Raw genomic sequence first — 54,270 nt, 5'->3', positions numbered from 1 at the left:
CGTCACCAGCAGCATGCCCCAGAGCAGGTTGCCGATATTGATCACGGCAAATGTCGCGTCTTTTGACCTGCGCAGTGCAGCGGTTGCATACACCACCGCCATGACCGCGCCACCGCTGGCACCGCAGATCACCCTGAAAACCACCAGCCACGCCTGGCTGTGAAGCTGGGTGCTGACCAGGTTGCCGGCGGCCAATATCAACAAGGCAACCAGAGCAAAGCGGCGGCGGTCGACACGTGCCATCAGCAGCGCACATACGCCGCAGGCGATGGCCATCGCGATCAGCTCGGCGGCGAAAATCACGCCGATGGCATTGAGCGGCACACCCAGCTGATCAATCAACGCGCCACCCAGGATCGGCTGGATCTGCAGCGTGCCCAGGGAAATGACCATCATCAGGCAGATAGCGCCCAGTGATTTCTTGCTGTCGATGGAGTTGAGCGCATTCATCAAACATCACCTCAGTCAGAACTTGTGAACGTAGCGAACCTGCACGGCGTAATCGGTTTTGCTGCGGTTTTCCACGCCGGTCTCTTTATAGGTATTGAGCCAGAAGGCCTTGTCCTCGGTTATTTTCCAGAACAGGCCGGGGCCGATGCCGAGCACCTTCTCGCGAGAATTGCTCAGGCGATCGCCGTTGGCCTGGTCATCTGAAATCTGCCTGAAGTAATAGCCGTTGATCCCGACCGAGACCTTCGGGAACACCTCGTACGAGGCCGTGAAGTTGGCCCAGGCCGACTGCCCTGCCTGGGTGTCGCGCACCGGTCGCCCTTCATAGAACTGTGCCGAACTGCTGGCCGGGTCGTCGTTCTTGAAGTTGTACAGGTAGTTCAAGCGCCAACTCACTTCCCAACGCGGTGCCGGCATCAAGGTGGCAGCCCAGTAGGGGTTGAAGGAGAAGTAATTGGAGCCGGGGTTCAAGTCCTTGTGTTTGTCGTACTTGCCGGTGGGCAGGATCGTATCGAAGGCCACGCGCTGCACAAACACGGGCCGGCCCTCGGCGTTGACGATCGGGTCGAACTGGATCTGCGGGCCGACGGTGACGTCACCCAGACCGACCCCGTTGTCCTTGAGCTTGACACCGTTGTCGCCAAAGTCGCCGTCCAGGGAGACCACCGGGACCAACAGGCTCCAGCCCAGGTGCGCGCCGCCACCGATGGTGTTGGGTGAGTAATAGCTGAATTGGTTGATCAGGGTAATGACATTGATTTTCGGGTTATCGAAGTTGCGGTTGTCTTTGCCGGCATTGTCACGAATGCTGCTGGACGTACTGAACTTCAGGTAGGTCTGATGCGTCAGCCCGGGTGGCCCGGCGAAGCCGTCGTAGAAGCTGGTGCCGCCCAGGTTGATACCGCTGGGCTGGCTGACGGAAGGCGGAGGAGGGCCCTCAGCAGCCTGGGCGGCAAGTGATACGAAGCTGAAAGCCAGGCACGCTGGCAAGGATGCGTTCAGTTTCATTGACGTCGCTCTATTATTGGAGTTGTGAGCTGGGGTTGCTTCCCCTGGCGCTTCAACTTTAATTCTTGAGCTTTGCTGTTGCTTGAACGCAGCGGTCAGAGTTGACTGAGAGCGCCAGGTTGATGGCGCTATGGTTTGTGGCGCACGTGACGCCTGGTGTGCCTTATGGCATTCAGGAGGGCAGTGATAACAACCAGGCGCTGACTGTTTTGAACGCCGCAAGGCACAGCGCTCAATGCGCCCCACTGGGACCGACTTCGCCCAAAGCAGGGCCGACACCGGAAGTTCGAGGCCCCGGGCTCGCTATCGTTGTCCTGGGGCCATCCGATCATTTCAGCAGTGGTCTTATTACCTGCGGTTCTCGCTTACCACCACTAACCCCATGATGACGGCCGCCGCCAGCATGCCTGCGGTCATGAAAATATAGGCCGCTCCCGGATTGCCTGTCAGGCCGATGAGGTAGCCGACGATCCACGAACCGAGAAACGCGCCCAGCGCGCCACAGGCATTGATCAGCCCGATGGCGCCACCGAATACGTTGGCCGGCAGCAACTCCGGAATCAACGCAAAGAAGGGGCCGTAAGGTGCGTACATCGCCGCCGCCGCAATGGTCAGCAGAGTGAATGACAGCCAGAAGTGCGTCGAACCCAGCAAGTAAGAACCCAGAAAAGCCAAGGCGCCGAGGGCCAGCAGCGGCCAGACGAACAGCTTACGCTGCCCGGTTTTGTCCGAGGCCCAGGAGACCGCCAGCATGGTCACTACTGCGGCCACGTAAGGCACGGCACTCAGCCAGCCGGTGGTGACGATGTCAGACGCCGAGGCCTGCTTGATGATCGATGGCAGCCACATGATGAAGCCGTACACGCCGATGCTCCACAGTGCATGCACCAGACACAGCTTGATCACCAAGGGTGAGGTAAATGCCTGACGGTAGTTGCGCATCACCTTCATGTTTTTTTGTTCGTCGGCCAGCGTGGCGGCCAGTCGGTCTTTCTCCTCGCGAGTCAGCCAACTGACTTCCTCGGGTTTATCCCGCGCCAGACGCCACCAGACAAACGCCCAGAGCACCGCCGGCGCGCCTTCGATAATGAACATTTCTCGCCAGCCCCAGGCGTGGATCAGGTAGCCGGAAACCACCGACATCCATAACACGGTGATCGGGTTGCCGAGGATCAGAAAGGTATTGGCGCGTGAGCGTTCCTTGCGGGTGAACCAGTTGCTGATGAAGATCAGCATCGCCGGCATCACTGCCGCCTCCACCACCCCGAGTGAGAATCGAATGATCATCAGCATCGGGATATTGGTCACCAGGCCCGTGGCCATGGCGCAGAAGCCCCACAGGATCAGGCTGCAGAACACCAGTTTGCGCACGCTGTAGCGTTGGGCATAGATGGCGCCGGGCACTTGGAAGAAGAAATAGCCTAGAAAGAACAGCGAACCGATCAGCGAGGACGTGCCCTTGCTGATGTTCAGGTCCTGCTCGATACCGGAGGCGGCGGCGAAGCCGTAGTTGGCCCGATCGAGGTAGGCCAGGCTGTAAGTGATGAAGATCAGCGGGATCAGGTAGAGCCAGCGTTTGATCGCAAAGCGCTCGGACTTGGACCCGCGGGTGGCACGGGTGTCTCCTGCCGAGAGAGCAGTCTCTTTGATGGTGTTCATGAATAGCCCTTCATTATTGTTGTAATCGAGGGTGTTGCATTCAGGTGCAGCGGATCAGCGCCGGGGCCTTGGCGCAGACGCCAGGCGAGGGGTGACCGACGTCGCCCCCGGGACCTTTCAGGGACGCGCCGCCGTGCCGTCCGGCAGGCGTGCATTGGTCCAGCTTGGAATGCCGCCCTGGCACGGATAGCGCTTGGCTTTTTCCTCGTCGATGTCCACGCCGATACCCGGCCGGTCACTGAGGTAGGCGTAGCCACGGTCGATTTCCGGGCAGCCAGGGAATACGTCCAGCAGATTGTCGTTGAGCGGGGTCCATTCCTGGATGCCGAAGTTGGTGGTGCTCAGGTCCAGGTGCAGGTTGGCGGCCACGCCGACCGGCGAGATATCGCCCGGGCCATGCCACGCCGTGCGCACACCGTGGAACTCGGCGAAGGTGGCGATTTTTTTCGCCGGTGTAATGCCGCCGACCGTGCTGACATGGCAACGGATAAAGTCGATCAGGTTGTTCTGGATCAGTGGCTTGAATTCGTTGACGTTGGTGAACAGTTCACCCATGGAAATCGGGGTCGAACTCTGTGCGCGCAGGGTTTTCAACCACTCGATGTTTTCCGGTGCAACAGGGTCTTCGAGGAAAAACAACTGGTGTTGTTCGAGGTTCTTCGCCAATTGCACGGCGGCGATCGGCGACACGCGTTCATGCACGTCGTGAATGAACTCGACACCGAAACCCAGCTTGTCGCGCAGGTGATCGAACAGTTTGGGCACGGCACGCAAGTAGGCATCCGGATCGAAGTAGATACCGTGGGTCTTGTTGCGCGGTGAGATTTTCGGTTGGATGTTTTTCGCCCTGGCCAGCTTGCCGGCGATCAGCTTCAGGTCTTCGGTGCCGGAGCCTCCGTACATGCCCATCTGGCAGCGCACGTGCTGATAGCCTTCTTCCATGGCTGCGCGAATGCTGTCTTCCACTGCGACTTCATCTTCACCGTCACAGTGGCGGTACAACGGCACGCCATCGCGGCAGCGGCCACCGAGCATCTGGTAGACCGGCAACCCGGCGACCTTGCCCTTGATGTCCCACAGCGCCATGTCCACACCGGACAGTGCATTGTTCATGATCGGCCCGGAGCGCCAGTAACCGCTGACGGCCGCCGACTGCCAGATGTCTTCGGTGCGCAGCGCATCCTTGCCGATCAAGAAGGGTTTCATGTACTGCTCGATGGCCGCCTCGACCGCGAAGATACGCTGGGTAAACGTTGCACAGCCCAGGCCGTAGAGCCCCGGCTGGTTGGTTTCCACTTTTACCACCACCAGATCAATGCCGCCTGGCGCGGTGAGAATCGTTTTTACATTTGTGATTGTTATGGATTCCATCTCGCTCTCCCATTGAGCTGTCGTTTGCTTATGTCTTGAATCCGTCGCCGGCATTGCTGCGTGACTCGATGAGCCGTGCCTCGTTGATCGCGTCTACGTTGTTGGCCATCGCCTCGTTGAGGGTCTCGGCCGCAGCCACGGCGTCATGGTTTTTAATCGCCATGTAGACCTTGATGTGCGCATTGACGCTTTCCAGGGTGACCCCCAGAACGCGATTCAACTCTTCGAGGTAATACAGGTAGATGTGCCGGATCGAATCCATGGCATGGATGAAGATCTTGTTGTGCGAGGCCTTGACGATGGCGTAGTGGAAATCAAAGTCGGCCTGGGAATAGCGCTTGTAATCGTCCTTGTTCACCAGCATCCGGTTCAGGGCCGCTTCCAGCAGGGCGATGTCGTCGCTGGTGGCGTGCTTGACTGCTAGTTCCATGCAGCGAAACTCCACGGCCTCGCGAAACACCCGCATGTCTTCGAATTCTTCCTGGGACAGATGCATGATCGGCTGGCTGTCATTGAGCACGCCGTGCTGCTCAAGGTCCTTGATGACGAAGGTGCCCTTGCCCTGATGCGTTACCACGATGCCCAGGCCGCGCAACCGCTGGACCGCGCTGCGCACACTGACCCGACTCACGTCGAAGGTGGCGATCAGCTCGGATTCGGAGGGCAGCTTGCTGCCGGGCGGCCAGAGACCCTCCAGAATGTTGTGCTTCATCTGCTCGTAAACAGCGTTGACGGTGTTTTGCGTTTTGACGATTTCACGGTTCATTTTTGTGGTTTTCAACTCGTCACATAAGTTTGATTCTTTTAGCACCTTCCGCCAATAAATCTAAGAAGTAAATACATTGAAGGGGAGAAAGTGGATTTTTTTCTTGATTATTGCGCCGATTCGAGATCAGGATAGCCTCAGGTTGTCCCATGAGTTCGTATTTTTACGGCCAACTTATTAGTTAAGTTGTGGCGTCGCCAGGCGTATCGGGGCTTTGTTCCAAGAATAAAAACGCTGAACACCGAGGAAATCATGTCATCACTTTTCGATTTGAGCGGACGCACCGCACTGATAACCGGTTCCACTCGCGGCCTGGGTTTCTCCTACGCACTTGGGCTTGCAGAGGCGGGTGCCACGGTGATCCTCAATGGCACCGACGCGGCGCGTCTGGAAGACGCCGTCGGCCAGCTCGCTGCCAAGGGGCATCGCGCCACGGGTCATCTGTTCAATGTCGCGGATGAAGCGGCGGTGGAGGCGATGTTCCGCGAACTCGACAGCCAGGGCGTGCTGGTCGATATCGTGATCAACAACGCAGGTATCCAGCACCGTCAGCCGATGCTCGAGTTGGCGCTGGCCGATTGGCAGCGAGTGCTGGACGTCAACTTGACCAGTGCCTTCATCGTTGGCCGGGCCGTGGCCAAGCGTCTGGTGGCCGCTGGGCGTGGCGGCAAGATCATCAACATCGGCTCCCTGACCAGCGAAGCGGCCCGCGCCACGGTTGCGCCTTATACGGCTGCCAAGGGTGGCATCAAGATGCTGACCAAGGCCATGGCCGCTGAATGGGCGCAGTTCAATATCCAGTGCAACGCCATCGGGCCGGGTTACATCCTGACCGAAATGAACGCGGCCCTGGTGGACAATCCGGACTTCGATCATTGGGTTAAAAGCAGCAACCCGACCCAACGCTGGGGGCGCCCCGATGAGTTGATCGGCACGGCGGTCTACCTCTCATCCCAGGCCTCCAACTATGTGAGCGGCCAAATTATTTATGTCGATGGAGGCTGGCTGGCCACGCTCTGATCGGGTCCGTTCGATAAGGCGGGCATTGCCTGTTCGCCATGCCCGCGGGCGCAAGCACTTACCTGATAAATACAAATAAATAGGTAGAGCGATGAAACCCACACGCGCAAGACTTTCGGTCTTGGCCATGCTGTTTGTGGTCACGGCAATCAACTATATGGACCGCGCCAACCTGTCGGTAGCCGGCTCGGCGATTCAAAGCCAGTTCGCCTTGTCGCCGACCCAGTTTGGCCTGCTGTTTTCGATGTTCACCTGGTTCTACGCCATGAGCCAGGTGCCTGTCGGCTACGTACTCGACCGCGTGGGGCCACGACGCTTGTACGGCAGCGCGATTATCCTGTGGAGTGCGTTCACATTTGTCATGGGCTTCGCTTCCCATCATATGTTCGCCACCGCGTCGGCGTCGTTTGTGATGCTGCTGGTCTGCCGCGCGCTGATCGGCGTCGCTGAAGCCCCATCGTTTCCTTCCAACACCAAGATCATCGCCAACTGGTTCCCCGACCATGAGCGGGCGCGAGCCACTGCGGTCTATTCGAGCGCGCAGTACATTGGCCTGGCGGTGCTGACGCCGGTGCTGTCTTACATCGTCGCCACCTGGGGCTGGGAAGCGTCCTTCTACCTCTCTGGGGCAGTGGGCATCGTCTTCGGCATCTATTGGCTGATCGCCTATCGCGATCCCCAGCACAGCACCAAAGCCAATCAGGCAGAACTGGACATGATCCGCGACGGTGGTGGCTATGGTTCGGCCAACCAGCGAGGCAACAGCACCAGGGTCAACTGGCCGGACGTACGCCACGTGCTGCGTCAGCCGACGGTGTGGGGGTTGTTTATCGCTCAGTTCGCCGCGTCGTCGACCCTGTATTTCTTCCTCACCTGGTTCATCGTTTATCTGGAAAAAGGCCTGGGCCTGTCGATTGCCACCGCCGGGATCGGCGCCATGTTCCCGTATCTGATGGCCATGTGCGGCGTGCTGTGTGGCGGCGTACTCAGCGATATGCTGCTCAAGCGCGGTCATTCGCGCACCAAGGCGCGCAAGATTCCGGTGATGTGCGGGCTGGCGGTAACGACCAGCATTTGCCTGGTGAATTTTTTCGAAGACCAGCCGGTGATTGCCATCGCGATTCTGTCCGTGGCGTTCTTCGCCAATGCCTTCTCCAATCTTGGCTGGGTGGTGTGCAGTGACGTCATTCCACGGCACCTGATCGGCACGCTGGGCGGTTTTTTGAATATCTTCGGCAATTTGTCGGGGATCATCAGCCCGATTGTTATCGGGGTGATTCTGGAACGCACCCACAGCTTTCAGTACGCCATGTTTTACATCGCCGCCGTGGCATTGATGGGGCTGCTCGCTTACACCTTTCTGGTGGGCAAGATCGAAGTCGTCGAGCTGCCAAACAAGCAATCCAAATCCGCACCTGAATCCGACCGCCCGCTGGGCAAACCTTCCCAGGCATGAGGTAAATCGCAATGGCCATTCATACAATCGAAAACCGCGCCTGTGTCGCCTACGGGATCAAGGACGTACGCCATACATCGCTGCCCCTGGCGTACTCCGACGAGGAGCAGGTCCTGGTCAAGGTCAGTCGCGGCGGGATCTGCGGCTCCGATATTCATTATTACCAGCATGCCAAGGCGGGCATGTCGATCCTCAAGAACCCGCTGGTGCTGGGGCACGAGTTCATCGGGGTGATTGCCGCCGTGCCCACGGGCAGCACGCTGAAGGTGGGGCAGCGGATCGCAGTCAACCCGTCGCAGCCGTGCAACCGCTGCGCACTGTGCCTGGAGGGCAAACAGAATGTCTGTCGCAGCATGAAGTTCATGGGCAGCGCGCAATTCAACCCCCATGTGAACGGTGGTTTTTCCGACTACGTCGCCGTGACTGAGCAGCAATGCGTGCCGTACGCCGACAGCTCCAAAGACAGCGTGATGGTGTTCGCCGAGCCGTTGGCTGTCGCCATTCACGCGGTGCATCAGGCCGGTGACCTGGTGGGCAAAAAGGTCCTGGTCACCGGCTCCGGCCCGATCGGGTGCCTGGTGATGGCGGCCGCGCTCAAGGCGGGTGCCGCCGAAGTGGTTGCCACCGACATGAGCGAGCGCTGCCGCGAACTGGCCCTGCAAATGGGCGCGACGCTCGCCGTGGACCCGACCGACACCGCACGCACCGCGTCATGGGCCGAGGAGGGTGGGTACTTCGATGTCTGCTTCGAAGCCTCCGGTTCACCGGCAGCCATCGCCTCCACGGCAGCGTTCACGCGTCCCAAAGGCACGGTGGTGCAAGTGGGCATGGGCCACAACACGGTCGAGATGCCGCTGGGCCTGCTGCTGGTCAAAGAAATCAAATTGGTCGGCTCGTTCCGTTTTATCGACGAATTCACCACATCGGTGCGTTGGCTGGAGAGTGGCCGTATCGATCCGCTGCCGCTGCTGTCCGCTGAGTTCAATCAGCACCAGGTGGTTGAGGCACTGGAGCTGGCCGGCGACAAAAGCAAAGCGGCGAAGGTGCAACTGATCTTCGCTTGAACACCGTTTTATGCCTCGGCCCTTCCCGTGCGAGGGGCTGTTTATGAACCGCATCGGATAATTGAACGTCATGACTTTCATTGCGCCGCCCCAAGCGGCTCTGCGTATTGCCCTGATCGGCGAATGCATGATCGAAGTGCAACAACGCTCTGATGGCCAACTAAACCAGAGCTTTGGCGGCGATACGCTGAACACGGCCGTTTATTTGCGTCGCCTGCTCGCTGCCAAATGGCAGGTGTCTTATGTCACGGCGCTGGGCGATGACAGTTTCAGCGATGCCATGTGTGCCGCCTGGGCCAGTGAGGGGCTGGACCTGTCGCTGGTGCAGCGTCTGCCGGGACGCCTGCCGGGGTTGTATTGCATCCAGACTGACGCCCAGGGCGAAAGGCGTTTTTTGTATTGGCGCAACGAAGCCGCCGTCCGCGAGTGTTTTACCCAGGCTGCGGCTGCGCAGGTATTGACGGCGCTGGACGACTATCGCGTGTTCTATCTGAGCGGCATCACACTGGCCGTGCTCGGTGAGGCGGGACTTGATCGCGTGTTGCCGCGATTGATCGCGGCGCGTGCGCGCGGTGCCAAACTGGTATTCGACAATAACTACCGGCCCCGCCTGTGGCGCGACCGTCAGCAGGCGACAGAGACCTATCAACGCCTGCTGCCTCATCTGGATCTGGCCTTGTTGACCCTTGACGATGAGCAGGCCCTGTTCGAGGAGGCCGACGTCGAGTCGATCTTCAAACGCTACCGGCAAATGGGGGTGAATGAGGTGGTGATCAAGCGCGGTGCGCAGAGCTGTCTGGTTCAGCACCAGGGGGCGTTGCACGAAGTCGCTGCGACCAGGGTTGCCAGGGTGATTGATTCTACCGCCGCCGGTGATGCGTTCAGTGCCGCTTACCTGGCCTGTCGGCTGCAAGGAGGCATACCGCAGCAAGCGGCTGCCGAAGGTCATCGACTGGCCGGGCGAGTCATTCAGTACCCGGGGGCAATAATTGCACGGGAGGCAATGCCTGGATTTACGCAATAGACGCTTCGGCGTGTTTTTTCGTTTGGCGCGTGGTTGGCCACCACTGGTGCGGTTGAACGGCCGACGCCGGGAACGACCCACTACGCCTGCAAGTCTACCTGTATCTACTCATCGGTAAGGTACAGCGCTATGGATAAGACAATCACCGTGGATCAACTGGCGACGGCCGACCTTGGATCAATCAACGAGATATGGCTGGGCGAGACGCATACCCAGCTGTGCCTATGGCGTGGTGAACAAGTCTTCACTCACGAAATGATGAGCGAGGGCACGCACGACCAGAATGTCCAACGCCTGTGCTTGCAGTTGGTCAACCCTGACGATCAGACGGCAGTGGCCAGCGTTGAGTTGATCGTGCGCGAACGGTTGAAAAAGATGGGGAAGGAGGGCGAGTTTTATCCGGCTGAAGAGGCGGACACTCACCAATAGTCATTTCACCCATGAGCAACATGCAGCACTTGTCATCTGGTGGGTGGTGCGGGGTCTGTTTCTCGTCAGGTCGTCGGTTGGTCAATGAAGTCTCAAATGACCAGTGATTTTTGCCATGGTGCGTTATTGATGACGGTGTGGAGGCGAAAACCGAAACAGGAAGTGATGGTTCACTCCGACCAGGGCACCCAAGACAGCAGCTCCGATTGGCGCAGCTTTTTAAAAGCGAACAATTACATGGGGACGACTTGTCATGAACATCATCGCTACCCCAGCAAAGTATGAAGCTGTTGGTGTAATTCACCGGTGCTCAACTTCATCTCATCAATGAAGGACATGGCTACTGACGTCTGTGGCCGATACAACGGTGTGATGAGGTTGACGGAAAATGGTATCGAAATCGAAAACCGCCGCAAGCACACACCCTGACTGGCAAAACTCAAGGCCGTCAATGGATTGATAATGCCGACACCGACGTTGTGCTGAACGAAGAAGCAAACGGCCGCTGCGCTGTGGGTTTCTATGACCGTGCGACATTTGACTTGGGCTTGGGCAAGTATCTTGTCGAGGATGATCCGGTACGGGTCCTGACCCGAAAGGCTGATCATATTGATACCGGCCATATCCAGGGGCGTAATTACCTTTTTGCCGCACAGCGGATGATTGGATGGCAGCACGCACACTTCATCGCCTGTGAAGATGTTTTCACATCGGGTACCTGACGGTGTTTCGCTGTTTTCAGTCAGTCCGAAATCATGCCGTTGGGCCGTCATCCATTCTTCGAGCAGTGGTGACTCCTGCGGGGTGATGTTGATGTTCACTTCCGGAAACGCCTTGATGAACCGACCACACACATAGGGCAACAGGCTCTGCGAAAAGGCAGGCAGGCATGCGATTGTGAGACTGCTCTGGAAATTCTTGATCGATAGCGCCGCATTGTGGATGCGTTCGAGCCCGTAATAGGAGGTTTTCACCTCCTCAAACAAGCTCAGCGCCTGAGTGGTTGGCTGCAAGCGCGCTTGTGTTCGTTCAAACAATTTGAGCCCCAGGACATGCTCGAATCGTGCGATTTCACGGCTGACGGTTGGCTGTGAGGTTTTGAGCAATGCCGCGGCTTTGGTCACGCTGCCGGTGGTCATGATCGCCCAGAATATTTCGACTTGCCTGAAACTGAATTTCACTACGTCCCCCAACACAGATACGGCCTGAATCCATTGAAAAATGCAGGCTCGCATAGCACGCGAGCCCATTTCAGCCTTGTCGAGGGTATATCAGAAATGAAATATACCTAAAAAAAACCGATATTTTGAATGTGCTGGCCATGTATTTACACTGGCCTCGACAAATAAATCTCTACCACTCTGTTCCCCTCAGATGTGCGGTCGTGCGTCTGTTATTCAGCAGCGCCGATACGGGCATCAGGACCCTGCGAGAGCTGCAGGCGGATCAAGTTTACGAATGGATTAGTTGGAATCGACCTATGTGAGTGAGCAACTTATGGACATGCATGATTTGGTCGGCATTCCCGAAAAGCTTACGTCTGGTACGAATTAACGCCCCCGGCTCTTTGAACGAGTGTTTACTGTGAACAACATCAACGATTCGCTGATCAACCAACTGGCCCACGAGTTCGGTACGCCCTTCTGGCTGTATGACGCCGATTCGATTCGTCGTCGGACTGCACAGTTGCATGCATTCGATGTGATTCGCTATGCGCAGAAAGCCAACCCGAACATTCAGATACTCAAATTGATGAAAAGCCTGGGCGCCATGGTCGATGCCGTGTCCCTGGGTGAAATTGAACGAGCCCATAGAGCCGGATTTCGTAACGACGGGGATCATGCCCAAATTGTCTACACCTGTGATGTCCTGGACGAAGCGACGCTGCGGCGGGTCATCGAACTGAACATTCCGGTCAATGCCGGCTCACCGCAAATGCTGGAACAACTGGGCAAGGCGAGTCCCGGGCATAAAGTCTGGTTGCGGATCAATCCGGGATTCGGTCACGGCCATAGCCGAAAAACCAATACCGGCGGCCAAAGCAGTAAGCACGGCAACTGGCATGAAAACCTGGATGTCTGCTATCAACTGATCGAAACCTACGGTCTGGAGTTGGTGGGGTTGCATATGCACATCGGCTCGGGCGTCGATTACGAGCATCTGCAACGTGTGTGCGAAAGCATGGTCGAGCACGTGCTGCGCTGCCCGTTCGATATTTCGGCGATCTCGGCAGGGGGCGGACTGCCGGTCGCCTATCGCGACGATGACCCGCAGATCGACATCGACGCGTATTTCCGCATCTGGGATCTTGCCCGTCGCAAGATTGAAAAACATCTTGGGCACTCAGTGACACTGGAGATCGAGCCGGGGCGCATTCTGGTCGCCGAGTCCGGGTGCCTGGTGGCGCAAGTCAGGGCTAAAAAGGATGTCGGGACGAACCATTTCGTGCTGGTGAACTCAGGCTTCAACGACCTGATACGGCCGGCCATGTATGGCAGTTTTCACCGGATCACCGCGCTTCAGAAAGTCCCTGTGTCTGATCGGGAGTTGTGGCGCAATACCGTGGTGGCCGGTTCGCTGTGCGAGGCTGGTGATGTATTCACTCAGCAGAGCAACGCCGAAATCGATCACCAATTATTGCCGGATCTGCAAATGGATGATTTGTTGGTTTTCCATGACTGCGGCGCCTACGGTGCCAGCATGTCATCCAATTACAACACCCGACCGTTAATCCCGGAGTTAATGTTGGATGGCGGCGTGGTCAAGGTCATTCGTCGTCGCCAGACATTCGACGAGTTGCTTTCGCTGGAAACGATTTAACCTAATAAGAACGGACGCCGGTGGAGCAGGGGGACGATGCGCTTGGCCGGCGTGCCTATCGAACCGGATTGGGGCATGCGAAGAGACATGATGAGCCAACGTTTCACGACCCGTGTCGATCAGCTTTGGACTGTTTACTGCCGGTAGATACGGTCCAGGCACGGGATTTCTATTCTCCCGGTAGCTGAACTTACTCTTTCTATGGGATTCAATTCATGACCCCGGACGCGTGTCGACAGGTTTACCAGTTCATGCACATGTCTTTTTTGGTGTAACGTAACAACACATCTAGAAGAGGTCTCCCATGTCTAAACTCGCAGAATTTCGTCAACTCGAAAAACACCTGGCTGAGCAACTTCAAGCGCTCGAAGCGCTTAAAGGCGACGCCGGTCTAAAGAAAGAAATTGAATTTGAAACCAAGCTTCGCGATTTGCTCGCAAAGTATGGCTATAGCCTCAAAGACGTGATCAACCTGCTCGATCCACAATCCCAGGGCCGCGCTACTGCACCGGCGCCAAAAGCGGGCACCCGCAAAGCTCGTCAGGTGAAGGTTTATAAAAACCCGCACACTGGAGAAACCATTGAAACCAAAGGTGGTAATCACAAAGGCTTGAAAGAGTGGAAAAGCAAGCACGGCGCTGACACGGTTGAGTCCTGGCTGACCAAGTAAACTCCGCTTGAACACAAAAAGGGCTTAAAGAGCCCTTTTTTTTATTCAGGATTTGAGTGATTTGCCGCGTCTGCAACGCTCCGAGCAATAGCGTACTTCGTCCCAGCAACGGGCCCATTTCTTTCGCCATGTGAACGGAAGCCCACAGGTAGCACAGGTTTTGACTGGAAGCTCTGACTTTTTCAATAGGCGTCCTTGATATTAAATTCGTATGCCCCTACCTGATCAACCCGTGAAACGGTGCGCATCTCAAGCGCAGATCAGCAGTCCTGAAACTCAAGGCAATAGCTATCTTTTCATGAACTTACTTCGAGCGTCTTACATAAGTCCTCCAAGACAAGAGGAGAGAGGTCGTGTCTAAGCTTCATCCAGAAAATCGTGAGAATAACTCGACATTCAAAAACTTTAAAATCCAGTGGGCGTTGATGAGCGCCTATGAACGCTTCGAGCAACTGGTGGTGCTGACGCTGAGCCTGATCATAGCGCTGGTGATCGTTATCGCCGTGTTGCAACTCTGCAGGAATGTAGTGCCCCTTCTGATAGGGGGAGCCATTGATCCGCTGGATCACAACGCATTCCAAGCGTTATTCGGCTCCATTTTCACGGTATTGATTGCCTTGGAATTCAAGCATTCGATAGTGCGACCCGCCCTCAGGCGAAACAGCGTCGTGCAGGTCAGAACGGTACTGATGATTGCGTTGCTGGCCCTGAGCCGAAAATTTGTCATCCTCGATTCGGCCGTCACTCCGGCTTCGACCATCGCGGCGCTAGGTTTCGCGACACTGGTACTGGGCCTGCTTTGCTGGCTTTTGCGGCACCGCGACCTGTCTGAGTAGTAAGCGCTGCCCTCAAGCAGCTGACGCATTCACTCGCTGCAGGCGCGTTCTGGCGAGAGAAAATCGGTTCAGACCTGCGCCTGCGCGGCACGCTGTGCGCAAGGCTTTCACCCTAGATTTTGAGTTGGAAAATTTTTTTCGAGATGCCCTTGAAAATGTTTTGGTAGTACCTATTTTCGGTTTTACGCGATGCCGCAAACGGGTCGCGTCTTAAATCACTTGGAGAAAACTCAGGAGATTTTGCTATGGCTACTACTCTCTCTTTGGCCCCTCTGTTTCGTCAGTCTGTGGGTTTTGATCGCTTCAACGACCTGTTTGAATCGGCGCTTCGTAGCGAGGCCGGTAACACCTATCCACCTCATAACGTCGAGAAACACGGTGATGATCAATACCGCATCGTGATTGCAGTGGCGGGCCTTACTGAGGAGGACATAGACATTCAGGTTGAAAATGGCGTATTGAACGTTTCTGGTGGAAAACGTGAAAACGACGAGAAGGTGACTTACCTTCACCAAGGGATTGCGCAGCGGGCGTTCCGCTTGTCCTTCCGGCTGGCTGACCATATCGAGGTGCAGGGTGCATCGCTCACCCATGGTCTGTTGGCAATCGAGCTGCTTCGAGTGATTCCCGAAGAAGCCAAGCCAAAACGCATCCAGATCGGTACCGCCGGCAAGCCAGACCAGCGTCAAGTAAGCCTGCAATAATTCCCTTTAAGGCGCTCTTCGGAGCGCCTTTTTCTTATTGGCGTTTAATGCGCGATGACGTCAGTGCTGATGCGGCGTGTTCGTCGGATCAACGATCTGGAAAACCTTGCCCTGACGCCACCCATCCGCGCCTGGCGCAACGGCGGGGGCCGGTATGTCCACTCGCGCGTTCTTCTTTTGCGCGCTATCGACGCCGAATCGACGGTCCCTATCTGCAACCATCTGAGGGTCTGCCTGCCCATCTGCTGTGAAACCCATCATGAGCTGAGGCACGCCCAGGGGCAGGTCTTTAATGAGATCGGTATGCCAGGTATGCCACGTCTTGCCATAGGTATGGACGAGCTTTTCCATCAGTGCATGCTCGGCTACTTCAGGGATGCCGGGCGCTATGAGCTGACCTGATTTCACCTCGTGAACATGACTGTGCCAAAGCGCTTGCTCGGCTTTGGGCAGACCGGCAAACAATTGTTCGCTGATGATGTACTCGACCCCCATCAGTTTGGCGTCCTTGCGATTGCCATCGTAGATCACACACTGGATGACTTCCTCGTTGAGGATGGCGCAGTAATGGTGGGCCTCCATCTGGGCATCCATATGGCCGTTATAAAAATGGAAGCCATCCAGGTACGCATTCAATGCGTCTATCGGCGGGCGTGATTGAAGCAGTGCAGCGCCTGCATCCAGAGACTGCGTAGTGGGCGATTTGGTATCCCCCGGCGCAACAACGTTAGAGGGCGAGTTGTTGCCCGCACAGGCGGCGAGCAATGGAGCCAACACCGCCGCGCACAGCGTGTTGATCCCATAGGGTTTGCAGTTTGCGCTCATTGGAGAGTCCCTTCAGTCGATTTCATTGTGTGCCTGCCGGGCTGCTTGAATAGGGTTTTGGCACACCATTCGATTACAGCGCTTTGGATATCCATCGGGCAGCGTCATACGGCTGTTAAAAACCTGGATGGTTGTGGGAAATCACGGCCTGGAGGCGACTTCCTCTAAATGCTGCAAAAGATCTTGCGGGTCCTCGTACACCCTCAGCGCTCCGGCTCTTTCAAGCTCGCTGATATCGTAGCCTCCGGAAAGCAAGCCGACGCCTGTCGCTTTGCAACGCCTTGCCGCAAGCATGTCCCATATGGCATCTCCCACTACCACACAATCCTCAATCGGCACGTTGAGCTTGCGCGCTGCGGCAAGGAAAAGATCTGGATCCGGCTTGCCGTATTTAACATCGTCGCGGGTGATTATATTGATCTCGTTAATATCCAAGCCAAGCGCTTCTAAATTAATCTTGGCAGTAGACAAACCGCCGCTGGTGGCGATGCACCACTGTTTATTTTCTTCAGTCAGTGTTTTTAATAACTCGACTGAACCTGGAAGTGCCGTTATCTGGCCTTTGAGGGCCTCGTAGGCAGCGGCATGTTTTTTACTTAACGTCGCGCCTTGCGCTGCAGTAATGGTTACACCCGTTTCACGCGACAGGGTCTTTAACATGAGCCCTCCGCTCATGCCGATCTTGCGATGGATACGCCACATAGCCAGCGGGATGCCCTCGGAATCAAGTGCCTCTTTCCACGCCGCCACGTTTTGGTAAACGCTGTCGGTGAGCGTGCCATCGAGGTCGAATATAAAAGATGTTTGAGGTCGCATGGCGTGTCTCCAGGTTGATAGCTGTAATGTTCGTGACGGGTAGTTCGTTGGCGGTTTGAGATTAAGCGGTCATTGTTTTTTCAATTCGTTCATCATCAGCGGGCCGCTCTAACGCGACCCCCATTGCCTATCTCCCGTCAATCAAAGCTTGGCGCATACCGTTCTGAAACGTGAGGCCGCCACGCGTTCATTATTTCGTCGGCGACGGGGGCGTTCACACCACGCCTGTTGCCAACCAGAAGGGATTGCTCGCCGTTGTGCCGTACGGTCCCGATACAAGATTGCGGAAAACCTGGATCTGCAAAGGCGACACCCAATCGGTCAGTCGATTTCGACACAGCAAAAATTTGAACCGCCGCTGAACACGCTTACCTAACGATTAGCTTGTGACGAATTGCACAGGCGATTTGCCAATATCGGCATACTCCGAGAGGTGGGCAACGTGGCTAAAGACGAGAAGAAAAGCAAAGGTGACGCTTCGAAAGCCAGCAAGGAATTGAAAGACAAAAAGTCCTCACCCGCAAAAAAATCCGCAGCAGCATCGGCTCTTTCAAAGTCTTCCGAGAAGAAAGACAAGAAAAAAGAGGCCGAACCGAAGAAATCTGTAAAAGCCGAACCAAAGAAGTCTGTAAAAAAAGCGGATAGCAAGCCAGAAAAGGCGAAGAAGTCAGAAAAAACCGAGAAGTCAGAGAAATCGCCGAAAAAGAAAAAGTGATACCTGCTAGGGCTTTATGCCCTAGCTTCTTCACGCGGGTTTGTCTTCGATAAAGGCGGCGGCTCAAAAGGCCGCGCGCCAATCCCGAGTTGCCATCCCATCACGCAGGGCTCCCTGCAAAAAACGGCCTGCGTTGCAGCGTCCGTTTAATGAACGCCATCAACCCATCCACGGCAGTCGATAACAGGATGACCAGCCGAAAATCCCGCCTGCATCGCTATTCACCTCTGAGCCCATCGCCTCGATGGCCACCTTGTTTTTTGCTAGGCCGCGTTGAATGACCTCAACGCCTGGTAAGGCAATGTCGAATCCGTTTTTTCAAACGACCTGAAAGCCTTCCTCATATTGAAATGTTTAAAGTGGTTTAATGTTTATGTCGACCCGCGATGGAATCGCAACGGTCGGCTTTCCATTGACCTCTGTCATTGATTCACCCAAGGAGCTACACCATGCAAGGAAGTATGAAGTTCAAGCACCTCGCGTTTCTGTTGATCCCGCTCGTTGCCGCCTGTACCACACCGGATAGAAACCGCGAATCGGCAGTCATTGCCCAGCCTCAGCCACAGCCACAGCCACAGCAAGCGTTGCAGTTCGACAACTGCGCGGTGGGCTGTCCGGCCGGCGGCAGCCCTCTGACGTTGAAACGTCAGGCCTACACGCTGAACAACAACGGCTCGACCAAGTTTGCCAACTGGGTCTCGTACAAAATCACCAAGGACACCCCGGCGAGCGGACGCCCGCGCGATTGGAAGACGGATCCGGACATTCCGGCCGGGGAAACGCTCGACCCGGTGGATTACAACGGCGCGAATGTCGCGCTCAAAGTCGACCGTGGCCATCAGGCCAACCTCGCCTCCATGGCGGGCGTGCCTGACTGGCAGACGCTCAATTATTTGTCCAACATCACCCCGCAGAAGTCCGACCTCAACCAGGGGCCCTGGGCGCATCTTGAAGATCAGGAGCGCAACCTCAGCAAGCAGGCGGGCGTCGACCAGGTGTATGTCACCACCGGGCCGCTGTATGAGCATTTTGTCGGCACGCTGCCGGGCACAAACAAAGTGCACACCATTCCCAGTGGCTACTGGAAAATCATCTTTGTCGGCAGCTCGCCCGAAAACGGTGTGTACGCATCGTTTGTGATGAACCAGGAGACGCCCAAAGGCGCCAACTTCTGCGACTACCAGGTCACCGTGAACCAAATCGAAGAGCGTTCGGGGCTGACCTTCTGGAGCAATTTGCCGCAGCCGGTGCAGGCTGCGCTGAAGGCGAAGCAGGGCCAGTTGCCGGGCCGTATCGGCTGTAAATAACCCTCACACAAAGCGCCTATGCGGAGCAAAACGCGTAGGCGCTTTCGCAGGGCAGACCGAACCGTTGGTCTGCATAAACCAACACCCACTGAACCCCGGGTTGCCGACAGTCCTCCACACCCCTGTGTGTTCTGAAAAGACAATGAGGGGTGTGGCATGAAAGCAATCAGGATTGAGCGGTTCGGCGGCCCCGAGGTCATGCAGCTACGCGATGTCGAAGTGCCGGAACCGAAAACGGGCGAAGTGCTCGTGAAGAATTTTTTTGTGGGTATCAACCCGGTGGACTACAAGATTCGCCAGGGCCAATACCCCGAGGTCAAGCAAGACAAACTGCCGTTGACCCTGGGCCGCGAAGTGGCCGGTGTGGTCGAGAAGGTCGGGCAGGGTGTAAGTGATTTCAAACCGGGCGACCGGGTCTTTGCAATGATCGGCGCCGATGGCGGCTACGCCGAATACGCCCGCGTGCCTGCCGCGCATCTGGCGCGCATTCCGGCCGCGCTCGATTGGCCGGTCGCCGCCGGTGTGCCACTGGCGGGCCATACCGCCTGGCAGGCGTTGGTGGAGCATGGCCACATCGAGCAGGGGCAAAAGGTCCTGATCCACGGTGGCACCGGCGGTGTGGGGCACTTCGCCGTTCAATTTGCCAAGGTCAAGGGCGCGCAGGTCTACGCCACGGCATCCACCGACAGCCTGGCGTTTTTGCGTGAGCTGGGCGTGGACCGTGCGATTGACTACAAGACCGAGCGTTTCGAAGACATCTGCCAGGACTTTGACCTGGTCATCGACTTGATTGGCGGCGATACGCAAGCGCGCTCATGGCAGGTGCTGGGCGAGGGCGGGCGGCTGGTGTCGACCCTGACCCAGCCCGATGCCCATCATCCGCAGGCCGCGGGCAAGACCGGTACGCGGTTTACGGCGGCGCCGCGCGGCGAAGAGTTGACCGAGATTGCCGGGTTGATCGAGGCGGGCAATGTGCAGGTCTATATCGCCAGGCAGTTTGAGCTGGCGGCGGCAGTAGAGGCATTAGACTTTCTGGCCAACGGGCATGTGCACGGCAAGGTTGTCCTGCACGTGAGCGATTGAGGAGGCTGCATGGGCGATCAGTTGAAGCGACCTGAAGGCGCCCCTACCGGGCAGAAAGTACGCCCCGAGACGGCGAAACGAAATGACAAATCAGAAGACCCGAATGTCGCCCGGCCCTGGGAGCCTGATGTCAATCAAGGCGCGGTTGCCCTCGGCGGCCCGTCGAAGGATCCAGAGTCGGGTGTATGAGGCCAGCAAGCCAGCCCTGCCGTGACAGGGCTGGCGGCTGACTAGTTGCGCATCACCCGCTGTATTCGCATCCATTCTTGATGCGCGGCGGCGCGTTGTCTGTCGGCGGTCTGCTTGGCCTGGCTGAAGCGTGCCCAGGTCGCCGTGTCACCGCTGTAGGATTCGATGATGTTGTAGGCCGCCGCTTCGAGTCGATCGGCTTCGAAAAACATCTCGGTGGTGTGCGCGATTTGGTCATCCCACGCCTGTCTCGTGGAGTATTGAAGGGTTTGACGGGTCATTGCTTGAGTTCCTCCATCCATTGAATCTCTGCCGCGCTGTTCCAGCGCACATGAGTAATTCCATATTGCTCGGCCATCGGCTTGGAAACGCGCTTGAGCGTGTTCTGGCCAAATTTGGGTATCACTGCGACGCCGGCGTCGCAGCTGGCCCAGTGCCAGGCCTGGGCGTTGTCCATCTGCGGCGCGCGAACGATGAAAGACTTCGGCACCCCGTGAAGCTGATACTCGATGGTAAATAGATCGCTCGCTTTCATGAGGCCTCCTGTTGCTCATGAAGTACAGATATTTGGCGTCAAAGAAGATTCAAAAAAGTTGTCTGACAATTCGATGGCCGTGCTGGCGACACTCGCACGTGTCAGTCGTCCACGGTAAAAGTCACCCAACCCGGGCCGTCATTCGCTCTTTCGATTTCCATAATGACGCCGCCAATCGAGGTGCCGTCCGGCAGGTTGACCGCGACAAAGTTGGGGTGACCGGGCCATTGCAGGGGCTTGTCGAAGCTCAGGCGCGCAATCGTCGGCTTGCCGCTGCTGGTCAATTGGATGTTCACCGACTCATTGAGGTGTTCGTCTGAGCCGGTTCCCAGGTGACGTGATGCAGTAATGACGCTGGCAATACCTTGATAATCGTAGGACATAACGGGCTACCTTCTGTGGTGACTGCGAATTCAACGGTGTCGATTTTTGACCCTGCTGTTCATTCGATAGTTGCGCGCAAGGCAGACCAATGTGCACACACGGCGCCCGCGTCGCCCTGAACCGGGTCGTGCTGTGGAAACGCCAGGCCGGCAATGCTCTGCAGCTGCGCGTCGCTCGGTGCCTCGCGGCCTATATCTGCGTGCTGGCCGGGCGGGTAGGCGCCAACCACCTGAAAGTCTTCACTGCAACCGAGATTGCAGTGACCGGTACCGGCCGGAAGCAGCAACACGTCGCCTGGCTTCACCGACACCACATGGCCATTGGGCCCGCCGAGCATCAGGCGAGCATCACCACGGGCGACGCCCAATACCTCATGCCCTTCGCAATGGTAGTGATGGTAGTCGTAGACCCCGTCCCGCCATTGTGGCGGCCAGCCGTTTGCCGAAAACGTCTGTTCAAACAGCGCCGCCGGATCACGTCCTGTTACGGGGATGGCGTCTGGGTAAATGATCACCGGCAAGCGCGGGTTGTTCGGCACCCAGCCGTTGCGTTCGAGCAGCAAGGTCTTGACCGTGCCTGCCGATGGATGCGCGTTTTTCATGCCGTGTTCTCCTGCACGCAATAACAGTGCAAAGCCGCTGAGCGCCAGCGTGGCGCGCCGATAAACTATCTGAGCGGCCACGGCCTAAGGACGTTCCAGAAACTTTAAACCTTCGTGATAAGCGAGGTGTCGATAGCTGGAGACACTTCGCCAGGTAGAGGGAACGTCAATGATAGGGATTGTGATACCTGCCCATAACGAGCAAAGGCACATCAGTGATTGCCTGGCTTCGGTACTGCTTGCCATTGAACATCCGGCGTTGCAAAACCAGCGCGTCGAGGTCCTCGTGGTGCTGGACGACTGCTCGGACCAAACCGGCGCGCGGGCGAACGCACTGGGCGTGGCAACGCTTGACGTCTGCTTTAGAAACGTCGGCCAGGCCAGGGCGGTCGGCGCAGAGCAGCTGCTGGAGGCCGGTGCCCAATGGCTGGCCTTCACCGATGCCGATACGCTCGTGCCGCAGGATTGGCTGGTGCGCCAGCTCGCGTTCGGCGCCGACGCGGTGTGCGGCACCGTCGAAGTGGACAGCTGGAGCGAGTACGACGAAGTCGCACGCTCTCGATACCTCGCCCTCTATCAGTTTGTCGAAAACCATCGGCATATCCATGGCGCCAACCTGGGCCTGAGTGCAGACGCCTATCGCAACGCCGGTGGGTTTCAGCATCTGGTTGCCCACGAGGACGTGCGCCTGGTGGCTGACCTGGAAAGGACCGGCGCGCGGATTGCGTGGACGGCCACCAACCCGGTGATCACCAGTGCGCGGCGTGACTACAAATGTCGCGGCGGGTTCGGCGAATACCTGGCTTCGCTCATGCCTGGCACGGGCCACGTGGTGAGCGAGCCCTGCGCGAGTGCAAACGTCACGCTTGGGGCCGGGTGACCTCGGGTGCTTATCGACTGGGTGCAATGGCCCGCGATGGTCGTGACGGTGATCTCGGCCTGGTTCATCGGCTCTCAACGGCCTCGCCGGCGCATGTTCGCGTTTTGGGGCTTCATCCTCAGCAACGCCTTATGGGTGGCTTGGGGCTGGCACGCGAATGCCTATGCGTTGATCGTGCTCGAGTGCACGCTGCTGGGCATGAACGCGCGCGGCTTCAGGAAGAATCAGCGCACACACCGGGCGTCCGAATGACCCGGATCACTGATTCTGGAAGTTCTTTTTAAACCCGCGCAGGTTCATCAAGCCCAGGCAGATCTGCAGCACGATCAGCGCATAGGCATCAGCGTAAGCGCCCCAGACAACCCACAGAATATTGCTCAAACAAAAGCACACGAACCCCGCCATTCTGCGCGAGGGGCGCTGAGAGCCGATCAGCCATGCCGCCAGAACCGTGACCAGCATTGCTGGCCACTGCACCCAATCCAGATCACTCAAACCCGCTTCCTTAATTGCCAGACCCTTAAATAGGAAGAGGGCGGTTGGGATGAATGATTCAATTTTTTTAACCCGCGTAACGTCCTAACCACTCGTCAGCTATTGAGCCTAATAGTTGAACGAGCGCGGCTGCGCTCCGGCCAGATAAATCATGTGTGGACCGATAACAGTCTGACGCCTGGCAAGGCCTTGCGCTTTCACCCACCTCACTAACAGGTAAACGATGATGAAGACGTTATATAGATGCTTGGGGCTGTGCAGTGTGTTGATGCTGCACGGCTGTTTTGACAGCGCCAATAACACCACCAAGGGCAACACCAGCGGTAGCAAGTCCTCGGTGCAGATGCAGGAAGGCAAGTCACAGGAAAGCCAGTAAACCCCGTGAGGGTCCGGGCTGTCGCGAGCAGCCTGGACTGCACCGCTTACAATGATAAAAAGGGTGATCGCGATGAATTGCCTCATTTGTGTGGGAGTGGCCGAACGGGTTTCCTGTGACGGCCCCTGGGAAGAACGCGACTGCCCGGACTGCGGGCGTTATCGGGTGGCAGACGAACTGATCCTGGCGTTGATGGACAACGGCCAGATCTTCGATATTGCCAAGACGCGTGACTGGCTGCACAGCCGGCGTGCCGAGGGCGCTACACCGTGCATTCAATTGCATGAGGCGCTGCTTGTGTTGTGAGGGCGACGGGCTTTAGTCGCTGTGGTCATGCCCCGTATCGCAGTCTGATTACAGGCTGCTTTGCCGTGTCCGCCGGAGCAGGTCGCGCGCGTGGTCCACACGCAACAGCAGGGTCATAGGCCTCTCATCGATGATGATTTGCGCCACGATCAGCCCATTGTTCATCGGCGCAGTCACCCGCCAGTACCTGCCAGCCACCCACGTGCCGCTTCAGCACGTCCAACAGCAACAGGTTAGTTTGAGTGCCAGCTGCACTTGCAGCGCGCGGCGTTATTGTGCGCAACCCAGATACAGTTTCATGGGAGGTTTTGTTTAGGAACGATGGAGGCGGGCGTTTTTTTCCTGAAGGGAAGGCGGATTGACGTGCTATACGTAAAAGTCCAGTATGGAATTATAAGTACAAAAAAATGCGTCAACCCTGCTTTTATTTCTTCACGCTTGCCAAACCAACAATAACTTGCGAGACCTCAATCATGAAGAAACACACGCTTATCACCGCCCTGGCCCTCAGCCTGCTCGCTTCCAGCCATGTGCTGGCGGCCGAAAAAACCTTGCGCATCGGCATTGAGGCGGCGTACCCACCGTTCGCTTCCAAGACCCAGGATGGCAAGATCGTCGGGTTCGACTACGACATCGGCAACGCCTTGTGCGCGCAGATGAAAGTCAAATGCGTGTGGGTCGAGGGTGAATTCGACGGTCTGATTCCTTCCCTCAAAGTGAAGAAAATCGACATGGCCCTGTCGTCCATGACCATCAATGAAGACCGCAAGAAGTCGGTGGACTTCACCCACAAATACTATTTCACCTCCTCACGCCTGGTGATGAAGGACGGCGCAGCCGTGGATGACCAGTACGCCAGCCTCAAGGGCAAGACCGTCGGTGTGCAGCGCGCCACGACCACCGACCGTTATGCCACCGAGGTGTTCGAGCCCAAGGGCATCAACGTCAAGCGCTACAGCAACAACGAAGAAATCTACATGGACCTGGCGTCGGGGCGCCTCGATGCGATCTTTGCCGACACCATCCCGCTGAGCGATTTTCTGTCGATGCCACGTGGCAAGGGCTATGCCTTTGTCGGCCCTGAACTCAAGGACCCGAAATACGTGGGCGAGGGCGCCGGGATTGCGGTACGCAAAGGCAATACCGAACTGGTCGGCGAGCTGAACGCGGCCATCGACGGTATCCGCGCCAATGGCGAGTACCAGAAGATTTCACAGCAGTATTTCAAGTCCGACATCTACGGCGACTGACGCCTCAAGCCGGCGTGCCGACTCCCCGCAGGGGCCGGCACGCCGGCTCGTGCGACGGGTCAGCCCTTCAATTCCTTGAGGTGTTTGTAAACCGTCGCCCGTCCCATGCCCAGCACATTCGCCACATAGTTGGACGCGCTCTTGCCCTTGAACGCGCCTTCGGCATGCAGCGCCAATACCAGCTCGCGCTTGTGGTCGCGCGTCAGCAGATTCAGGCTCAACTGGCGTTCGCGCATCCACGCATGCAGGAAGGTGTTGATCCGTTCCTGCCAGTCATCGCGAAACAGCGAATCCGGCTGCGGGATCAGCTTGCTCGGCGACAGAAACAGGTCCAGCGCCGCCTTCGCGTTTTCGAACAGCGAGATATTCAGGTTGATGCACAGCACGGCAAGCCGGCGCCCTTTGTGGTCGTGCAGCACGGTGCTCAGGCTGCGGATTTTCTGACCGTCCCAGTTGAGCTTTTCGTACGGGCCGATGTTCACTTCGCTGACGTCATCGCTGAGCATGTCCTCCAGCGACGAGTCGTCACCGATAGCGCGTTTGGACAGGTTGTTGGCGATGTAATCGACCTTTTGCGTGCGCAAGTCATGCAGCACCACTTCGGCATGGGGGAAGAACAGCGTGGCGATCGCATCGGCGATCGCGCGAAAATTCTGCATGACTTTTTCTTGCTCGGCGGTGTTCATCAATGCGGCTCCAGGCGGACGGGCGAGAGCATACCAGCGTCCAGGCCGAACCGCGTCAGTGGCTCCGGCAACGGGTTACCGCGCACCAGGGCCGCGCTCGCCTGGCCCATGGCCGGTGACGTCTGGATGCCATAGCCGCCTTGCGCCGCCACCCAGAACAGCCCCGGAACCTGCGGATCGAACCCCGAGAGCAAATCACCGTCGTGGACAAAGCTGCGCAGGCCGGCCCAGGTGCGGGTCGGGCGGCGGATGGTCAGGGTGGTGGCTTCTTCGATCTGGTAAATGCCCATGGCAATGTCCAGCTCCTCAGGCTGCACATCCTGTGGCTCGACCGGGTCGGCGTTGGCCGGTGAACCCAGGAACATCCCGGCGTCGGGTTTCATGTAGAAGGCTTCGTCCAGCGCCACCAGCATCGGCCAGTGGTGGGTGTCCACACCCTCGGGCCCGGCGAAGATAAACGCCGAGCGGCGCTTGGGTTGCAGGCCGATGGACGCCGCGCCGGCCAGCCCGCCGATATGATCAGCCCAGGCGCCGGCGGCGTTGATGATGACTGGGGCGGTGTAGGTCGCGTCCTGGGTGCGCACATGCCACAGGCCGTCGGCGTCACGGCTCAAGCCCAGTACGTGGCTGTCGGTGCGCACGTCGCCGTGGTTGCGACGGATGCCGCGCAAATAGCCCTGGTGCAGGGCGTCGGTATCGATGTCGCTGGCGGTAGGGTCAAAGATCGCGCCATGGACTTTCTCCCGCCGCAGGATTGGCAAGCGTGCACAAGCCTCGTCGGCACTCAGCCGCTCGACTTGCGGCACGGTGGCCTTGGCGCTCAGGTATTGGCTGTTGAGTTCCACCGGGTCGCCAATGAAATCCACGGTCATTTCACCGCGGGGCGTCAGCAGTGGATGTTCGCAAAAGCCAGGCGGCGGGTTGTCGAAAAATTCACGGCTCGCCAGGGTCAACGCGCGCACTTGCGGGGTGCCATAGGCGGCGGTGTAGAGGGCTGCCGAGCGCCCGGTGGAGTGATAGGCCGGGTGGTTTTCGCGCTCCAGTACCAGCACCTTGCCGTGCTGCGCCAGCCAGAAACCGGTAGAGGCGCCAGCAATGCCGCCGCCGATAATGATGAAGTCTGCAGAGTTCATGATCGTTTCCTCAAAAGGCGGTTAGCGCTGGATCTGATACAGGGCATTGGCCAGTGCAATGTCTTCCATGCCCAGGCCGATGGAGCGAAAAAACACAGGGCGGTCGTAGTCCGGGCGCTGCGCCATGTCGCTGAGCAACTCAGGCAAGTCGCCGACGATGGTGCGCTTGTCCCAACCGTGCCGTTCGCCGGCGATCAGCATTTCACCGGCCGCGCCTGGGGTGGTCTGGCGATAGTCGCAGAACACGTGCATGTGCTCCAGGCATTCGGGCGGCACTTCATGGGCGCGCGGCGCGTTGGTGCTGATGGAGGTGATCAGCGCGGGTTTGCGCAAGCGTGTCGGGTCGATCACAGGTATTGCCGAGGAGGTGCAGAGCAGGATGACGTCGGCGTCTTCCAGGGCGGCTTCACAGCTCGTGGCGAGGGTCAGGCGCGGGTCCAGGCCCTTGAGGTGGGCGAGGGTGTCGGCATTCGCGCGGCCAAGGCGTGGCGAATACAGGCTGATGTGCTGCCAGTCGCGCAGGTTCTGCACATAGCGCACGTGCGCCTGCGCAACCTTGCCGCTGCCGATAATCGCCAGGCGCCGCGCGGCCGCCGGTGCCAGCGCATCCACCGCCAGCGCTGTGGTAGCTGCGGTGCGCGCGGTGGTCAGTTCGGCGGCATCGCAAAGCAACAGAGGCTGGCCGGTGCGCATCGACATCAACAGCGTCCATGCGGTCACCAGCGGCCCTTGCTCGCGCACGATGTAGGGCGAGGTCTTGACCCCGTAAACCCCGTCTTCGGCCAGCACGCCCAGGTAGTTGATAAAGTCGCCGGCGCCTTGCGGGAACTCCACCAGCTGTTGCGCCGGCTGTACCGCAAGCCCTGCGGCCAGGTCGCGGAACAGCTTGCGCAGGATGTGAGGCGCATCGATTTGCGCAAGTAATTCGTGGGCCTGGGCCTGGTTGATCACGTGAGGCGTGCTGGGCATGGCTATCTCCGCGGATAAACTGATTTGTCCATTATGGACTTATAATTCTGTTGAGCAATATCCGCCTGCAAAAAAGCGAGCGCACCGTAGCGGCAGGTACACGCCCATGCCTTTAATGAGCGCCTGGCCGGCCGAGGGGTGGTTGGCCCGCTGATTCATGCGAAAGGGTGTTATGGATATTTTGAGTAAGGAATGTATTGCCAGCGTCACGCTGTTTGATTTGAAGGTCTCAGAGGGCGAGCTGATGGTGTTTGCCGATTGCATGAGAATTGTGATGGAGCACTGCACCGATTCCCAGGTTGCCGACATGACGGTGTGTGAATCGAAGGAAGAGCTTGCGTACTTTCTTTCAGGGGTGACGGATGTACTGAAGGCGATGCAGAGGCAGGAATATTTGCCTGATCGGTTTAAATCCTAGCGGGTGTGTGGGCGGCCAATACCCGAGTGAAGTTTAAGGTGGACTCATGTGGGAGCAGGCAAGCCAGCTCCCACAGTTTTACTGAATTCAGGCGGGCGATTTGGTGGGGTTCAGGCACTCGATGGAGCGGTCTACGGTGGTCTTGGCCATTTCCAGCAAATGCCACACCGCCAGAATCTTCGCCCGCTCGGGGCTGGGCAGTCGCTCACTGCAATTGAGTGTTGTGGCCGAAGCGCTGTCGAGCAAGCTGGAAGTGTAGAGCAGGGCGTCTTCGAAGCTCAGGTCTTCGATTTGAATACCTTGGGTAGGCTGGTAATGGTCGATGGCGCGGTTGAAGTCGGCGCGGTCTTTAGTGGCGTTGTGGGGTGGATCGGGGACGACTTTTTTCATGGTGTAACTCCACATGATTGGAGCTGACATCCGTCGCGACTAAACGAGGGTGGCGGCTGTACGCAGGTTAGTCGACCGGCCACATGGAAAACCGGCGCACCCGGAGGTGCCCTACGCACAGCCACCATAAAACTTCACGGAGGACCATGCGCCATATGAGACCCGAGCGACTAAACCCGATCACTGATAAGCAGTGACGGACCGCAGACTAGCCATCGATTCGAGCAGGCACAAGGCGGCAGGAATTGTCTAGGAAACGTCCTGCAATTTAAAGAGACACGCCCTGCTGGCCCTTCAAAAACCATGACTGAATGCCACTAACCCGCCCATCAACGGTGGTGGTGAATGGCTTTTTGTAGGTGCTTTTCCCCTGCGACGTAGGCAGCTTCTGAAATATCACTCAGCCTACCCAGGCTTGTGTGCGGGGCGTATCCGCTTGCTTATATTCCGACGCCAACTTCATTGCATCCAGGGATGTGAGGCATGGCGCAGGGCTATATCAACGACCGCACCACGGACTACAGCGGCTTGAAATTCCGGTTGATGGGCAGTGCCCAGAGTCGGCAGCGTTCCGACCATTTCGACGTGCTGAACAGGCACCTGCGGCCTGGGCTGGTGATGCCTGGGCAGTTGGTGATCGTTCCCGATCCCTACAGCGTGACCTGTTCGATGGAAGAGGCCTGGCTGGTACGCCGGGCCGAGGCAATTCGTCGGGAGTTGGACGCTGGCGCCGGACCCCAAGTGGTCAATAACTATGACCTGCTACAGAGTTTTTTGGGGTACGGCTCGTTGGGCGTGGGCAGCGCGACGTCAGCGTGGGCCCGGCATCTGGATGAAGTGGCGCAGACCCTGGAGGCGATTGAGCAGCTGTATCAGCGCCTGAAAAACACTGGTTTGGACCGTGAGGCGTTTCTTCGCCAGCGTAAGGCGTTGTTCGGGCTGCTGGACACCCAGCTGCAAGGTGCGGCGCGATTTGGCACCGGATTGCAGGGCAATCAGGCGCTGAAGAAGGTGTTGGGGATTTCTACCAAAAGCTATCTGCAAAAGGGCGAGATCGCCGGGTATGCGCAGCGGATGCGGGATATTGCGCAAACGTCGAAATGGTTGGGCAAGGGCGCGTATGTGGGATTGGCACTGGACGTGGGCGTGGCTGGGCTGGAAATCAAGGAGGCGTGTGTGGCGGGGCGGGAGGCGCAGTGTCGGCGGGCGAAATATGTGGAGACGGGGAAATTGATGGGAGGGGTGGCGGGGGCTTATGGCGCAGGGAAGCTGGGTGCAACAGTAGCCCGTAGCGGCTGTAGGGTTCTTTTGGGCATCGCGGCTAAAGGAAACGGTGCGCTGGCCTGCGCAGTGATCGGCGGAGCTGCGGGCGGGTACGCAGGGGGCAATGCAACGGGAGAATTCGGAGCGTTTCTGGGCGGGAAGATCGAAGAGATCGACGGTGATTTGATCTTTCAGCCAGAGGGGGCTTAAGCATGGACTTTCAACTCATCCTGGCAATCATTTTAGCTGCCGGGACACTGATTTTCGCAGGGCTGACTATATACGCTGAGTACACAAAGCTCGAAGCCCTGGAAAGCTACTTCAGCCAGAACAAAGTGATCTGCGACAACAAACGCTTTTGGGGCAGAAATCAGCATATCGACAGGTTTCATCGCATGCTCGTGATCAATGGCCTGTTGGGAATGCCTAAATTTCACATCAAAAGAGGGGAGGTAACCGAGGCTGAACTGGCGTCCGTGCCCTTGTCCCTAAAGCGTTGGGCGTTGTGGCCGTATCGTTTTGGAATGGTGTGGTTTGCCGGCTGTATGCTTTGGTCCATTTTGTATGGCTGGTAGCCCGGGACGCACCACGTTTCTGGCGGCATTCTCACGGGTGCTTGACACTGGCGTCGCGGCTAAAGAAAACGGTGCGCTGGCCTGCGCAGTGATCGGCAACGTATTCGGCACTGGCGGTGCGTTTCTGGGCGGGAAGATCGAAGAGATCGACGGTGATTTGATCTTTCAACCAGAGGGCGCTTAAGCATGGATTTTCAACTCATCCTTGCAATTTTTATGTGTGCAGGTGTGTTCGTGTTCTCGGGGCTCACTCTATACGCTGAGTACACAAAGCTCGAGGCCCTGGAAAGCTACTTCAGCGAGAACAAGGTGATCTGCGACAACAAACGCTTTTGGGGCAGAAATAAGCACATCGACAGGTTTCATCGCATGCTCCTGATCACTGAACTGTTGGGGATGCCTAAATTTCATATCAACAGAGGGGAAGTAACCGAGGCTGAACTGGCGGCCGTTCCTTTGTCCCTCAAACGCTGGGCGTTGTGGCCGTATTATTTTGGGATGATAGTGGCTGCCAGCGGTGTCCTTTGGACTCTTTTGTACGGTTGGTAGGCCCGGGGGCACACCGCGCCCCGGGCTGCATTCCCACGCGGGAGCGTGGGAGCCCTCTCTCAGCGCATATGCAAAATGATCGGGCTGCTGCTCGCCGGGTCCGTACGCCCGCGCAGCGTGTTCACCGCCGCGGCATCGACCGCACCGCCGTTATTGCCCCACGTACCCCGCACGTAAGTCAGCACCTGCGCGATTTCCTCATCCGATAACTGCTCCCTGAACGCCGGCATCCGGTAAGCATCCGGCACACCGGCGGTCACGATCCGTTGTGAGCCATTAAGCGTGATGTTGATCGCCGACGCGTTTTCCTTGGCCAGTGCCGAGGTGGCGCCCGCCAGCGGTGGCATCCACTCCGGCTGGCCCTTGCCGTCCAGGCCATGGCAGGAAGCGCAGCGGGTTGCGTAGGTGTGGGCACCCGGTACGTCTGCAACCGCGTTGACCGCCTGATACTGCCACGGCGAACCGTCGCGCTGCGGGTCGCCGGGCAGGGATTTGAGGTAGCGGGCGATGGCGTTCAAATCCTCATCGCTCATGAACTGCGTCGAGTTGTTGAACGCTTCGGTCATCGAGCCATACACCACCGCGTGCTGGTTACGCCCGGTCTTGAGGAACCGCACGATCTCGTCCTCACTCCAGCGGCCCAGCCCGGTGTTGTGGTCCTGGCGCAGGCTCGGTGCATACCAGCCATCGAGCAGGCCGCCGGCCAGGTAGGGCGCGCCGGACTCGTCCAGTGCTTTCTCGTTAAAGGCCAGGCCGCGCGGCGTGTGGCAACTGCCGCAGTGCCCAGGGCCTTGGACGATGTAGGCGCCACGGTTCCACAGCGCGTTCTGGGCGGGTTTGGCCGCGTAGGTGGCGGTGGGTGCGAACACGCCGTTCCACAGGGCGATGGGCCAGCGCATGTTCAGCGGCCAGGGAATGCCGCTTTCGATGTTGGGCTGATTGGCCGGCTCCACGCCTTGCATGAAAAACGCGTACAGCGCACGCATGTCGTCATCGCTGAGCTTGGCGTAAGACGGGTAGGGCATGGCCGGGTAAAGCCTGCGCCCACCCGGCGCGACGCCGTGGCGCACCGCGCGGTCGAAGTCGGCCGGCGTGTAGGCGCCAATGCCGGTGTTGCGGTCAGGCGTGATGTTGGTGGCGTGAATTGCCCCCAACGGCGTGGCCATCTCCAGGCCGCCGGCGAACGGTGCCTTGCCCGGCAAACTGTGGCAGGCCACGCAGTCGCTGACGCGGGCGACGTACTCGCCGCGGCTGACCAGTGCCGGGTCGGCTTTGGCGGCAGGTTGTTGATCAAAAGGCGAGGCGGGCTCGCGGGTCACGTACCAGGCCAGTACGCCTGCGGCGACCGCGCCAGCCAGCACCAGCCAGCCTGCGGTTCTAGCCAATCGTTGGTTGTTCATGCGCGTTCCTTGTCGGTCAGGCGAAAGTGTATCGGCTCAAAGGCAGGCTACGAATGCGCTGGCCGGTCAGGTGCGCGACTGCATTGGCCACGGCCGGCGCCACTGCAGGTAACGGCGGTTCGCCGATGCCACCCATTTTTTCACCACTCTCGACGATCTTGACGTGCACCTGCGCCATGCGCGACATAGGCAGGATCGGGTACAGGTCATAGTTGCGCGCCCGTGGTTTGCCGTCCACGTACACCGCTTCCTCCAGCAAGGTTTGCGACAAGCCCAGGGCCACCGCGCCATTCACTTGCGCTTCAACAATCGCCGGGTTGACGATGCTGCCCGGGTCGATGGCTTCCCAGATGTGGTGCACCTTGACCTGGCCGTTTTCGATCGACACTTCGGCGACCACCGCAGCGTGGGAGCCGAACGGTGAGGCCATGGCCACGCCGCGTGCACGGCGGCTGCCGTCTTCGGCGGTGTAGGGGCCACGCTTCCAGCCACCGGACAACTCGCCCACCGCCTTCAGCAGCGTAGTCAGCCGCGGGTTATCGCGCAGCAAATGCAGGCGCAGCTCGTAGGGGTCTTGGCCGCCTTTGTCGGCCAGCTCATCGAGGAAGGCTTCATAGAAGAAGTCATTCAGCGAATTGCCCACCGAGCGCCAGTAGCCGAGCATGGTCGGGCCTTTGACGTAGATCTGCGCAATGCGCTTGTTGGGGATCGCGTAGCTTTTGCCCGACAACCCTTCGAGGGCCGTGGGGTCGATTTTGTCGCCCTGTTTACCGGCGATGGCTTCGCTGGGGCCTTCGGTGGCACTCACCGCTTCAATGGCTACCGGCAACCCTTGCGCGTCCAGCGCAGCGCGGAACTTGACCACGGCGACCGGGCGCAGCACATCGCGCAGAAACTCCTCTTCACGGCTCCAGATCAGCTTGACCGGGCGACCGACTGCCTTGGCCAGCGCGATGGCCTGCGGGTAAGGGTTTGCCGAGTCATACAAAAAGTGCCGGCCGAAAAAACCGCCCAGCAGCGGTGAGTGCAGGGTGATCTTCGCCGGGTCGAGGCCGGTGCGTTTGGCGATATCGGCGCGGAACATATCCGGCGCCTGGTTCGGCAGCCACACCTCCAGCGTGCCGTCGGGGTTGAAGCGTGCCAGGGCCGACGGCGGCTCCAGCTGGGCGTGGTTGACGTACTGGTTATGGTAAGTGGCTTCGACTTTGGTTTTGGCGTTGGCCAGCGCGCCGGCTACATCGCCTTCATTTTCATCGTCGCGGGTGGGGCCTTGCTGGGCGGCGAGGAAGTCACGGTACTTGTCGCTGGAAAAATCCGCCGGCATCGCGCGTACGGTCGAATCTGCAGCGGCTTCCAGCCATTCCACCTGGATCGCCTCCACCGCGCGCTTGGCGTGCCACCAGCGCTCGGCCACCACGGCCACGGCGCCGGGCAGTTGATGCACCGAGTGCACGCCCTTCATGGCTTCGACCTGCGCCTGGTTACGCAGGCTGCCCACGGTCATGCCCAGGCGCGGCGCGTGCTGGACGGCGGCGTGGAGCATGCCGTCAACTTTCAAGTCGATGCTGTATTGCGCCTTGCCGGTGGATTTGTCGTAGGCATCCAGGCGTTTGACCGGCTTGCCAATCCAGCGGAATTGGCTCGGGTCGCGCAGGGTGATGGTGGCCGGGTCGGGCACTGGCATGTCCAGGGCGCGCCCGGCCAGCTCACCGTAGCCCAGCGAGCGGCCGGAGGCGGCATGCACCACGCGGCCGGGTGTTGTGGTCAGTTGCGCGACCGGCACGCCAAGCTGCTCGGCGCCGGCCTGCAGCAGCATCGCGCGGGCCAGGGCGCCGAGGCGGCGCATGGTCGGGTAACTCATGCGCACCGACATGCTGCCGCCGGTGATGCGCATGCCGTTTTCCATCACCACATACGCATCGCCGGGCGGCGCGGCCTCGACGATGAAGGTGGCGGGATCGGCGTCCAGCTCTTCACCGACAATCTGCGCCATGGCGGTGTGAGTGCCCTGGCCGCCTTCCATGAAGGGGCTGAGCAAACGCACGGTGCCATCAGGGTGAATCTCTAAAAACGCCGGCACCTGGGTGCCGCGTTCTGCCGCGTCGGGCGTGGCGGCGTAGGCCCTGGGCGTGCCCAGCGGCAGGCCGAAGCCAATGACCAGCGCGCCCACGGCGGTGCTGGCCAGGAAGCGGCGCCGGGACAGGTTGATCGGTTCGCCCAATGGCGTGTCGAGGACGGCGTTGCGCGTGTTCATCAGGCGCTCTCCTGCCGGGCGGGCTGAACGGCCAGGTCATGCACCGCTGTGCGAATGGCGTTATAGGTGCCGCAGCGGCACAGGTTGATCATCGCCGCCTCGATCTGCGCATCGCTGGGCGCCGGGGTGTGCTTGAGCAGCGCAGTGGCGGCCATCACTTGCCCGGACTGGCAGTAACCGCATTGCGCCACCTGATGCTCGACCCAGGCCGCGACCACGCGCTTGCCCACGTCATCGGCTTCGATCGCCTCGATGGTGGTGATCTCGTGGCCAACCACACCCGCCACTGGCGTGACGCACGAGCGCACCACGTTGCCGTCCACCAGCACCGAGCAGGCGCCGCATTGGGCCAGGCCGCAGCCGTATTTGGTGCCGGTCAGCCCCAGGTCATCACGGATCACCCAGAGCAGCGGCGTATCGGCGTCGGCATCGACCTCGTAGGATTTCTGGTTGATACGTAATTGCATGGTTCACCTGCTGATCATCGGTTGGTGTGGCTTTTTTTATAAGTTGCCCATCGTTGCACTCTAGACCACGGCGCAACAGCTATCGATCCAGTCATCGACAACTCGGAGGATCAGGCAAGAATTCGACAGGATTGCACCACTGCGCATGCTTTTAGCCTGTAGGCCTTTGCTGATCCAGGCCGGTGCGCCGCACTTTTTTTCATTCTTCTGATCTATCCCTGTCACGACCGCGCTCATTCTGCGCGTGGACAGCAGCCAGACCCGGTGCCGATGGATCGAACGTCAATTGCTTTTATCACCCGCTGGCCGCTGCTGATCGCAGCGGTGTTTATGCTCTGTGCCACTGGCTGCAGCCAGCAACAGGGCCGCGATATCGCCAGGCAGTTGCGCGATGGCAAGCCCGATGAGTTTTTTCAGACCAGCGTCGACCGCATGGCAACCCTGAGCATGCGCGACAACCTGCAAAGCCTGTACGTGCTGATGAACAAGCTCTACCTGCGCAACCCCAACCAGTGGCGCCAATCGGGTTATACCGATGCCGTGAGTGCCGCGCGGGAAATTCGCCGGGCCATCGAGAACCGGCAACCGCTGCCTGCTCTGGGGGACCGTCGTGACCTGGTGGCCTTGAGCTATTCGCTGAGCCCGGAGTTTCGCGGCGACCGGGTCGGGGCGTTTATCTATGCCATCGGCAGCATGCTGGTGACTGCACACGGTGGGCGCACGCAGTTTTATGTCACCGACTCGATCAACCCGCAATTTGTCAGCAATGCCGCGCGCAATATCGAGAAAGCCACCTGGCTGCTCAGCCAGCGTCAGGACGCCAATGGCGTGTTGCTGCTGTTTTCCAATGAAATCTCGGAGGAGGGCAGCAACCTCAGTTTCGCCGTTGAGTTCGGCAAAGTGGTTGCGCGCCTCGACCTGCTTGCCCAGATGCTTGACGAGCGTTACCGGCGCGTTGCACTCAATTACGCGCAGAGCTTGCTGCTGATGAATTTTTTGCCCGTGCAGTGATGCGGGACCGATCATGCGGTGCGGCATTTCCCTTTCATATGTGGGAAACGGCCTATCTTGCCCCCCTTTGCTTGAAACATACCCACGGTCGGCAATAGCCTCGGACTTTTCTTAACGATGAGTGCCTACCTTGGGAAAGCGCAAAACGGTTTGGCCTACTGATCGCGAAGTCCGCCTGCGATTTATCCTGTTTGCCGTGATCGACGTGGCAAGTGCTCAAGGCGTCCCCGCTGACGTGCTATTGCCCGCCCACAAACTGCTGCGCGACGCGCCGACAGAGGCGCAGTTGCGTGACGCGCTCGCGAATGTTCTGGCGTGTGACGAAATGCTTGGGTTCAGATTTGCGCAGGGCACGGAGGCGGATGATTTGCTGCGCTCGCTGGCGTCGACGGCCGATGAGACCCCAGCAGGGTTTATTTGAAGCGGGTTAGATCGTTTATTTCCTTACGATTGGTCTCAAGAGCCTAATCGCATATCTACAGCGACGTTTATCTGCCTATACAAGAGGCCAAAAACGCCACCGCCTCGCTGTCCGCCGAGTTGCGGTAGCGTTGGGGCTGGTCGGCGTAGAACAGGATCGAATCGCCGGTGGAGGGCCGTGTCGTAGGGGAACTACGCGCGGCTGACAAACGCACCATCGGCACCACCAGGCGTTTGCTCTGCTGCGCCGGCAACACCTCCACGCCTTCAAAGGCGCGGTCTTCTAGAAAGGCCGCCACTGACACCTTCAACCCCTTGGCAATTTTGCACAGCACCTTGATCGACGGCACGCTGCGGCCCGATTCGATCTGCGCCAGCATTGCCCGGACGCCTCAGGCGCGTGCCAGGCCGTCCAGCGACAGGTGGCGTTTGCTGCGCAGGCGCTGCGCGACACACAGGCTGGTGTCGTCGTCATCGGTGCCAGGTTTTGGAAGCGGTTCGGTTGACTCGGCAAGTGCCTGCAGAAAATTCATCGGTCTTACGCCTGGCGCGTATCAATGGAGGGCGCCGCCTGGGCGGTCAACACGGCAAGCCCGGCGCGTGCCGTGTACATCGCCCACATCAGCTCGGTCGTATTTCCTTAAATACTGAGTTTGCATGTGTTAATTCGATTTTGGACTTAACCAATACAAGCAGTCCGAAGCTGTTGTGGGAAGGGTCTGGTCCGTTAATAAGGCGTGACTCGGTAAGCCTGCGTGGCTTCCCACCCCTGTTCGCGTGCTCGGCCCCGGCCTGTCTCGCCCCCAAATTCCAAGGATCTGCCCATGCTGTTGCGCCAACCTCCGCTCCTTTTTGCCGCCTTGACCCTCAGTTCACTGGTGCAGGCCGACACCCTGCAACTGGCACCGGTCGAGGTCACCAGCAGCGAGGTCAGCGCAGGCGAAGTGGCCCAGGCGCAACTCAAAAGCGTGCCCGGTGGCACCAACTACATCGACATGAGCAGCGTGCAGCAGGGCCGGGTCAGCACCAATGAAGACGTGTTCAAGTACCAGGCCGGGGTGTACGCCAAGGCGGCCAACAATGAAGGCGTGAAGCTTTCGATACGCGGTTCGGGCTTGAACCGCAGCCCTGGTTCGCACGCCTCTGGCCTGTATGAAATGTTTGACGGTTTGCCGCTGACCGGCCCGGGCGGCACACCCTACGAACTCAAGGACCCACTGTGGCAAAGCCGCGTCGAAGTGCTGCGCGGCGCCAATGGCTTTGACCAGGGCGCGCTGGCTTTGGGCGGGTCGGTGAATTACGTCACCCGCACGGGTTACGACGCACCCAAACTGCAGGTGCGTTATGAAGCAGGCAGTCGCGGTTATGCCCAGCGCGAGATCAGCTCCGGCCAGGTGCTGGGCGATGCCGACTATTACATCAGCCTCACCGACTCCGAATCCGATGGCTACCAGCACCAGAGCGCCGGTACCGGCAAGGGCATCGCCGCCAACTTCGGCTACCGTTTCAACCCGGACCTGGAAACGCGCTTCTATTTTCGCTACCGCGAAACCACCAATGACACCCCCGGCAAGCTGACGCGTGAGCAGATCAGCCACGATCCGACGGCTGCCAACAGCCTCAACGCCGCCCGCGATTCCAAACGTTTGCAGCCCGGTTCGACCTGGGTCGCGAACAAGACCACCTTGCAGTTGGATGACAATTCCCGCGTTGAAGTCGGGCTGGCCTATCACGACTATCCGATGGACTTGCGCGAGGGCACCAATCGCCTGAAAGTCGCCTACACCGACGTCAGTGGCACGCTCAATTACATCCGCCAGGACCTGCTGTTCGGCCACGACAGCAAGACCACGGTAGGGCTGCGCAGCACCCAGGCGATGCCGAATAACGGTGCTTCGGAATACGTGCGCACGCCTGCCGGTAACACGGCTATTTACGCGCCCGGTACCAAGACCCGCGACTACAGCTATCTCGGCGCTGACACCGTGCTGCATGTCGGCAACGACTTGGAGCTGATACCGGACCTGTGGCTGACCACCGGCCTGGCCGCGATCTACACCCGCCGTGAAACCCAAGTCACTTATCCCGAAGGTCAGGCGCCGTTGAGCCAGCACGACTGGGACTACGCCCCGCGTATCGGCCTGCGCTATGACTTCACCGCGCAATTGCAGGTGTATGGCAACCTGAGTCGCTCGGTCGAGCCACCGCACGCGTGGTCGATGATCTGGGGTTCCAATAAATACTTTCCCACCGGCAGCGGCCCGGCCACCGGCTTGCAGCGTGAAGGCGTGAGCCTGCGCAATCAGACCGCTACCACTGTGGAAGTCGGCGGCCGTGGCGAACAGTGGTTCGGCCAGTGGGACCTGGCGCTGTACCGCTCAGAAGTGCGCCACGAACTGCTTACCGTCGAAACGCAGGCGCAAACCGCCACCACCAACGCGATTGTCGCCGAAGCCAACGCCAGCCCCACCGTGCACCAAGGTGTGGAACTGAGCCTGCTCAGCCCGCTGTGGGACGGCGGCGGCAATGGCCAACTGGCCTTGCGCCAGGCCTACACGTTCAGCGACTTCCACTACCGCGACGACGACCGCTTCGGCGACAACACCCTGCCGGGCATCCCCAAGCATTACTACCAGGCGCAACTGCGCTATAGCCACCCGACGGGGTTCTACACCAGCCTCAACACCGAGCATTCCTCGCGCGTGGCGGTGGACTATGCCAATTCCTACTACGCGGCGGCCTACACCACACTCGGCGCCACCTTCGGCTACGACGCGCCCAAGCAGGACTGGCAAGCCTGGGTCGATGTGCGCAACCTCACCAACCGGCGCTACGCCAATACGGTCACGCCGGGCTATGACGACAAGGGCCTGGATGTGGCACGGTCCACACCGGCAGACGGGCGAGGCATTTTTACCGGCGTGTCGTGGAGTTGGCGTTAAGCAACACTTGTATGACGAGCGTGCTCACTGTGGAGCGCGGGCTTCCTGTGGCGAGCGGGCTTGCCCCGCGTTGGGCTGCGCAGCAGCCCCAAAACCAGCGACCGCGTTCTACCAGCCAAAACGCGGTGGGCCTACTGGGGCCGCTGCGCGCCCCAACGCGGGGCAAGCCCGCTCGCCACAGGAAGTCCGCTCGCCATAACTACCAGCAAGTGACGCCCGAAAACAGCACTGGCGCAGACCTGAGCCCCCCTTGCCCTCATACCGTTTTGCTGGCATTGTTCGCGCAATTGGTAATATTTCCCATTTGAGAAGTTTTTGCGCATGCATGACATTCCGGCCGCGCCGGGCGATGGCGCCCGTCAGCAGACCCTCACGGCAATGTACCGCGAGCACCACGGCTGGTTGCACGGCTGGCTGCGCAAAAAACTCGGGTGTTCGCAGCACGCCGCCGACCTGGCCCACGACGCGTTCATCCGCGTCCTGATGCTGGCCGAACCCCACAACATCAAGGAACCGCGGGCCTTTCTCGCCACCACTGCCGGGCGTTTGCTGATTGATGGCGCGCGGCGCCGACGCATCGAAAAGGCCTACATGCAGGCCCTGGTGATTGAGTGCGAAGACGCCGGCATGCCTGATCCGGCGGCAATCCACGTGGCGTTGCAGGTCCTGGAGCGCATCGCCGAGATGCTCGCCGGCTTGCCCGCCAAGACCCGCGAAGCCTTTCTGTTAAGCCGCCTCGACGGGCTGACGTACAGCGAAATCGCGTGCTGCCTGGACGTGTCGCCCAGTACCGTCAAAAACTACATTTCCACGGCGCTGGTGCATTGCTACCACAGCCTGCACGCGGCGGACCCGCTGTCGTGAGCACTGAACACATCATCCAGCAGGCGGCGAACTGGCTGACACGCCTGCACGACGAAGACGTCAGTGACGCCGACCGCCAGGCCTTCAACACCTGGTGCCAGGCCGACCCGCGCCATGCCGTCGCCATCGAACGCATGCGTGCGCTGTGGGGCAATTTCGACGCCGTGCCCGCGCGCACGGCGCGCATCGCCCTTAACCGTGCCTTCGCCCCACGACGCTCGCGTGGCGCACAGGTGCTGGGTTTACTCGGCGTATTGCTCTGCGGCTGGGTCGGTTTGGAGCGCGCGCCAGTGTGGATGGCCGATCAGCGCACCGGTGTCGGCGAACGTCGCCAGGTCGCCCTCGAAGACGGCAGCCGCTTGCAGCTCAACAGCAACTCGGCCGTGGACGTGAAATTCGACGGCCACCAACGCGTGATCCAGTTGCTGCAGGGCGAGCTATGGGTCGAGGTGGCCAAGGATGCGCAACGGCCGTTCGTGGTGCGCACCGATCAAGGCACGGCCACCGCCTTGGGCACCCGCTACCTGGTCAAGCGCGCCGCGGACGGCACCACCGTGGTGACGGTGATCGAGTCCAGCGTGGCGGTCAAAGGCGAGGGCGCAGAGGGCGTCAAGGTCGCAGCCGGCCAGCGCGCGGTGCTTGACCATGGCCGCGCCCAGTCGCCGCAGGCGATTGGCAACACCGACCCGGACGCCTGGACGCGTGGCCTGCTCAAGGTCAATGACCAGCCCTTGAGCGATGTGCTGCAGACCCTCGCCAGCTACCGCCATGGCCTGGTGCGGTTTGACCCACAGGCCCTGCAAAACCTGCGGGTGTCCGGTGTGTTCAAGCTCGACGACACCGCGGCGGCGCTCGCGGCACTGGCCGATAACCTGCCGATCCAGGTGGAGTACTTCACGGACTTGCTGGTGGTGGTCAAACCGCGTTAAGTCAAGGTTCATGCTGGCGCAGGCGCTTGTACAACGTGTTGCGGCTGACGCCCAACTCCCGCGCCAGGTGGGAAATATTGCCGCCAGCGGCCTTCAAGCGTTGCGTGAGGTCGATGCCATCTTCCACACCCTGGCTGGCAGGCAACGGCGCTGGCACGTTCAAATCCACAAAAAAATCATCCGGCAGGTGCTCGGGGCGCACCGGCTGCTCCTCGGCCATGGCCAGCGCTACCTGCAGCACGCTGCTGACCTGCCGCAAATTGCCCGGCCACGGGTGCTGCTCGAACAACGCCAGCACCTCGGCACTCAGCCCGGCCCATTGAGTTGGCTCGCGGTGCTGCTGCCACAACTGCTGGAACAGCGCCTGCTTGTCGGTGCGCTCACGCAACGGCGGCAGCTCCAGGGTCAGCCCGCCGATGCGATAGTACAAATCTTCGCGAAAGCGCCCGGCCTGCACCCATTCGCGCAACGCGCGGTTGGTGGCGGAGATGATCCGCAAGTCCACCGGGAACAGCTCGCTGCTGCCCACCGGCTGCACGCAGCGCTCCTGCAGCACCCGCAGCAAACGGGCCTGGGTCGGCAGCGGCATATCGCCGATCTCATCCAGAAACAACGTGCCTTTGTCCGCCTTGCGAATCAGGCCGATGCTGCCTTTCTGATTGGCGCCGGTGAAGGCGCCTTTTTCATAGCCAAACAGCTCAGACTCGACCAGCTCCGCCGGAATCGCCGCACAGTTCACCGCGATAAACGCCTGCGCGCTGCGCGAGCTGGCCTGGTGCAGGGCTTTGACGAACACCTCTTTGCCGACGCCGGTCTCGCCGTGGATCAGCAGCGGAATGTCTTTTTCCAGCAGACGCTCGGCCTGGCGCACGGCTTTTTCCACGCGCGCGTCGCCAAAGTGCAGGGTGTTAAGGCTGATCGCGGTCGGCTTCAGCTCGGCAGGCTTGCCTGGCTTGGGCTCACTGAAGACCCGCGCCTGTATCGGCATCTTCTTCGGCCGCTTCAATAAACACTGAAACCGATTGCGTCCCGCCGCCTGCAGCGAGAACGGCAAGCCTTCCGGCTGGTTCAGCAACTCCAGCAACGAGACCTTGAACAAACTGTCGATCAGCACCCGCGACAAACTGATGCCCAGCAAGTTGTCCGCACGGCGGTTGGCCGACAGCACTTGCCCGCTCTCATCAAAAATCAGCAGCCCGGCCCACTGGCTGTCGAGGTTGTTCAGGCCGGTGTTGAAGGTCAGCTGGAAATGCTCGCCGCGAAACAGGTTGAGGATCAGCCGGTTTTCCACGGTCTGGCTCATCATCTTGACCATGCCCAAGGTGTGGGAGGGCGGCAGATAGCTGTCGCTGGACACATCCAGCACCGCGATGATTTCGCGCTGGGCATCAAAGATCGGCGCCGCCGAGCCGGTCATGAAGCGGTTGGCCTTGAGGAAATGTTCGTCGTGCTCGATATGCACCGCCTGGGCACAGGCCAACGCGGTGCCGATCGCATTGGTGCCGCTGCTGCGCTCCCTCCAGCTGGCGCCGGCGCTGAAACCGCGCGCCAGTTTCGGCTCGATAAAGCGCTGGGTGCCCCACGACGTCAGGACCTGGCCCTGGTTGTCGGCCAGCATGATCAGGCAGTTGGAATTGCTCAGGATGTTTTCGTAGTAGGGCAGCACTTCCTGGTGGGTGGTCTGCACCAGTGAATGCTGGCTTTCCAGCAATTGGCTGATGCCCTCGGCGGGCAGTTGGTCGAAGCTGGGCGTGCTCTGGTGGTCCAGACCAAACGCGCGGCAGCGGCGCCAGGAATCCTGGATGAGGGTGTCGTGAGCCAGGGGTTCGGCCATGGGGGCGACCTTCTTTTTTATTGTTATTGGGCTTGCACAATCTGGCTGAAGAAACAGGGTCGAAATGTGGGAGCGGGCTTGCCCGCGAATGCGGTGGGTCAGTCAATACAGATGCCGACTGTTCTACTCTACCGTCATCGCGGGCAAGCCCACTCCCACCTTTGATTCGCGTCGCCCATCAATTGTTGTTCACAACTGTTCATTGTCAACCCCGCGCCTGTTCAGTTGTTCAGCCCCAGGTGTTCACCTGTGTTCATGCTCGAGCGGCGTATTCGGCCCATGTCCTTACAGATCAATCACCTGCCAGTTCTGGCACGAAACTCGCTCCGAGTCGTTGCCAGATTCATTCCAATAATAAAAAAGGGCGTGTCATGTCATTGACCCTGGAACATGTCTCCCGCGTCGTCGAAGGCCAGACCTGGATCGACGACGCCAACCTGCGCTTCGAAGCCGGTTCCTTCAACGTCTTGCTGGGCCGCACGCTGTCCGGCAAGACCAGTCTGATGCGCCTGATGGCCGGCCTGGACAAGCCCGACAGTGGCCGCATCCTGATGAATGGCGTGGACGTCACGCACAAGCCGGTGCGCCTGCGCAACGTGTCGATGGTCTACCAGCAGTTCATCAACTACCCGACCATGACCGTGTTCGAGAACATCGCCTCGCCGCTGCGCCAGGCCGGTGTGTCCAACGAGCTGATCCACAGCAAGGTGCTCGAAACCGCGAAAATGCTGCGCATCGAGAAATTCCTGCAGCGCCATCCGTTGGAGTTGTCCGGTGGCCAGCAGCAACGCACGGCCATGGCCCGCGCGCTGGTTAAAGATGCCGAGCTGATCCTGTTTGATGAACCGCTGGTGAACCTGGACTACAAACTGCGCGAAGAACTGCGTCAGGAAATGCGCGAGCTGTTCAAGGCCCGCCACACCATTGCCCTCTACGCCACCACCGAGCCTAATGAAGCCCTCGCCCTTGGCGGCACCACCACGATTCTGCATGAGGGCCGGGTGATCCAGAGCGGCAAGGCTGCCGAGGTGTACCACCAGCCGCAGACCGTGCTGGCCGCCGAATTGTTTTCCGAGCCGCCGATCAACCTGATGCCGGGGCGGATCAGCGGCAATGAAGTCAGCTTCGCCAATTTTGTGCACTTCCCGCTCAACGTCGACCTGCGCCCCATCGGCGAGGGCGAGTTCCGCTTTGGCGTGCGCCCCAGCCATATCAGCCTGGTGCCGAGCAACGACGATGACCTGGAACTGGCCGTGACCGTGGAAGTGGCCGAAATCAGCGGCTCTGAAACCTTCCTGCACGTGCGCAGTGAGCATTTCCTGCTGGTGCTGCACCTGCCGGGCGTGCACGAGTACGACGTTGATGCGCCGATCCGCGTGTATATCCCCACCCATAAACTGTTTGTGTTCGATGGCCAGGGCCGCTTGGTCCAGGCCCCCGGGCGCCGCGTAGCGAGGGTTGCCTGATGGCCGAGATCCATTTGCAGAACCTCGCGCACAGCTACAGCCCTACACCCGCCGGCCCTGAAGACTACGCGATTCGGGAAATGAACCACGTGTGGGAGCAGGGCGGTGCCTACGCCTTGCTCGGGCCGTCCGGGTGCGGCAAGTCGACCTTGCTGAATATCATCTCCGGCCTGCTCAACCCTTCGGAGGGCCAGGTGCTGTTCGACCACAGGGTGGTCAACGAACTCACCCCGGAACGCCGCAACATCGCCCAGGTGTTCCAGTTCCCGGTGGTGTACGACACCATGACGGTGTTCGACAACCTGGCCTTTCCGCTGCGCAACCAAGGCATGCCCGAGGCGAAAATTCACAGCAAGGTGCAGGAAATTGCCGAAGTCCTCGACCTGCAAACCCTGTTGAGCAAAAAGGCGCGCAACCTCACCGCCGATGAAAAGCAGAAAGTCTCCATGGGCCGTGGCCTGGTGCGTGATGACGTGTCGGCAATCCTGTTCGACGAGCCGCTGACGGTGATCGACCCGCACCTGAAGTGGAAACTGCGGCGCAAGCTCAAGCAGATCCACGAGCAGTTCAATATCACCATGGTCTACGTGACCCACGACCAGCTTGAAGCCTCGACCTTTGCCGACAAGATTGCGGTGATGTACGGCGGGCAGATCGTGCAGTTCGGCACGCCGCGCGAGTTGTTTGAGCGGCCCAGCCATACGTTTGTCGGCTATTTCATTGGCAGCCCCGGCATGAACCTGATTGAAGTGCAGGCCGAGGCGGGCGGGGTGCGGTTTGCCGGCACGCTGCTGCCGTTGCCCGAGGCGATGCAGCAGCGCATCCGCGACGGCGACTTCAAAAAACTGCAGGTGGGCATCCGTCCGGAATTTATCCACGTGTGGGACGAGTACAACCCTGACGCGCTGCAGGCCGATGTCACCCATGTCGAAGACCTTGGCACTTACAAGATCATGACCCTCAACCTCGACGACGCGCCGTTGAAGGTGCGCCTGGCCGAAGACAAACCGGTGCCCCAGGGCAGCGCCTCGATCAGCTTTCCGGCGCAGTGGCTGATGGTCTACGCCGATGACTACCTGCTGGAGGTGCAGCCATGAACAAGGTGCAGAACAACAAGGCCTGGTGGCTGGTGTTGCCGGTGTTCCTGTTGGTGGCGTTCAGTGCGGTGATCCCGATGATGACCGTGGTCAACTACTCGGTGCAGGACATCTTCGACCAGTCCAGCCGCTACTTTGTCGGTGCCGACTGGTACAAGCAGGTGCTGCTCGACCCGCGCTTGCATGACTCCTTGCTGCGCCAGTTCATCTACTCGGCCTGCGTGCTGCTGATTGAAATCCCGCTGGGTATCGCCATCGCCCTGACCATGCCGACCAAGGGCCGCTGGTCGTCGCTGGTGCTGATCATTCTGGCGATTCCGCTGCTGATTCCGTGGAACGTGGTGGGCACCATCTGGCAGATCTTCGGCCGTGCCGACATCGGTTTGCTCGGTTCAACCCTCAACGCCATGGGCATCAACTACAACTACGCGGCCAACACCATGGACGCCTGGGTCACGGTGCTGGTGATGGACGTGTGGCACTGGACTTCACTGGTGGCGTTGCTGTGTTATTCGGGGCTGCGCGCGATCCCGGACGTGTACTACCAGGCCGCGCGAATAGACCGTGCATCGGCCTGGGCCGTGTTCCGGCATATCCAGTTGCCGAAGATGAAAAGCGTGCTGCTGATCGCCGTGATGCTGCGGTTCATGGACAGCTTCATGATCTACACCGAGCCCTTCGTCCTCACGGGCGGCGGCCCGGGAAATGCCACCACCTTCCTCAGTCAGACCCTGACCCAGATGGCTGTCGGCCAATTCGACCTGGGCCCGGCGGCGGCGTTCTCGCTGGTGTACTTCCTGATCATCCTGTTGGTGTCCTGGCTGTTCTACACCGCCATGACCCACTCCGACGCCAACCGCTGAGGCCGCCAACATGAGCAAACGCAAGGTCATACCGCTGCTGGTCTACATCCTGTTCCTGCTGGTGCCGATCTACTGGCTGCTGAACATGTCCTTCAAGAGCAACACCGAAATCCTCGGCGGGCTGACCCTGTTTCCGCAGGCTTTCACCCTGGCCAACTACAAGGTGATCTTCACCGACCCGAGCTGGTACACCGGCTATATCAATTCGCTGTATTACGTGAGCCTGAACACGGTGATTTCCCTGAGTGTGGCGCTGCCGGCAGCCTACGCCTTCTCACGCTACCGCTTCCTGGGCGACAAGCACCTGTTCTTCTGGCTGCTGACCAACCGCATGGCACCGCCGGCGGTGTTTTTGCTGCCGTTTTTCCAGCTGTATTCGTCCATCGGCCTGTTCGACACACACATCGCCGTGGCCCTGGCGCATTGCCTGTTCAACGTGCCGTTGGCGGTGTGGATTCTGGAAGGCTTCATGTCCGGCGTGCCCAAGGAAATCGACGAAACCGCCTACATCGACGGCTACAGCTTTCCCAAGTTTTTCGTGAAGATTTTTATCCCGCTGATCGGCTCAGGCATCGGGGTAACCGCGTTTTTCTGCTTCATGTTTTCCTGGGTCGAGCTGTTGCTGGCGCGCACGCTGACCTCGGTCAACGCCAAACCCATCGCGGCGGTGATGACTCGCACGGTCTCGGCCTCGGGTATCGATTGGGGCGTGCTGGCGGCGGCGGGGGTGTTGACCATCCTGCCCGGCATGCTGGTGATCTGGTTTGTTCGCAACCACGTGGCCAAGGGCTTTGCCCTGGGCCGGGTCTGAGGAGTCGATGATGGAATGGATGGCCTGGACCACTCCCACCGCGTTGTTCTTTGCGGCCATCGGCGTGCTGCTGGTGGGCATGACCACCTGGGAACTGCGCTCGCCGAGCATCCCTCGGCGCGGTTTTTTACCGATCAGCACCACCCGTGGTGATCGCCTGTTTATCGGTCTTCTCGGCAGCGCCTACCTGCATTTACTGGTTATCGGCGTTACCGACTGGAGCATCTGGGTGGCGTCCGCGCTGTCCCTGGTATGGCTGTTGAGTGTGATGCGTTGGGGCTAGTGCCCTTGTGAATAAACCACCAGGAGGTCTCTATGTTGAATAAAAACAATAAGCTGCGACATAGCATTTCATTGGCCGGCGTACTGGCCCTCAGCGGTTTGAGCGCCACGGCCTGGGCCGATGCGTACGAAGACGCGGCGAAAAAATGGATCGGCAGCGAGTTCAAACCGTCCACCCTCACCCAAGACCAGCAGCTCGAAGAGTTGAAGTGGTTTATCAAGGCGGCAGAACCGTTTCGTGGGATGAAGATCAACGTGGTGTCGGAAACCCTCACCACCCACGAGTACGAATCCAAGGTGCTGGCCAAGGCCTTCAGCGAAATCACCGGCATCAAGCTGACCCACGACCTGCTGCAAGAAGGCGACGTGGTGGAAAAGCTGCAAACCCAGATGCAGTCCGACAAGAACATCTATGACGGCTGGGTCAACGATTCGGACTTGATCGGCACGCACTTTCGCTATGGCAAGACCGAGTCGATCACCGACCTGATGGCCAACGAAGGCAAGGACTTCACCTCGCCGACCCTGGACATCAAGGACTTTATCGGCCTTTCGTTCACCACCGCGCCGGACGGCAAAGTCTACCAACTGCCCGACCAGCAATTCGCCAACCTCTACTGGTTCCGCGCCGACTGGTTCGAGCGGCCGGAGCTGAAAGCCAAGTTCAAGGAAAAATACGGCTACGACCTCGGCGTGCCGGTGAACTGGTCGGCGTATGAAGACATCGCCAAATTCTTCAGCGAAGACGTCAAGGAAATCGACGGCAAACGTATTTATGGGCACATGGACTACGGCAAAAAAGACCCGTCACTGGGCTGGCGCTTCACCGATGCCTGGTTCTCCATGGCCGGCGGCGGCGACAAGGGCCTGCCCAACGGCTTGCCGGTGGACGAATGGGGCATTCGCGTGGAGGACTGCCACCCGGTGGGCTCCAGCGTGACCCGCGGCGGCGACACCAACGGCCCGGCCGCGGTGTACGCGACGCAGAAATACGTGGACTGGATGAAAGCCTACGCGCCACCGGAAGCGGCGGGCATGACCTTCTCCGAATCCGGCCCGGTGCCGTCCCAGGGCAACATCGCCCAGCAGATCTTCTGGTACACCGCGTTTACCGCCGACATGACCAAGCCGGGCCTGCCGGTGGTGAATGCCGACGGCACGCCGAAATGGCGCATGGCGCCATCGCCGGTCGGGCCTTATTGGGAAAAGGGCATGAAGAAGGGCTATCAGGACGTGGGCTCCTGGACGTTTCTCAAGTCGACGCCCGAGAAGCAGAAACTCGCGGCCTGGCTCTACGCGCAGTTCGTGACCTCGAAAACCGTGTCGCTGAAGAAAACCATCGTTGGCCTGACGCCGATTCGTGAGTCCGACATCAACTCCCAGGCCATGACCGACCTGGCGCCCAAACTCGGTGGCCTGGTGGAGTTCTACCGCAGCCCGGCACGGGTCGAGTGGACCCCGACCGGCACCAACGTGCCGGACTACCCACGCCTGGCGCAACTGTGGTGGAGCAACATCGCCGCCGCCGCCAGCGGCGAGAAAACCCCGCAGCAGGCGCTGGATAACCTGGCCAAGGAGCAGGACGCGATCATGACGCGCCTGGAACGCTCCAACGTGCAGCCAATATGCGGCCCGAAAATGAACCCCGAGCGTGATGCCCAATACTGGTTCGACCAACCCGGCGCGCCGAAGCCGAAACTGGCCAATGAGAAACCCAAAGGCGAAACCGTGAGCTACAACGACCTGCTCAAGTCGTGGGAGGCAGCGCGTAAGTAACAGTATCTGTGGCAAGCGGGCTTGTTGTGACGAGTGGGCTTACCGTGGCGAGCGGGCTTGCCCCGCGTTGGGTTGCGAAGCAGCCCCAAAACCTGACGACCGAATGCTGTCTGGGTGAACTCGGCGTCTTTTATGGGGCTGCTTCGCAGCCCAACGCGGGGCAAGCCCGCTCGCCACAACAAGCCCGCTCGCCACGGTAAGCCCGCTTGCCACAGCAAGCCCGCTCGCCCCAATGGGCCGCTCAGCCCACTGATTTTGTGTCTACTGCCCCCCCTTGTTCGCCGCCAAAATCCGCGCCGTGTCCCGCGCGGGCGGCAGCCCGAACACCCGCGTATAGTCGCGGCTGAACTGGGTCGCGCTTTCGTATCCGGTTCGGCAAAATCCTGGCGAATCCACTGGATGGCCTGGCTGATGCGCGACAAGGCAGTGTCCGGCGCGGCGATGTCGCGCAACATCCAGCCATGGGCGCCTTGCAGTACGAGGAAGAGAATCTCCCGTTCGTACGCAGCCAACGTAGTCGTAAAGCCTGGAGTTGGTCTACAACCCCCTGGCATCTGTCGAGTGGTGCCGAATAACCGCTGATCCGCAGCCATGCAATGCCGATTGAATTTTCCCCACAGCCAGATGCTCTGCACTTTAGAAGCGCGCGTTTTGAGCGCTCTTGCGGGGCTTTCTGGTGAGAAAGCCGAGTTGTATCGGACTTTGTGGAAACTGCCATCATGACGCTTCTTACAGCGCTGTCGGGCCAACCGGCCACCCTGACTGACTCGGCCGACGGCCGCCATCAACGCGTGTACCAGCAGCTGTACAACGAGGCGGAGGGTTGCGAGGCGCTGGCGCGGGAATTCTTGCTGGCGCAATTGGCCCAGGTGCAGGACGTGCCCTGCGAATTGCCCGACACGCCCGAACAATTGCCCGCGTGGGTCGAGCAGCGCTGCGCCGCCGTGGCCCGCGACTACGCCGACTACCTGGAGCAACGCCAGCAGGGTCAGCCACGGCGCTACTTCCAGAACAAGGCCCACGCCTTGTACGTGTTGCAATGCCTGGCGCCGACCAAACAGGTCGATGGCGCCTGGCTGTACGGTTTACTGCGCTATTGGCAGGACCAGCGCTTCGATGGGCTGCTGACCACCTACCTCGAAGAACTGGGCGACGGCGAAGCCGCGCAAAACCATGTGGTGATCTATCGCAAGCTGCTCAGCGAGCACGATGCCGACAGCGAAGCCGGGTTCAAGGATGACGACTACCTGCAAGGCGCCTTGCAACTGGCGCTGGGCCTGTGTTCCGAGGAGTTTCTGCCGGAAGTGATCGGCTACAACCTGGGCTATGAGCAATTACCCCTGCACCTGCTGATCACCTCGTACGAGCTGAGCGAGCTGGGCATCGATCCCTATTACTTCACCCTCCACGTCACCATCGACAACGCCAGCAGCGGCCATGCCTGCAAGGCCGCGCAAGCGGTGTTGAACCTGCTGCCGCTGGGCGAGGGCAGGGAGCAGTTCTACCGCCGCGTGGCCCGCGGTTATCAGCTCAATGACCTTGGGCCGGGCACCACGGCCGTGATCGAGCGCTTCAACCTGCAGGAGCAAGTGGTGGCCATGCTTGAGCGTAAGCGCACGTACGGTCAGCACATGCATTCCGATTACTGCCGCTTCGAGGGCAAAACCGTCAATCAATGGCTGGCACAGCCTGGGCAGATCGCTGAGTTCCTCCAGGCGCTGCAAGACAAAGGCTGGATCAAGCGCAACCAGGACCCTGCCGACAGCCGCTTCTGGCAACTGATCGAGGGCGCCGGTGCAGCGATGTTCGGCGTGTTCAGCGGCGCTGAAAAGCAGCTGCTGCACGACTGGATTGCCGGTGACTGGGTCAGCGGCGAGCGCGTGCCGCCTGCACGGCCGGGGCGCGGCAGCCGTTTTTCCCGGGAGCAGCACCGCCCGGCCGATCCGGACACCCAGGCGCTGGTTGAGTCGCTGTGCAAGCTGCCCGATGAACAGCAGATCGATGCGCTGATCCCGTGGATGTCGGCGCGGCGCCATTGCGCCCCGGCCGGGCTTTACGCGACGCGGCGCTTTATCCAACTGCGAGCGCGTCTGCGCTGAGGAGTGTGGTTCATGTCTGCACAGCAGCTCGTTGATCGCACCTTGTTGAACCTGGGCCGCGGATTGAAGGAGAACGGCTACCGGTTTATCACGCCGACGCCCCTGACCCATCAACGGGTGTGCCAGCGCCTGGCAACGCCGCTGGCGATGACGATGCGCGATGTGTTCGGCTGGTCGCTGCCATTTGATAACGCGTTGTTGCCTGAGGCCTTTCGCGAAGAATTGCAGCAAGCGCAGGTGATCGAAAAACACGACGCTTTATGGCGCAGCACCGTGCGCTGGTCGAGCCTGGACGAGTTGCTGTTCGCCCACTCGCCGTACCCGACCACCCAGGCCGACGCGGTGTTTTTCGGCCCCGACAGCTACCGGTTTGCCCACGTGATCCAAGCCCATCTGCAACAGCGTTTCGACCCTGTGCGGCGGGCGGTGGACATCGGTTGCGGCGCGGGTGTCGGTGCATTGGTCATCGCCCGCGCCCGGCCTGAGGCTGACGTGCTGGCGGTGGACATCAACCCCCGCGCCCTGCGCATGACCGCGGTGAATGCCGAGCTGGCGGGCCTGGCGAATGTCAGCGCGTACCACAGCGACATACTGGCCAGCGTCGACGGCGAATTCGACCTGATCGTTGCCAACCCGCCCTATATGAATGACCAGCATCAGCGCGCCTACCGCCATGGTGGCGGTGCCTTGGGGGCGCAGTTGTCGGTGCGTATCGTCAGCGAATCCCGCGAGCGCCTGGCTCTGGGCGGCAGCCTGGTGCTCTACACGGGCGTGGCGATGGTGGCCGGCGCCGATGCCTTTCTGGAGGCGATCAAACCGTTGGTGGCCAGTGCTGACTACGGCTGGACCTACCGCGAAATCGATCCTGACGTCTTTGGCGAAGAGCTGGAAAAACCCGGCTATGAGGGCGTCGAGCGGATCGCCGTGGTGGCGCTCACCGTCACCCGATTGCGCTGAGCTTGGCGCGCATCAGCGGCGACCACTGATCGGCTGTGGCCCTACCTCGACGGAACGCTCGCAGGTGTCGCGCCCCTTAATCAATAACCCTTTCAACACCTTCTCAACAACAGGAGTGCAGAGCATGCGAGCGATGACTTTCCAGGGCGCGCACAAAGTGCAGGTCGATACGGTGCCCGATCCGATCATTGAGCAGCCCGACGACATTATTTTGCGCGTCACCGCCACCGCCATTTGCGGCTCGGACTTGCACCTGTACCGCGGCAAGATCCCGACCGTCGAGCACGGCGACATCTTCGGCCATGAGTTCATGGGCATCGTTGAGGAAACCGGGCCGGCAGTGACGGCCGTGCAGCGCGGCGACCGCGTGGTGATCCCGTTCGTGATTGCCTGTGGCGACTGCTTCTTCTGCCAACTGCAACAATTTGCCGCCTGCGAAACCACCAATGATGGGCGCGGCGCGATCCTGAATAAAAAGGCGATCCCGCCGGGAGCCGCGTTGTTCGGCTACAGCCGTCTGTATGGCGGCATTCCCGGCGGCCAGGCCGAGCTGGTGCGGGTGCCGAAAGCCAACACCGGGCCATTCAAGGTGCCTGGGTTGCTGGCGGATGAAAAGGTCCTGTTCCTCTCGGACATCCTGCCCACGGCCTGGCAGGCGGTGACCAACGCCGGCATCGGCAAGGGCTCCAGCGTTGCGATCTACGGCGCCGGCCCGGTCGGCCTGCTCAGCGCGGCGTGCGCGCAGATGCTTGGCGCCGAGCAGATCTTCATGGTCGATGACCATCCCTATCGCTTGGCCTACGCGCAAAAAATGTACGGGGTGATCCCGATCAACTTCGAAGAAGATGACGACCCCGCCGACACCATCATTCGCCAGACCGCCGGCATGCGTGGGGTCGACGGCGTGGTGGACGCAGTGGGGTTCGAAGCCAAGGGCAGCACCACCGAGACCATCCTCACCACGCTCAAGATCGAAGGCAGCAGTGGCAAGGCCCTGCGCCAGTGCATCGCTGCCGTGCGCCGTGGCGGGGTGGTCAGCGTGGCCGGGGTGTATGCCGGGTTTATTCACGGGTTCATGTTTGGCGACGCGTTCGACAAGGGGCTGACGTTCAAGATGGGCCAGACCCATGTGCAGCGCTTCCTGCCGGAGTTGCTTGAGCACATCGAGCTGGGGCATCTGAATCCCGAGGCGATCGTCACGCATCGGTTGTCGCTGGAGCAGGCTGCGCGTGGCTATGAGCTGTTTGACAAGGCCGAGGAGGAGTGCCGCAAGGTGATCCTGCTGCCGGGCATGGATGAGCGGCCGATTGTCGAACCGCTGGAAGAAGTGACGCCTGATTTACGCCTGCAGGGCGTTCCAGGCTTCTAAACCGAACGCAGCGCAAACCGGGAGGGGGCAAGCCCCTCCCGCATTCACGTCAGGCTGCCGCCTGCGGTTGGATCTGCAGCACGCCGTCCACGTCCTTGACCAGGCCACTGGCCACAAACAACGGCGCCACGCGCTTGTGCAACTGCGGCTCGACGAACTCCTTGACCGTGTCCAGCGCCAGCTCGCCACTGAGCGGCAGCTCGGCCTTGGTGTACGACAGCCAGGCTTTTTTCAGCATCGTCAGCACATCACTGCCCGCGGTCGAGGCAAAGCGGCGGTGGCTGGGTTTGCCGTCGAAGTTGAAGCTGTGCTGGTACGCGTAGCCGGTTTCGTCACCGTTGCTGGCGGCGCAGCGTACGCAGGTGCATGGGCCGTCGCCGAACGCGCTGCGCAGGTAGGCGTTGAAG

The 54,270-nt window shown here is 59.8% G+C and carries 60 protein-coding genes and 4 pseudogenes (2 of these 64 running past the window's edge); 39 read left to right on the top strand and 25 right to left on the bottom strand.

Annotated elements, in window-relative coordinates:
- The 5 genes from ACM530_RS29035 to ACM530_RS29015 all read right to left on the bottom strand — a co-directional run.
- Window positions 1–450: the 5' end (the start) of an MFS transporter gene (locus ACM530_RS29035; protein ID WP_145163516.1), read on the bottom strand. It extends 732 nt beyond the left edge of the window; only the first 450 of its 1,182 coding nucleotides appear in the window; the start codon lies at window positions 448–450; its stop codon lies beyond the left edge, outside the window.
- 15 nt (window positions 451–465) lie between these two features.
- Complete coding sequence (locus tag ACM530_RS29030) at window positions 466–1,458, bottom strand: SphA family protein (RefSeq protein ID WP_145163518.1); 993 nt, start codon at window positions 1,456–1,458, stop codon at window positions 466–468.
- Between the two features lie 348 nt (window positions 1,459–1,806).
- The gene (locus ACM530_RS29025; RefSeq protein WP_145163520.1) at window positions 1,807–3,117 is read right to left on the bottom strand and encodes an MFS transporter; all 1,311 of its coding nucleotides are present in this window, start codon (window positions 3,115–3,117) and stop codon (window positions 1,807–1,809) included.
- A gap of 117 nt (window positions 3,118–3,234) precedes the next feature.
- A complete protein-coding gene (locus tag ACM530_RS29020) occupies window positions 3,235–4,488 on the bottom strand; it encodes an enolase C-terminal domain-like protein (RefSeq protein WP_145163522.1) in 1,254 nt (417 codons plus the stop codon).
- Between the two features lie 28 nt (window positions 4,489–4,516).
- Window positions 4,517–5,254 carry a FadR/GntR family transcriptional regulator gene (locus ACM530_RS29015; RefSeq protein WP_177017707.1) on the bottom strand — a complete coding sequence of 246 codons (738 nt, stop codon included), beginning with the start codon at window positions 5,252–5,254 and terminating at the stop codon, window positions 4,517–4,519.
- 252 nt (window positions 5,255–5,506) lie between these two features.
- On the opposite strand from ACM530_RS29015, the gene ACM530_RS29010 reads away from it, so the two are divergent.
- The 6 genes and pseudogenes from ACM530_RS29010 to ACM530_RS28985 form a co-directional block, all read left to right on the top strand.
- A complete protein-coding gene (locus ACM530_RS29010; protein ID WP_404487665.1) occupies window positions 5,507–6,274 on the top strand; it encodes an SDR family oxidoreductase in 768 nt (255 codons plus the stop codon).
- A 91-nt stretch (window positions 6,275–6,365) separates the two neighbouring features.
- Window positions 6,366–7,730: an MFS transporter gene (locus ACM530_RS29005; protein WP_416363842.1), complete on the top strand. Its 1,365-nt coding sequence runs from the start codon at window positions 6,366–6,368 to the stop codon at window positions 7,728–7,730.
- 11 nt (window positions 7,731–7,741) lie between these two features.
- On the top strand, window positions 7,742–8,794 hold the full coding sequence (gene idnD / locus ACM530_RS29000) for an L-idonate 5-dehydrogenase (protein WP_416363841.1): 1,053 nt from the start codon (window positions 7,742–7,744) through the stop codon (window positions 8,792–8,794).
- 70 nt (window positions 8,795–8,864) lie between these two features.
- The gene (locus ACM530_RS28995; protein WP_416363840.1) at window positions 8,865–9,818 is read left to right on the top strand and encodes a sugar kinase; all 954 of its coding nucleotides are present in this window, start codon (window positions 8,865–8,867) and stop codon (window positions 9,816–9,818) included.
- Between the two features lie 129 nt (window positions 9,819–9,947).
- The gene (locus tag ACM530_RS28990; protein WP_416363839.1) at window positions 9,948–10,247 is read left to right on the top strand and encodes a hypothetical protein; all 300 of its coding nucleotides are present in this window, start codon (window positions 9,948–9,950) and stop codon (window positions 10,245–10,247) included.
- Window positions 10,248–10,307: 60 nt separating this feature from the next.
- Window positions 10,308–10,508 (top strand): annotated as a pseudogene (locus tag ACM530_RS28985) (DDE-type integrase/transposase/recombinase); the annotation flags it as partial.
- A gap of 5 nt (window positions 10,509–10,513) precedes the next feature.
- Here ACM530_RS28985 and ACM530_RS28980 read toward each other — a convergent pair.
- Window positions 10,514–11,428, bottom strand: coding sequence for a LysR family transcriptional regulator (locus ACM530_RS28980; RefSeq protein ID WP_416363838.1), 915 nt, complete (start codon window positions 11,426–11,428; stop codon window positions 10,514–10,516).
- A 403-nt stretch (window positions 11,429–11,831) separates the two neighbouring features.
- Here ACM530_RS28980 and lysA point away from each other — a divergent pair, with 403 nt between their 5' ends.
- The 3 genes and pseudogenes from lysA (at window position 11,832) to ACM530_RS28965 (ending at window position 13,737) form a co-directional block, all read left to right on the top strand.
- A complete protein-coding gene (gene lysA / locus ACM530_RS28975) occupies window positions 11,832–13,067 on the top strand; it encodes a diaminopimelate decarboxylase (protein ID WP_416363837.1) in 1,236 nt (411 codons plus the stop codon).
- Window positions 13,068–13,085: 18 nt separating this feature from the next.
- Window positions 13,086–13,214 (top strand): annotated as a pseudogene (locus tag ACM530_RS28970) (DUF4113 domain-containing protein); the annotation flags it as partial.
- Window positions 13,215–13,371: 157 nt separating this feature from the next.
- The gene (locus ACM530_RS28965) at window positions 13,372–13,737 is read left to right on the top strand and encodes a histone-like nucleoid-structuring protein, MvaT/MvaU family (protein ID WP_416363836.1); all 366 of its coding nucleotides are present in this window, start codon (window positions 13,372–13,374) and stop codon (window positions 13,735–13,737) included.
- Window positions 13,738–13,782: 45 nt separating this feature from the next.
- Here ACM530_RS28965 and ACM530_RS28960 read toward each other — a convergent pair whose 3' ends face one another.
- Window positions 13,783–13,923 (bottom strand): DUF2256 domain-containing protein, encoded by a 141-nt coding sequence (locus ACM530_RS28960; protein WP_242200127.1) that lies wholly within the window; start codon window positions 13,921–13,923, stop codon window positions 13,783–13,785.
- A gap of 239 nt (window positions 13,924–14,162) precedes the next feature.
- On the opposite strand from ACM530_RS28960, the gene ACM530_RS28955 reads away from it, so the two are divergent.
- Window positions 14,163–14,573, top strand: coding sequence for a phosphate-starvation-inducible PsiE family protein (locus tag ACM530_RS28955; RefSeq protein WP_124528285.1), 411 nt, complete (start codon window positions 14,163–14,165; stop codon window positions 14,571–14,573).
- Between the two features lie 245 nt (window positions 14,574–14,818).
- Window positions 14,819–15,277, top strand: coding sequence for an Hsp20 family protein (locus ACM530_RS28950; RefSeq protein ID WP_145163542.1), 459 nt, complete (start codon window positions 14,819–14,821; stop codon window positions 15,275–15,277).
- 60 nt (window positions 15,278–15,337) lie between these two features.
- On the opposite strand, the gene ACM530_RS28945 is transcribed toward ACM530_RS28950, so the two are convergent.
- Complete coding sequence (locus ACM530_RS28945; protein WP_416363835.1) at window positions 15,338–16,102, bottom strand: OBAP family protein; 765 nt, start codon at window positions 16,100–16,102, stop codon at window positions 15,338–15,340.
- Window positions 16,103–16,243: 141 nt separating this feature from the next.
- The gene (locus ACM530_RS28940; RefSeq protein ID WP_145163545.1) at window positions 16,244–16,918 is read right to left on the bottom strand and encodes an HAD family hydrolase; all 675 of its coding nucleotides are present in this window, start codon (window positions 16,916–16,918) and stop codon (window positions 16,244–16,246) included.
- A gap of 433 nt (window positions 16,919–17,351) precedes the next feature.
- Between ACM530_RS28940 and ACM530_RS28935 the strand changes: the two genes are divergently transcribed.
- The 4 genes from ACM530_RS28935 (at window position 17,352) to ACM530_RS28920 (ending at window position 20,212) form a co-directional block, all read left to right on the top strand.
- Window positions 17,352–17,633 (top strand): hypothetical protein, encoded by a 282-nt coding sequence (locus tag ACM530_RS28935; RefSeq protein WP_262206181.1) that lies wholly within the window; start codon window positions 17,352–17,354, stop codon window positions 17,631–17,633.
- 449 nt (window positions 17,634–18,082) lie between these two features.
- Window positions 18,083–18,940, top strand: coding sequence for a DNA/RNA non-specific endonuclease (locus ACM530_RS28930; RefSeq protein ID WP_416363833.1), 858 nt, complete (start codon window positions 18,083–18,085; stop codon window positions 18,938–18,940).
- A gap of 156 nt (window positions 18,941–19,096) precedes the next feature.
- A complete protein-coding gene (locus ACM530_RS28925) occupies window positions 19,097–20,023 on the top strand; it encodes an NADP-dependent oxidoreductase (RefSeq protein ID WP_262206179.1) in 927 nt (308 codons plus the stop codon).
- Between the two features lie 9 nt (window positions 20,024–20,032).
- Window positions 20,033–20,212 carry a hypothetical protein gene (locus ACM530_RS28920; RefSeq protein WP_369302682.1) on the top strand — a complete coding sequence of 60 codons (180 nt, stop codon included), beginning with the start codon at window positions 20,033–20,035 and terminating at the stop codon, window positions 20,210–20,212.
- A gap of 41 nt (window positions 20,213–20,253) precedes the next feature.
- Here the strand turns inward: ACM530_RS28920 and ACM530_RS28915 are convergent, their stop codons facing one another.
- The 4 genes from ACM530_RS28915 to ACM530_RS28900 all read right to left on the bottom strand — a co-directional run bounded on the left by ACM530_RS28915 (window position 20,254) and on the right by ACM530_RS28900 (window position 21,732).
- Window positions 20,254–20,493, bottom strand: a complete 240-nt coding sequence (locus ACM530_RS28915) for a hypothetical protein (RefSeq protein ID WP_416363831.1) — start codon at window positions 20,491–20,493, stop codon at window positions 20,254–20,256.
- Window positions 20,490–20,747, bottom strand: coding sequence for a DUF6555 family protein (locus ACM530_RS28910; protein ID WP_416363829.1), 258 nt, complete (start codon window positions 20,745–20,747; stop codon window positions 20,490–20,492). Before ACM530_RS28910 ends, ACM530_RS28915 begins: the two co-directional genes overlap by 4 nt.
- Window positions 20,748–20,848: 101 nt before the next feature.
- The gene (locus tag ACM530_RS28905) at window positions 20,849–21,130 is read right to left on the bottom strand and encodes a hypothetical protein (RefSeq protein ID WP_145163558.1); all 282 of its coding nucleotides are present in this window, start codon (window positions 21,128–21,130) and stop codon (window positions 20,849–20,851) included.
- A gap of 59 nt (window positions 21,131–21,189) precedes the next feature.
- On the bottom strand, window positions 21,190–21,732 hold the full coding sequence (locus ACM530_RS28900) for a cupin (RefSeq protein ID WP_416363827.1): 543 nt from the start codon (window positions 21,730–21,732) through the stop codon (window positions 21,190–21,192).
- Between the two features lie 169 nt (window positions 21,733–21,901).
- On the opposite strand from ACM530_RS28900, the gene ACM530_RS28895 reads away from it, so the two are divergent.
- Both ACM530_RS28895 and ACM530_RS28890 read left to right on the top strand, forming a co-directional pair.
- On the top strand, window positions 21,902–22,612 hold the full coding sequence (locus tag ACM530_RS28895) for a glycosyltransferase (RefSeq protein ID WP_416363826.1): 711 nt from the start codon (window positions 21,902–21,904) through the stop codon (window positions 22,610–22,612).
- 36 nt (window positions 22,613–22,648) lie between these two features.
- Entirely contained in the window at window positions 22,649–22,864 is a 216-nt protein-coding gene (locus ACM530_RS28890) for a hypothetical protein (protein ID WP_145163669.1), read from the top strand.
- A 6-nt stretch (window positions 22,865–22,870) separates the two neighbouring features.
- On the opposite strand, the gene ACM530_RS28885 is transcribed toward ACM530_RS28890, so the two are convergent.
- A complete protein-coding gene (locus ACM530_RS28885; protein WP_416363825.1) occupies window positions 22,871–23,107 on the bottom strand; it encodes a hypothetical protein in 237 nt (78 codons plus the stop codon).
- A gap of 226 nt (window positions 23,108–23,333) precedes the next feature.
- On the opposite strand from ACM530_RS28885, the gene ACM530_RS28880 reads away from it, so the two are divergent.
- The 3 genes from ACM530_RS28880 to ACM530_RS28870 all read left to right on the top strand — a co-directional run bounded on the left by ACM530_RS28880 (window position 23,334) and on the right by ACM530_RS28870 (window position 25,039).
- Entirely contained in the window at window positions 23,334–23,483 is a 150-nt protein-coding gene (locus ACM530_RS28880; protein WP_416363824.1) for a hypothetical protein, read from the top strand.
- A gap of 72 nt (window positions 23,484–23,555) precedes the next feature.
- Window positions 23,556–23,789, top strand: coding sequence for a hypothetical protein (locus ACM530_RS28875; protein ID WP_145163564.1), 234 nt, complete (start codon window positions 23,556–23,558; stop codon window positions 23,787–23,789).
- A 473-nt stretch (window positions 23,790–24,262) separates the two neighbouring features.
- Complete coding sequence (locus tag ACM530_RS28870) at window positions 24,263–25,039, top strand: ABC transporter substrate-binding protein (protein WP_416363823.1); 777 nt, start codon at window positions 24,263–24,265, stop codon at window positions 25,037–25,039.
- A 59-nt stretch (window positions 25,040–25,098) separates the two neighbouring features.
- Here the strand turns inward: ACM530_RS28870 and ACM530_RS28865 are convergent, their stop codons facing one another.
- The 3 genes from ACM530_RS28865 to ACM530_RS28855 are packed head-to-tail and all read right to left on the bottom strand — an operon-like array spanning window position 25,099 to window position 27,827.
- A complete protein-coding gene (locus ACM530_RS28865) occupies window positions 25,099–25,725 on the bottom strand; it encodes a helix-turn-helix transcriptional regulator (RefSeq protein WP_145163566.1) in 627 nt (208 codons plus the stop codon).
- Complete coding sequence (locus ACM530_RS28860) at window positions 25,725–26,858, bottom strand: NAD(P)/FAD-dependent oxidoreductase (protein ID WP_242200117.1); 1,134 nt, start codon at window positions 26,856–26,858, stop codon at window positions 25,725–25,727. Before ACM530_RS28860 ends, ACM530_RS28865 begins: the two co-directional genes overlap by 1 nt.
- A gap of 21 nt (window positions 26,859–26,879) precedes the next feature.
- Window positions 26,880–27,827: an ornithine cyclodeaminase family protein gene (locus ACM530_RS28855; protein WP_416363822.1), complete on the bottom strand. Its 948-nt coding sequence runs from the start codon at window positions 27,825–27,827 to the stop codon at window positions 26,880–26,882.
- 172 nt (window positions 27,828–27,999) lie between these two features.
- On the opposite strand from ACM530_RS28855, the gene ACM530_RS28850 reads away from it, so the two are divergent.
- Window positions 28,000–28,245 (top strand): hypothetical protein, encoded by a 246-nt coding sequence (locus ACM530_RS28850; protein WP_416363821.1) that lies wholly within the window; start codon window positions 28,000–28,002, stop codon window positions 28,243–28,245.
- An 87-nt stretch (window positions 28,246–28,332) separates the two neighbouring features.
- Here ACM530_RS28850 and ACM530_RS28845 read toward each other — a convergent pair whose 3' ends face one another.
- Window positions 28,333–28,635: a DUF6124 family protein gene (locus ACM530_RS28845; RefSeq protein WP_416363820.1), complete on the bottom strand. Its 303-nt coding sequence runs from the start codon at window positions 28,633–28,635 to the stop codon at window positions 28,333–28,335.
- Between the two features lie 483 nt (window positions 28,636–29,118).
- On the opposite strand from ACM530_RS28845, the gene ACM530_RS28840 reads away from it, so the two are divergent.
- Genes ACM530_RS28840 through ACM530_RS28825 form a run of 4 tightly spaced genes read left to right on the top strand, consistent with a single transcriptional unit; the run spans window position 29,119 to window position 31,022 of the window.
- On the top strand, window positions 29,119–30,108 hold the full coding sequence (locus ACM530_RS28840) for a hypothetical protein (protein ID WP_416363819.1): 990 nt from the start codon (window positions 29,119–29,121) through the stop codon (window positions 30,106–30,108).
- Window positions 30,109–30,110: 2 nt separating this feature from the next.
- Window positions 30,111–30,473, top strand: coding sequence for a hypothetical protein (locus tag ACM530_RS28835; protein ID WP_106580610.1), 363 nt, complete (start codon window positions 30,111–30,113; stop codon window positions 30,471–30,473).
- Window positions 30,463–30,657 carry a hypothetical protein gene (locus ACM530_RS28830; protein WP_124417036.1) on the top strand — a complete coding sequence of 65 codons (195 nt, stop codon included), beginning with the start codon at window positions 30,463–30,465 and terminating at the stop codon, window positions 30,655–30,657. The genes ACM530_RS28835 and ACM530_RS28830 overlap by 11 nt, the downstream gene beginning before the upstream one ends.
- Window positions 30,658–30,659: 2 nt before the next feature.
- Window positions 30,660–31,022 carry a hypothetical protein gene (locus ACM530_RS28825; RefSeq protein WP_242200109.1) on the top strand — a complete coding sequence of 121 codons (363 nt, stop codon included), beginning with the start codon at window positions 30,660–30,662 and terminating at the stop codon, window positions 31,020–31,022.
- A 59-nt stretch (window positions 31,023–31,081) separates the two neighbouring features.
- On the opposite strand, the gene ACM530_RS28820 is transcribed toward ACM530_RS28825, so the two are convergent.
- From ACM530_RS28820 to ACM530_RS28810, 3 genes are read right to left on the bottom strand one after another with little or no spacing between them, the layout of a single operon-like run.
- Window positions 31,082–32,422 (bottom strand): c-type cytochrome, encoded by a 1,341-nt coding sequence (locus ACM530_RS28820; RefSeq protein WP_416363818.1) that lies wholly within the window; start codon window positions 32,420–32,422, stop codon window positions 31,082–31,084.
- Between the two features lie 16 nt (window positions 32,423–32,438).
- Window positions 32,439–34,676, bottom strand: coding sequence for a molybdopterin cofactor-binding domain-containing protein (locus ACM530_RS28815; protein ID WP_416363817.1), 2,238 nt, complete (start codon window positions 34,674–34,676; stop codon window positions 32,439–32,441).
- Window positions 34,676–35,143 carry a (2Fe-2S)-binding protein gene (locus ACM530_RS28810; RefSeq protein ID WP_106580615.1) on the bottom strand — a complete coding sequence of 156 codons (468 nt, stop codon included), beginning with the start codon at window positions 35,141–35,143 and terminating at the stop codon, window positions 34,676–34,678. Before ACM530_RS28810 ends, ACM530_RS28815 begins: the two co-directional genes overlap by 1 nt.
- Window positions 35,144–35,413: 270 nt before the next feature.
- Here ACM530_RS28810 and ACM530_RS28805 point away from each other — a divergent pair, with 270 nt between their 5' ends.
- Window positions 35,414–36,154, top strand: coding sequence for a hypothetical protein (locus ACM530_RS28805; protein ID WP_262206160.1), 741 nt, complete (start codon window positions 35,414–35,416; stop codon window positions 36,152–36,154).
- 130 nt (window positions 36,155–36,284) lie between these two features.
- Window positions 36,285–36,575 (top strand): hypothetical protein, encoded by a 291-nt coding sequence (locus ACM530_RS28800; protein ID WP_145163598.1) that lies wholly within the window; start codon window positions 36,285–36,287, stop codon window positions 36,573–36,575.
- Between the two features lie 67 nt (window positions 36,576–36,642).
- On the opposite strand, the pseudogene ACM530_RS28795 reads toward ACM530_RS28800, so the two are convergent.
- Window positions 36,643–37,107, bottom strand: a pseudogene (locus tag ACM530_RS28795) (helix-turn-helix domain-containing protein).
- Window positions 37,108–37,398: 291 nt separating this feature from the next.
- On the opposite strand from ACM530_RS28795, the gene ACM530_RS28790 reads away from it, so the two are divergent.
- From ACM530_RS28790 to ACM530_RS28780, 3 genes are all read left to right on the top strand, one after another.
- Window positions 37,399–39,516, top strand: coding sequence for a TonB-dependent receptor family protein (locus tag ACM530_RS28790; RefSeq protein WP_416363816.1), 2,118 nt, complete (start codon window positions 37,399–37,401; stop codon window positions 39,514–39,516).
- 321 nt (window positions 39,517–39,837) lie between these two features.
- On the top strand, window positions 39,838–40,380 hold the full coding sequence (locus tag ACM530_RS28785) for a sigma-70 family RNA polymerase sigma factor (protein ID WP_416363815.1): 543 nt from the start codon (window positions 39,838–39,840) through the stop codon (window positions 40,378–40,380).
- On the top strand, window positions 40,377–41,309 hold the full coding sequence (locus ACM530_RS28780; protein ID WP_416363814.1) for a FecR family protein: 933 nt from the start codon (window positions 40,377–40,379) through the stop codon (window positions 41,307–41,309). Before ACM530_RS28785 ends, ACM530_RS28780 begins: the two co-directional genes overlap by 4 nt.
- A 1-nt stretch (window position 41,310) precedes the next feature.
- On the opposite strand, the gene ACM530_RS28775 is transcribed toward ACM530_RS28780, so the two are convergent.
- Entirely contained in the window at window positions 41,311–43,143 is a 1,833-nt protein-coding gene (locus ACM530_RS28775) for a sigma-54-dependent Fis family transcriptional regulator (protein WP_416363813.1), read from the bottom strand.
- A gap of 371 nt (window positions 43,144–43,514) precedes the next feature.
- Between ACM530_RS28775 and ACM530_RS28770 the strand changes: the two genes are divergently transcribed.
- From ACM530_RS28770 to ACM530_RS28745, 6 genes are read left to right on the top strand one after another with little or no spacing between them, the layout of a single operon-like run.
- Window positions 43,515–44,609 carry an ABC transporter ATP-binding protein gene (locus ACM530_RS28770; protein WP_145163607.1) on the top strand — a complete coding sequence of 365 codons (1,095 nt, stop codon included), beginning with the start codon at window positions 43,515–43,517 and terminating at the stop codon, window positions 44,607–44,609.
- Window positions 44,609–45,706 carry an ABC transporter ATP-binding protein gene (locus tag ACM530_RS28765; RefSeq protein WP_416363812.1) on the top strand — a complete coding sequence of 366 codons (1,098 nt, stop codon included), beginning with the start codon at window positions 44,609–44,611 and terminating at the stop codon, window positions 45,704–45,706. The genes ACM530_RS28770 and ACM530_RS28765 overlap by 1 nt, the downstream gene beginning before the upstream one ends.
- Entirely contained in the window at window positions 45,703–46,569 is an 867-nt protein-coding gene (locus ACM530_RS28760; RefSeq protein WP_017137728.1) for a carbohydrate ABC transporter permease, read from the top strand. Before ACM530_RS28765 ends, ACM530_RS28760 begins: the two co-directional genes overlap by 4 nt.
- A gap of 10 nt (window positions 46,570–46,579) precedes the next feature.
- Window positions 46,580–47,380, top strand: a complete 801-nt coding sequence (locus ACM530_RS28755; RefSeq protein WP_369302658.1) for a carbohydrate ABC transporter permease — start codon at window positions 46,580–46,582, stop codon at window positions 47,378–47,380.
- Window positions 47,381–47,390: 10 nt separating this feature from the next.
- The gene (locus ACM530_RS28750) at window positions 47,391–47,663 is read left to right on the top strand and encodes a DUF2160 domain-containing protein (protein ID WP_106580628.1); all 273 of its coding nucleotides are present in this window, start codon (window positions 47,391–47,393) and stop codon (window positions 47,661–47,663) included.
- Window positions 47,664–47,695: 32 nt separating this feature from the next.
- Window positions 47,696–49,438: an ABC transporter substrate-binding protein gene (locus ACM530_RS28745; protein ID WP_145163614.1), complete on the top strand. Its 1,743-nt coding sequence runs from the start codon at window positions 47,696–47,698 to the stop codon at window positions 49,436–49,438.
- A gap of 261 nt (window positions 49,439–49,699) precedes the next feature.
- Here the strand turns inward: ACM530_RS28745 and ACM530_RS28740 are convergent.
- Window positions 49,700–49,944 (bottom strand): annotated as a pseudogene (locus ACM530_RS28740) (AraC family transcriptional regulator); the annotation flags it as partial.
- Between the two features lie 213 nt (window positions 49,945–50,157).
- Between ACM530_RS28740 and ACM530_RS28735 the strand changes: the two are divergent.
- The 3 genes from ACM530_RS28735 (at window position 50,158) to ACM530_RS28725 (ending at window position 53,863) form a co-directional block, all read left to right on the top strand.
- Window positions 50,158–51,537: an iron-containing redox enzyme family protein gene (locus ACM530_RS28735; RefSeq protein ID WP_416363811.1), complete on the top strand. Its 1,380-nt coding sequence runs from the start codon at window positions 50,158–50,160 to the stop codon at window positions 51,535–51,537.
- A gap of 12 nt (window positions 51,538–51,549) precedes the next feature.
- Entirely contained in the window at window positions 51,550–52,494 is a 945-nt protein-coding gene (locus ACM530_RS28730; protein ID WP_416363810.1) for a methyltransferase, read from the top strand.
- Between the two features lie 124 nt (window positions 52,495–52,618).
- Window positions 52,619–53,863, top strand: a complete 1,245-nt coding sequence (locus ACM530_RS28725; RefSeq protein WP_404487695.1) for a zinc-dependent alcohol dehydrogenase — start codon at window positions 52,619–52,621, stop codon at window positions 53,861–53,863.
- A 49-nt stretch (window positions 53,864–53,912) separates the two neighbouring features.
- Here ACM530_RS28725 and ACM530_RS28720 read toward each other — a convergent pair whose 3' ends face one another.
- Window positions 53,913–54,270: the 3' portion of a hypothetical protein gene (locus ACM530_RS28720; protein ID WP_242200075.1), read on the bottom strand. 74 nt of this gene lie beyond the right edge of the window; the window shows 358 of its 432 coding nt (coding positions 75–432); the start codon falls outside the window, past its right edge; its stop codon occupies window positions 53,913–53,915.

Origin of the sequence: Pseudomonas sp. NFX183 (assembly GCF_047943075.1) — a bacterium.
Taxonomy (GTDB): Bacteria; Pseudomonadota; Gammaproteobacteria; order Pseudomonadales; family Pseudomonadaceae; genus Aquipseudomonas.
The sequence above is the reverse complement of the archived record's forward strand: the minus strand, read 5'-3'. Positions and strand labels throughout refer to the sequence as shown.

Bases quoted from the DNA above. Each gene is read 5' to 3' on its own strand.
- ACM530_RS28760 (WP_017137728.1), top strand. From the start codon at position 45,703: ATGAACAAGGTGCAGAACAACAAGGCCTGGTGGCTGGTGTTGCCGGTG.
- ACM530_RS28870 (WP_416363823.1), top strand. From the start codon at position 24,263: ATGAAGAAACACACGCTTATCACCGCCCTGGCCCTCAGCCTGCTCGCT.
- ACM530_RS28835 (WP_106580610.1), top strand. From the start codon at position 30,111: ATGGACTTTCAACTCATCCTGGCAATCATTTTAGCTGCCGGGACACTG.
- ACM530_RS28880 (WP_416363824.1), top strand. From the start codon at position 23,334: ATGAAGACGTTATATAGATGCTTGGGGCTGTGCAGTGTGTTGATGCTG.
- ACM530_RS28830 (WP_124417036.1), top strand. From the start codon at position 30,463: ATGGCTGGTAGCCCGGGACGCACCACGTTTCTGGCGGCATTCTCACGG.
- ACM530_RS28955 (WP_124528285.1), top strand. From the start codon at position 14,163: ATGAGCGCCTATGAACGCTTCGAGCAACTGGTGGTGCTGACGCTGAGC.
- ACM530_RS29015 (WP_177017707.1), bottom strand. From the start codon at position 5,254: ATGAACCGTGAAATCGTCAAAACGCAAAACACCGTCAACGCTGTTTAC.
- ACM530_RS28905 (WP_145163558.1), bottom strand. From the start codon at position 21,130: ATGTCCTACGATTATCAAGGTATTGCCAGCGTCATTACTGCATCACGT.
- ACM530_RS28860 (WP_242200117.1), bottom strand. From the start codon at position 26,858: ATGAACTCTGCAGACTTCATCATTATCGGCGGCGGCATTGCTGGCGCC.
- ACM530_RS28995 (WP_416363840.1), top strand. From the start codon at position 8,865: ATGACTTTCATTGCGCCGCCCCAAGCGGCTCTGCGTATTGCCCTGATC.
- ACM530_RS28730 (WP_416363810.1), top strand. From the start codon at position 51,550: ATGTCTGCACAGCAGCTCGTTGATCGCACCTTGTTGAACCTGGGCCGC.
- ACM530_RS29010 (WP_404487665.1), top strand. From the start codon at position 5,507: ATGTCATCACTTTTCGATTTGAGCGGACGCACCGCACTGATAACCGGT.
- ACM530_RS28965 (WP_416363836.1), top strand. From the start codon at position 13,372: ATGTCTAAACTCGCAGAATTTCGTCAACTCGAAAAACACCTGGCTGAG.
- ACM530_RS28820 (WP_416363818.1), bottom strand. From the start codon at position 32,422: ATGAACAACCAACGATTGGCTAGAACCGCAGGCTGGCTGGTGCTGGCT.
- ACM530_RS28895 (WP_416363826.1), top strand. From the start codon at position 21,902: ATGATAGGGATTGTGATACCTGCCCATAACGAGCAAAGGCACATCAGT.
- ACM530_RS28810 (WP_106580615.1), bottom strand. From the start codon at position 35,143: ATGCAATTACGTATCAACCAGAAATCCTACGAGGTCGATGCCGACGCC.
- ACM530_RS28940 (WP_145163545.1), bottom strand. From the start codon at position 16,918: ATGCGACCTCAAACATCTTTTATATTCGACCTCGATGGCACGCTCACC.
- ACM530_RS28745 (WP_145163614.1), top strand. From the start codon at position 47,696: ATGTTGAATAAAAACAATAAGCTGCGACATAGCATTTCATTGGCCGGC.
- ACM530_RS29020 (WP_145163522.1), bottom strand. From the start codon at position 4,488: ATGGAATCCATAACAATCACAAATGTAAAAACGATTCTCACCGCGCCA.
- ACM530_RS28725 (WP_404487695.1), top strand. From the start codon at position 52,619: ATGCGAGCGATGACTTTCCAGGGCGCGCACAAAGTGCAGGTCGATACG.
- ACM530_RS29005 (WP_416363842.1), top strand. From the start codon at position 6,366: ATGAAACCCACACGCGCAAGACTTTCGGTCTTGGCCATGCTGTTTGTG.
- ACM530_RS28755 (WP_369302658.1), top strand. From the start codon at position 46,580: ATGAGCAAACGCAAGGTCATACCGCTGCTGGTCTACATCCTGTTCCTG.
- ACM530_RS28850 (WP_416363821.1), top strand. From the start codon at position 28,000: ATGGATATTTTGAGTAAGGAATGTATTGCCAGCGTCACGCTGTTTGAT.
- ACM530_RS28855 (WP_416363822.1), bottom strand. From the start codon at position 27,827: ATGCCCAGCACGCCTCACGTGATCAACCAGGCCCAGGCCCACGAATTA.
- ACM530_RS28945 (WP_416363835.1), bottom strand. From the start codon at position 16,102: ATGAGCGCAAACTGCAAACCCTATGGGATCAACACGCTGTGCGCGGCG.
- ACM530_RS28845 (WP_416363820.1), bottom strand. From the start codon at position 28,635: ATGAAAAAAGTCGTCCCCGATCCACCCCACAACGCCACTAAAGACCGC.
- ACM530_RS29025 (WP_145163520.1), bottom strand. From the start codon at position 3,117: ATGAACACCATCAAAGAGACTGCTCTCTCGGCAGGAGACACCCGTGCC.
- ACM530_RS28920 (WP_369302682.1), top strand. From the start codon at position 20,033: ATGGGCGATCAGTTGAAGCGACCTGAAGGCGCCCCTACCGGGCAGAAA.
- idnD (WP_416363841.1), top strand. From the start codon at position 7,742: ATGGCCATTCATACAATCGAAAACCGCGCCTGTGTCGCCTACGGGATC.
- ACM530_RS28915 (WP_416363831.1), bottom strand. From the start codon at position 20,493: ATGACCCGTCAAACCCTTCAATACTCCACGAGACAGGCGTGGGATGAC.
- ACM530_RS28950 (WP_145163542.1), top strand. From the start codon at position 14,819: ATGGCTACTACTCTCTCTTTGGCCCCTCTGTTTCGTCAGTCTGTGGGT.
- ACM530_RS28990 (WP_416363839.1), top strand. From the start codon at position 9,948: ATGGATAAGACAATCACCGTGGATCAACTGGCGACGGCCGACCTTGGA.
- ACM530_RS28735 (WP_416363811.1), top strand. From the start codon at position 50,158: ATGACGCTTCTTACAGCGCTGTCGGGCCAACCGGCCACCCTGACTGAC.
- ACM530_RS28930 (WP_416363833.1), top strand. From the start codon at position 18,083: ATGCAAGGAAGTATGAAGTTCAAGCACCTCGCGTTTCTGTTGATCCCG.
- ACM530_RS28805 (WP_262206160.1), top strand. From the start codon at position 35,414: ATGGATCGAACGTCAATTGCTTTTATCACCCGCTGGCCGCTGCTGATC.
- ACM530_RS28815 (WP_416363817.1), bottom strand. From the start codon at position 34,676: ATGAACACGCGCAACGCCGTCCTCGACACGCCATTGGGCGAACCGATC.
- ACM530_RS29030 (WP_145163518.1), bottom strand. From the start codon at position 1,458: ATGAAACTGAACGCATCCTTGCCAGCGTGCCTGGCTTTCAGCTTCGTA.
- ACM530_RS28770 (WP_145163607.1), top strand. From the start codon at position 43,515: ATGTCATTGACCCTGGAACATGTCTCCCGCGTCGTCGAAGGCCAGACC.
- ACM530_RS28785 (WP_416363815.1), top strand. From the start codon at position 39,838: ATGCATGACATTCCGGCCGCGCCGGGCGATGGCGCCCGTCAGCAGACC.
- ACM530_RS28840 (WP_416363819.1), top strand. From the start codon at position 29,119: ATGGCGCAGGGCTATATCAACGACCGCACCACGGACTACAGCGGCTTG.
- ACM530_RS28890 (WP_145163669.1), top strand. From the start codon at position 22,649: ATGGTCGTGACGGTGATCTCGGCCTGGTTCATCGGCTCTCAACGGCCT.
- ACM530_RS28925 (WP_262206179.1), top strand. From the start codon at position 19,097: ATGAAAGCAATCAGGATTGAGCGGTTCGGCGGCCCCGAGGTCATGCAG.
- ACM530_RS28750 (WP_106580628.1), top strand. From the start codon at position 47,391: ATGGAATGGATGGCCTGGACCACTCCCACCGCGTTGTTCTTTGCGGCC.
- ACM530_RS28865 (WP_145163566.1), bottom strand. From the start codon at position 25,725: ATGAACACCGCCGAGCAAGAAAAAGTCATGCAGAATTTTCGCGCGATC.
- ACM530_RS28775 (WP_416363813.1), bottom strand. From the start codon at position 43,143: ATGGCCGAACCCCTGGCTCACGACACCCTCATCCAGGATTCCTGGCGC.
- ACM530_RS28875 (WP_145163564.1), top strand. From the start codon at position 23,556: ATGAATTGCCTCATTTGTGTGGGAGTGGCCGAACGGGTTTCCTGTGAC.
- ACM530_RS28765 (WP_416363812.1), top strand. From the start codon at position 44,609: ATGGCCGAGATCCATTTGCAGAACCTCGCGCACAGCTACAGCCCTACA.
- ACM530_RS28790 (WP_416363816.1), top strand. From the start codon at position 37,399: ATGCTGTTGCGCCAACCTCCGCTCCTTTTTGCCGCCTTGACCCTCAGT.
- ACM530_RS28825 (WP_242200109.1), top strand. From the start codon at position 30,660: ATGGATTTTCAACTCATCCTTGCAATTTTTATGTGTGCAGGTGTGTTC.
- ACM530_RS28910 (WP_416363829.1), bottom strand. From the start codon at position 20,747: ATGAAAGCGAGCGATCTATTTACCATCGAGTATCAGCTTCACGGGGTG.
- ACM530_RS28900 (WP_416363827.1), bottom strand. From the start codon at position 21,732: ATGAAAAACGCGCATCCATCGGCAGGCACGGTCAAGACCTTGCTGCTC.